Genomic DNA, 57,671 nt, shown 5'->3' on the forward strand with positions numbered 1-57,671 from the left:
CGCCCGTGGCCTACCAGCAAGACTCCGGCATGGTTGCCAACGACCCGGTGATCAAGCGCTTCGACCTGCGCCTGGAAACCCGCACCAGCCGCACCACCCGCCGCGACTACGACTTCGAAAAGCCGCGCCTGACCCTGGAAAGCGAGAACCGCGGCGACGCCCTGCCCGACCTCGAAGACTACGACTACCCCGGTCGCTTCATCGACCGCGAACGCGGCAAGCACTTGGCCAAACGCGCTCTCGAACGCCACCGCAGCGACTTCCAGCTCGCCGAAGGCAAAAGCGATCAGCCGTTGCTGGTCAGCGGCCACTTCCTGGCCCTGACCCAACACCCGAAAGCCAAATGGAACGACCTCTGGCTGCTGACCGAAATTCTCCACGAAGGCAAACAGCCGCAAGTGCTGGAAGAGTCGGTCACCAGCAGCACCACTAACCTGAAAGACGATTTCCACCAGGGCTACCGCAACCGCTTCCAGGCCACCCCATGGGACGTGCCGAACCGCCCGCCCCTGACGCAAAAGAAGCCGCGCATCCTCGGCAGCCAAAGCGCCGTGGTCACCGGACCCAAGGGTGAAGAGATCCACTGCGACCAGTACGGCCGCGTCAAAGTGCAATTCCACTGGGACCGCGAAGGCCAGGCCGACGACAAGACCAGCTGTTGGCTACGCGTCTCCTCCGCCTGGGCCGGCGCCCACTACGGCGGCATCGCCATCCCGCGGATCGGCATGGAAGTGCTCGTCACCTTCCTCGAAGGCGACCCCGACCAACCGCTGATCAGCGGCTGCCTGTACCACAAGGAAAACGTCGTCCCGTACCCGCTGCCGGCGAACAAAACCCGCAGCACCTTCAAAACCTTGAGTTCCAAGGGCGGTGGCGGCTTCAACGAACTGCGCATCGAAGACAAGAAAGGCCAGGAACAAATCTTCCTCCACGCCCAGCGCGACTGGGACGAAAACGTCGAACACGACCAGAAAATCCGCGTCGGCAACGAACGCCACGACACCGTCGAGAAAAACAGCTACAGCGAATTCAAGGCCGAAGAACACCACACCGTCTACGCCGACCGCAAAGTCGAGGCCCGCGCCAACGACCACCTGACCGTGGGCGTGAACCAGCACATCAAAGTCGGCACTGGCCAGTTCATCGAAGCCGGCCAGGAAATCCACCTGAGCAGCGGCATGAAAGTCGTGCTTGAGGCCGGGAGCGAGCTGACCCTCAAGGGCGGCGGCAGCTTCATCAAGATCGACGGCAGCGGCGTCACCCTGAGCGGCCCGGTGATCAACATGAACTCCGGGGGCAGCCCCGGCAACGGGACTGGCGCCGCGCCACTGATGCCCGGCGTGCTGAAACAGGCCGATGCCGACAAGGCTGGCGCGGTCCTGACCCCGGCGCAGATCAATACGCTCAAACGCAACGCGCCGTTCTGTGAAGAGTGTGAGAAATGCAAGGCAGGTGCTTGTGCGATCTGATCTTTTGACCCCGCAGGCGTGGTTGGCTGAGCGGCCGTTGCAGGTGAGTGAGCGGCTTTATTTGATTGTTAGTGCCGCGAGCGATGCCGAACCGCTGAAGACGCTTTATCAAGTAGAACCCTCCACCCAAGTTACGCCGATTTGGGGCGGCACACCCTACGCAGCCTGGCAACCGGTGATGCCCTACCTCACCGAGGTCAAACCCAACTCGAATTTCCTGCCGTGGATTGCCGAAACCGATGCCCAGGATTGGGGTTGGTTGGCGGTGTCCAGCAGCTCACCGGACGTGGTGTTCGAGCACCTGCGCAGCTTGACGCAAGTACGGATGCCGGATGGGACCGAGGTGTTCTTCCGGTTTTGGGATGGGCGGCATATTTATCCGATTCTCGAAGGGTTGGGTGAAGCGGCTGGCGAAGTGTTACCGGTGTTTGATCGGTATTTGATTAATGGGAAGAGCCTGGAGGTTGGACCGAGGATGGTGCCGCCGGCGAAGGAATGGCCTTGGTGGGAAGTGCCGAAGGGGTTGTTGGATGGCCTCGCCAAGCAGAACCAGTCGACCCTGATCGGCAATCTGATGCAGTGGCTGGGAGAAGAACGTCCAGACATCTACGCCGCCTATCCCGAGAGCAACCTGAAGCTGAAAATCGCACGTTTCGTGCGCCAGCCCAATGCTCCGAAAAATCTTAATGAAGCACTGTTAAACCACCTGATTCTGGAGCAAGGCTGATGGATCGCGTTGCCTTTATTGATGAACAACTGGACACCTTCAAGGACAGCCTGAAGCTTTATCGTGAACTGACCGAAAGCAATTTTGCCCAGTGGGTGGATAAAGGCCCGCAGTTCTTCGACAGACCAGCCATATTTGGAATGAACAGGACCGTCAAACTCGGGACCGAGAGCGCGACCGTCAGTATCAATGATAGCGACTTCTCTGCGGTTGCCATTTGCCCAAAAGACGGCCGGCTGCTGATCGAGAGCAAATTCGTTTCGGTTAACGATATCCCGGTAGGCAACATTACCGTCGATGTCACACCGACGGCTGGTGGGGCTTCAAAGCCTGTCACGCTTGATGAGCAAGGCAAAGGTGTCTACAAGGGAATAGCGGGGGAAAAATACTACGTCCGCGTTCAGAGCCAAGTCACCAAAGAACAGGTTAACGACTTATTTGGCTCCTACGACAACCTGACGCAGCAGTTGCAAACTTGGCTGGATGGCGAATGGAAAAACTACAGGCCTCTATGGCCCACCGAGACACTGTCGACAGCCTACCTGGCGCAACTCAATGGTGCTGCCGCTGGGACCTGGGATGCAGTCAAGGGTGCATTTGACGGTATTAAACGCATATTCGAGATCCTGAAGGATCCTCAAGCATTTGCGCATGAGCTAGGTCAAAGTGCCACTGACCTGATCAAACTTGCAAAAGAAACGCCAGCGGCCATGGAAAGGCTCATGCTGCTGGCAAGTGATCAGGCTGCTCTATTTTTGCTGCTAAAAACTACGGCTCTCTGGCTTATTCAATTGCCACCTAGCGTGGTCGTAGGCAAATTCTCCGAGCAAGCAGCCAGCGTACTGGTAACCATCCTTATCGACATCGTATTGGCCTTGGTGTTGACCTATGCGGCCGCAGGTTCAGGCATTGCCTATTTGGGTGTTCGCCTCGCGAACTACGGTGCAAAAATTCTTGAGGCTGTAGTCGGCTTTGTAAAAGCCGTCTTCAAGATTCTTAAAGCCTTCATTGAATCTGTTGATAAATACAAAAAGGTCGCCGCCCGTGCAGCCGTTGGGGCATTTGAAAAAGGCAAAGTGAGGATTGGTTGGGGCAGGCAGGACCACGCCAAAATACGCGAGCACGAACACGCCGATGACCATTCCAAGCAATCGACAAATCCCGATGAAAAAAGCGCTACCTGCGCCAAGAAAACCTGCACCAACAATTGCCCGGTTTCCATGGTTACCGGTGAGGAGCTACTGACGCTGACCGATGGTCAGCTCGACGGACTGCTACCTTTCGAGTGGACTCGCCTTTACCGCACCAGCGCCGCGGAAATTGATTGCGGCCTCGGCTACGGCTGGAGCCATGCACTTGCCCAGCGGGCGGACATCAAGGACGACGAGGTGGTCTGGACCGACCACGAAAATCGTATCACCACGTTCCCGTTACCGAGTGTGCAGCGTCCGGCGATCACCAACAGCCTGTCGGAAGCAGCGATTTTCCTTGGTGATGATCCCTCAGAACTGATCCTCACCCAGGCCGGCGAACGTGCCCAGTTCTACCACTTTCGCTACAACAGCAAAGGCGCGACGCTGATCGCTATCAGCGACAACTACGGCAATCGCCTGCACATCACCCGCGACATTCACGGGCGTATCAAACGAGTCGACAACGGTGCCGGGCGCGCTCTTCTCATTCGTTACGACCGCAAACATATCGTCGCCATCGATTACCAGCAGTTCGTCCCCGCTGACAACCTGGAAAACGCCTGGAGCACAATCCAGAACCTGGCCACCTACGGCTACGATGCCCAGCACCGCCTGATCGAAGCGAAAAATGCTGCCGGTGAAGCCGAGCGCTACACCTATAACGATCAGAACGTAATTCTGGAACGCCGACTGGCCGGTGGCGCCAGCTTCTACTGGGAATGGGAAAAGGAAGGTAAGTCGGCACGCTGCATCCATCACTGGGCCAGCTTCTCGCAAATGGATGCGCACTACGTTTGGGATGATAAAGGCACCGTTACGGTCACGAACGCCGATGGTAGCGAAGAGATTTACACCCATGACGATCAGGCGCGTTTGGTGGCCAAGGTCGACCCGGACGGGGCCGAACACCTCAAAGTCTATGACGAAAAAGGCCGATTGATCGCCGAAAAGAATCCCCTCGGCGCGGTCAGCGAATATCAATACGACGCCGCCGGCCGTTTAGCCGCGGTAATCCCACCGGAAGACGCGCCGACGGAGTACGAATACAGCAACGGTTTTGTCAGCGAAGTCCGTCGTGACGAGTCGATCTGGAAGTACCAACGCAACAATCAGGGCGATATCACCCTGCAGATCGATCCCCACGGCAATGAAACCCATTACAGCTACGACCGCCAAGGTCGCCTGCTGGAAATTCGTCACCCCGACGGCAGCCGTCATCAATTGGGATGGAACAACCTCGGCCAGTTGCTCGAAGAACGCCTGCCCGACGGCGGCCAGCGTAAATACCGCTACGACGCTCTTGGCCGGCAGATCACCCGCCAGGAAGAAACCGGCGCCATCACCCACTACCAGTGGGATGCCGTCGATCGACTCACGCAGGTCACCCTCCCCGGCGGTGCAACCCGAGCGTTCACCTACAACCCGTACGGTCGTGTGACCGCCGAACGTGACGAGCTCGGTCGCGTCACGCGCTACGAATACGCTGATGGCCTGCACCTGGTCAGCCGCCGTATCAACCCGGATGGCAGCCAGCTGCGCTACCGCTACGACAATTCGCGCCTGCTGCTCACCGAAATCGAAAACGAACGTGGCGAGCACTACAACCTCGACTATTACGCCAACGGCCTGATCCAGCAGGAAACCGGGTTCGACGGTCGCCGCACGGCCTACGAATACGACCTCAATGGCCAGTTGCTGAAGAAAACCGAATTCGGCGATGACGGCAGCGAGTTGGCCACTGAGTACCAGCGTGACGCCGCTGGCCGTTTGCTGGTGAAAACCCTGGCTGATGGTGAAGAGATTCACTACAGCTACGACGCGCTTGGCCGCCTCGTTAACGTTGACGACGGCAACTGGCCGCTGGCGTACGAATACGACCTGCAGGACCGCCTTATCACCGAACACCAAGGCTGGGGCACGCTGCGTTACGAGTACGACACCGTCGGCCAGTTGAAACACTGCCGTCTCCCGGACGGTAGCAAGCTTGATTACCGCCACCAGCGCGGCGGGCAGTTGAGCAGCATCGACCTTAACGGTTCGCGCCTGACCACCCACCAATTCAACGCCGGCCGCGAACAAAAGCGCCAACAAGGTCTGCTGCTCAGCCAATACCAGTACGACGAACAAGGTCGCCTCCAAGCCCACAGCGTTAGCCAGCAGGATCGCAACCTATTCCAGCGCCGCTACGCCTACGATGCCAATGGCAACCTCGCCGGCATCGACGACACCCGCAAAGGCAACCGCAGCTACCACTACGATCCGCTCGACCGCCTGATCAACGTCCGTGGCAGCCCCCCGGAAAGCTTCGCCCACGACCCCGCCGGCAACTTGCTGGGGCAAGGCGATCAGGCCGCCGCGAACCTGGCCAACGTCAAAGGCAATCGCCTGCTGATGCAGGGCGACCGCCACTACGACTACGACGCCTACGGCAACCTGAGCCGCGAACGCCGTGGCACCGGACAGAAACTCGTAACGGAATACCGCTACGACTGCCAGCACCGCTTGATCGGCGTCAGCCTGCCGGGAGGCAGTACCGCAAGCTACAAGTACGACGCCTTCGGCCGCCGTATCGAAAAAACCGTCGACGGCAGCGCCACCGAATTCCTGTGGCAAGGCGAACGCCTGATCGCTGAAAGCGCCGACAACCGCTATCGCACCTACATCTACGAACCGGGCAGCTTCCGCCCGCTGGCAATGCTGGACGGCGAAGGCCCTCTCAAAGCAACGCCGTTGTACTATCAACTCGACCACCTGGGCACCCCGCAGGAACTCACCGACTACAGCGGCGAGATCATGTGGTCAGCGAAATACCGCGCCTATGGCAACCTCGCCGCACTCGACGTTGCTGAAATCGACAATCCGTTGCGTTTCCAGGGTCAGTACTTCGACGCTGAGACGGGCTTACACTACAACCGGCATCGCTACTACAATCCGGGGACTGGACGGTTTCTGACGCCGGATCCGATCAAGCTTGCGGGTGGGTTGAATAACTACCAGTACGTGCCTAACCCTACGGGGTGGGTGGATCCGTTGGGGTTGGATACTTGTCCTGGTGCGGATGGGTGTAAGCCAGACTTTGACGCCGATAACGCGACAACAAAACCGGCGGTCGACGAAGGCCAACCCGACTCTCCTGATGCGGGACGAAAAGCTCATCAATTCAACTCATTCCACGAATACAAAGTGCCTGAAAATCTGTACCTAAAGAGTGACAAGGTGCAATTCAACAGAGCTAACAAGGACTTAATAAACAAGCTCAATGGCGATCCAGCATTTCGAAAAAATATGTATAGTCGAAACCCTGAATTAAAAACTTGGGTGGATGATCCCAAACGGAACATGGGCTCCAGCCCGACAGGCTACACTTGGCACCACAACGAGAAGCCCGGTGTGCTGCAGCTTGTTCATCGAGCGGACCATGGCGGCGAACACTCCGTATATCACCCAACCGGCAAAGGTGGACGAGATATATGGGGTGGGGGCCGAGAGGGGCGCGAAGGAAAAATCAAAACAGAATAATTGGAGTAGTGGTATGAAGCACAATCAATCTATCAAGATAAATGACCTGATCGACTTCTTAAAAGCTCAGAAAAAAGAGCTTACCTATTGTGTTTATGGGGCTGGATCATCAGATCAAGCTACCTTACATACCGATTGCGTCATTGATGAGTATTCAGAGATCACGGATGACGATGAAGAAATTTTCCCAGAGAGGATCACTCAAAAAAATCTCGATTTCTGGTTCACCGATGAACTCTTAGAAGATGTGGTATTCAACGCACTAAAACAAAAGACGTCTGCTACAAATGAAGAGATACTTAAAGCCATAAAATTCTATAACGAAAACGATAGCTTTATTACTCTGTAGAAAACTGAAGATTTTAGCCATGCCCAGAACAAGCATTGCTTCTGCCTCAATCACTAGCGATATTGAGATCGCAAAATTTCTGCACCGACGTTTTAAGATGTCACTGATCGGCTCTCAAAAGAAGCTCGCCATGGGCGATAAAGGTTTCTTTTACACATGTGATCTTTTCGAAAATGACCATATTCGGCGCGAGAAAGATATTCGCGACATAATTACATTCTTCAACGAGATAAACACACCCTCTTCTTCTTTTGAAAATGGAAGATGAAAAGGAGTGGGGAGATTTAGATATGGGCAACCTTAGTCAGTACTCCATATCTGAAGAGTGTTAGCGCTGATGCGATTTTGACCCTGGGTCAAAATCGCATCAGCGCTAACAATCAAGGCATCGCCTTCTTTGACTCTTATCCTAACCTTTCGCATCCAATGGTTGGCGCTTCAAACTGCCATGCTCACGGGGATCCAAGGAGTTCGCATGAAATCCGGGCCTAATTAGGATAACCGTAGGGATAAAGATTCTATAAACAAGAACAATTTTCTTGTAAAACAGGTGCTTATTTTTCTATTCGAGTCCAGGTCGTGGAGCCAGACAGCAATATCGAAAAGCCCCTGAATCGAAAGGTTCAGGGGCTTTTTTGTGGCCAAAAGATCGCAGCCTCGTTTCACTCGACAGCTCCTACAGAGAATTGCGTTCCACTGTAGGAGCTGTCGAGTGAAACGAGGCTGCGATCTTTTGATCTACCAGCCTTTTAAGCGAATACAACTGTCAGACATGCTCACTGCTTTTGGCATGAGCCGCTCGATGCTCGCTCGACTCATGGCCCGCCTCCACCACTGGAATCTCATTCCCGTCGCAGTCACGCAGTTTGCCTTCGCTGAAATAATCCCCTTCGCGCAACGCTGCCAGATCCTGATAACGCAGAACGCGCTCGGTACCGGCCGCGAACACCGACTGCTGATCGGAGTTACCGGCAGTGAGGTGGTTGAAGGTCAGGTTCAGCACGATGGCCATGATCGCCGAGGAGCTGATGCCCGAATGGAAGATCGTGGCGAACCAGCTTGGGAAGTGGTCGTAGAAGTTCGGCGCAGCGATGGGGATCATGCCGAAGCCGATGGAGGTGGCGACAATGATCAGGTTGACGTTGTTGCGGTAGTCGACCTTGGACAGCGTACGAATACCACTGGCCGCCACGGTGCCGAACAGCACGATACCGGCGCCGCCGAGGACAGAAGTCGGTACAGCGGCGATGACGCGCCCCATAAACGGCAGCAAACCGAGGACTACCAGAAACAAACCGCCGGTAGCCACCACGAAGCGGCTCTTGATCCCGGTCACCGCCACCAGCCCGACGTTCTGGGCGAAGGCACTTTGGGTGAAGGAGCCGAAGATCGGCGCGATCATGCTCGACAGCATATCGGCGCGCAGGCCGTTGCCCAGTCGTTTGGAGTCGACCTTGGTGCCGATGATTTCACCCACCGCCAGGATGTCAGCCGAGGTTTCCACCAGGGTCACCATGACCACAATGCACATCGACAGGATCGCGGCGAAATGGAAGGTCGGCATGCCAAAGTGGAACGGTGTCGGGAAGCCGAACATCGGGCCTTGAGTGACGGACGAGAAATCCGCCATGCCAAGGAACACCGCGATCACCGTGCCGATAACCATGGCCAACAGGATCGACAAACGAGAGATGGTCGCGCTGCCAATCTTGCTCAACAGCAAAACCAGCACCAGCGTCACCGCCGCCAGACCAATGTTCGCCATACTGCCGAAGTCCGGGGCATGGCTGTTGCCGCCCATGGCCCAGCGTGCAGCGACTGGCATCAGCGTCAGGCCGATGGTGGTGATCACAATGCCCGTGACCAGCGGCGGGAAAAACTTGGTGATTCGCGAGAACACCGGCGTGATCAGCAGGCCGATCAACGACGCGGCAATCACCGCCCCGAGAATCGATTGAAACCCGCCCTCCCCGCCACTGCTGACAATCGCCACCATCGTCGCGACACCAGAGAACGACACGCCCTGTACCAGCGGCAATTGGCAGCCGAAAAACGGTAAACCCAGTGTTTGCAGTAATGTCGCCAAGCCCCCCGCAAACAGTGAAGCAGCAATCAACAAACCGATGTCCGCCGGTGAGAGCCCGGCCGCCTGGCCGATGATCAAAGGCACCGCGACGATGCCGCCGTACATGGTCAGAACGTGTTGCAGGCCGTAAGCCATATTCGCGCCGATCCCGAGATTTACGTCCTCAGGCCGTTGGTGTGAAACATGGGGCGTTTTCATGGTTGGGGGGTTCCCTGGTTTTTGTTATGCGCACACTGTATGCAAGACTCAGGACAAATGTCTATAGAGTTGTATACAACTAGTCAGTCAGATTATGGACACATGGCCATTCCACACCGGAGACTTGCGCCGCACCTTCCCTGATAAACTCTGCCGCTCCGCACCCTGGCGGACAATTACGGACATGGAAGCCGCCACCTTGAATGATCGCTCAGCACTCGAACACCTTACCCAGATCCTGCCCCTGACCTTTGGCGCGTTTTGCACCGTGGTCGCCGTGCAAGCCCTGGCCATTGCCCTGCCCTATGCCATGGATTCCCCTGATCTGGAGATTGGCCTCTGGGTTGGCGTCGGCGTCTTTTTGCCTTTTTTGGTCGGTGGCGTGTTCTTTGGCGTGGTGCCCGTGCTCGTGGGTTTCACGCCGCTGTACGCCTGGCTCAGCGCCAAGGGTTACGCCAACTGGGTGACTGGCGTGTTGGCTGGGGTGGCGATCGCCGGACTGGTCTGTCTTCACCCTAAATGGCGGTTGCTGTGGATGTTCTGGCTAATCGATGGCGCGGCAGTCGGGCTGATCACCCACTGGGCGTGGCGCCGAGTCCAGAAAATCCAGCGTGACGCAACATCCCGGGCCCTCTCACGACCATGAACACCGTGGAGCGATTTACCCTTTGGCGGCCTGAAGACCCCGACGACCCGAGCCCCGACACATCACCGGTGATCATCGACGGCCACCGCTCAGCGCTGGTCATTTCTGGTCGCACGCTGCTGCGCCAATACGAAACCGCGTCCGGCTATCTGTTGGTGACCGACTTCGATTGCCCCTTTGAAGAAGCCGTGTGCTTTTCGCTGATCAGTAAAGACCTTCAAAGCGTATTGGGCGAACACCTCGTCGGATGCCTGTACAGCTCGTACTATCTGGCAGAGCTGGTATGGCTGGACGAGGTACACTTTTTCGCGACCTTCGCCGGCCTGGTCGATTACCGGTTTTACTTCACGATTCGCCAGTTCGGCATTCCCTGGATTTACCCGAGACTGGGTGTGGCGTGCAGGCGCTTTCATCCCAAGAGCGGAACGTGGCGGCGGGATATTCGTTAAAACGCGAGCCAGCGAGACTCTTAACCGGCAGCCCCTTGAAGCCAAAATCTCCCGGCAACATGACGCAAGGCAAGACGTGCACTACCTTGATAGAGGTACGCTCTCACTGAGACCACGATAGGACATCGACATGAGCAAGGCTGACCAACTCGCCGCGAAACTGAAGCAAACCCAGCAGTCCAGCGCCGACGAGACACTCTGTGCTGATCACCAAATAGACAGCTGGCCTGCGCAGGTTTACGACCTGTACCACTTCATCGAAGCCTGGCTGGCGCCGCTCAGCGAAGCCGGGCTGAACATCCGGCGAGTACCGACGCACGTCTTCGAGCGTCATCCTGACGGTGCGACCTACGACTACGCCATCGACCAGTTACTGATTGAAGGCAACCACCACAGCATCACCTTCGACCCCGTCGCTCGTTTCACCGAGGATGGTGCCGGACGGGTCGAGATCCGCACCCAAGGGAAAACACTCTCGATGCTGCGAACCGTGAGCGAACACGGCGAGACGCAGTGGTGGCTGCAAGCGATCGATCAATCCGGGCAACAGCCGGATGCGATTGCCATGACCGAAGACAATCTGCTGTCAGTGGTGCAGGAGGGACTGCAGCTGTGAGGCTCAGGGCTGTTGAATCAGCCCTTCAATAACCCGGCGCAACGCCGCCTCCCGCGGCACCCGAATGTCGAACTCGCTGCGCAACAAACCCATCAATTCATCCACATCCGTCACCTGCCGCCGTTCAGTCTCACTGCCGATCCGATGAATCGCAAAACTGCCGTTGTTCAGCGTGCGGCGCCACCCTTCCCCGGTGCGCGCCACCATCAGTTGCCTGGCGAACGACGATTCGGGATGAGTCGAGACATACCAATTGCCGACGGCGTAATCGATGTCTTCCTGGCGCTGCAAATCGAAGATGTACATCGCCCGCCATTCGCCGCCGACATTGGCGCGCAAGGTGTAGCCATCCTCGTGCTGCTCGATGCGATAGGGTTCGTGAGGTGTGAGCTGTTCAGCCGGGGTATCGAGCATCAGCGGTGCGGTGGGCACCATGCCGCCGAAGCCGACGTCGGTGATGTAGCGCACGCCGTCCAGGGTTACCAGGCTCAAGCGGTGTGTACGGGCGGTCCATGCGCCTTCGGGTTGGCCCATGACCACTCGGCCGGTGATACCGCGAGCGTCGAAGCCCAGTGCCTGGAGCAGGGCCAGGAACAGGTTGTTGAGTTCGTAGCAGTAACCACCGCGGCCGTCATGCAGGACCTTTTGCTCTATGGACGGCAAGTCAATAAGCACCGGCTGACCCGACAACGTGCTGAGGTTTTCGAACGGGAAGGCGCCGGTGTGGCGCAGTTGAAGTTGGCGCAGGGTTTCCAGGGTCGGCGCCGGCGGCGCGTCGAAGCCCAGGCGCTGCAGGTACAACGCAAGATTGCTCAGGTGTGGCTCGCTCATTGTTCAGTCCTTATGCATGGGGCCGCGGATCTCTCCGCCGATGGGCGCCATGTATAAGGGATAAAGCGGCTCGACTGACAATTGATTTAGCCAATCGGCGCACACGTAAAGATCAACGCCGTTTGCGCGAACTCAACCGAATCCACGTCGGCGCATGATCACTCGCATGCGGCTCGTTGCGAACCCAGGCATCGACTCCGGCCTCGTGCAGATAAGGACTCAGCGCCGGGTTAAGCAACAGATGATCGATGCGCAACCCTGAGTTCTTTTGCCAGTGCTGGCGAAAATAATCCCAGAAGGTATAGAGCCGATCCTCTGGATACAGATGGCGCAAGGAATCGGTCCAGCCCTGGGCCAGCAGGCGCTGATAACACTCGCGGCTTTCAGTTTGCAGCAACGCATCCTTCAGCCAGGATCGCGGGTTGTAGATGTCGAGGTCGGTGGGCACCACGTTGTAGTCACCGGCCAGGACCACGGGATGATCACTGGCCTGAAGCGTCTGCGCGTAGTGGATCAGCCGTTCGAACCACGCCAGCTTGTAATCGAACTTCGGCCCCGGCTGCGGGTTGCCATTGGGCAGGTACAGGCAGCCCACCAGAATCCCGTGCACGGCGGCCTCCAGATACCGGCTGTGGGTGTCGCTGTCATCACCTGGCAGGCCTCGACGACTCTCCAGCGGCTGCGCATCCCGCGCCAGAATCGCCACCCCGTTCCACGAAGACTGACCTTGCCAGATCGCGCCGTAGCCAGCGGCCTCAAGCTCGGCTGCCGGGAATGCACTGTCAATCGACTTGAGTTCCTGCAAACAAGCGATGTCTGGCTGCTCTCGCTCAAGCCAGACCAGCAAGTTGGGTAGTCGGGCGCACATGCCGTTGACGTTGAATGTCGCGATTTTCAGGTTCTTCATGTTCCAACGCTCGCAACGCAGGGTCGATATCCAGTTGTGACCGGGGGTGCGTCCCGGCAGTTGCCTCTACGAGCGAGTCAGGCGACTAAGGGCACGCCCCTACACTGGAAACTCGTCATGCGACGCCTTGAGCAATGGCAGCAACGCCTGCTTTTCCATAGGCCGACTCAAGTAGAAACCCTGCACCTCATTGCACTGGTCCGAGACCAGGAAGTCCAGTTGCTCCAGGGTCTCGACGCCCTCTGCCGTCACGGTCAGGCCCATGGCTTTGCCCAGGTTGATGATCGCCTGCACCACGGCGCGATCATTGCCGCCGCCGCTCATGGACGAGATGAAACGCTTGTCGATCTTGATCCCGTCGAACGGGTACGTGCGCAAGTAACCCAGGGACGAATAGCCGGTACCGAAGTCGTCCATGTTCAACCGCACGCCCAGTTCCTTGAGCGCATTCATAGTCGCCAACGCGCCATCCACATCGATGAGCATCACGTTTTCGGTGATCTCCAGCTCCAGACGACTGGCCGGTAAACGGGTCTGGATCAATGCCTCCCTGACGTCCTCCACCACATCGCTGCGGGCAAATTGCACAGGCGACAAATTGACCGACACCATCAACGCACCGGGCCAGGTCAGGGCCGTTTCACAGGCTTCGCGCAACACCCAGCGCCCCAAAGGCACGATCAGGTCAGTCTGCTCGGCCAAAGGGATAAACTCGTCGGGGCTCAACAGCCCCTGTTCCGGATGCTGCCAGCGCAGCAACGCTTCCACCGAGACCACCTGCTTGCCGCCCATGTTGTAGCGCGGCTGGTAATGCATCACGAACTCGTTGTTCTTGATCGCCCGGCGCAAGTCGTTTTCCAATTGTCGGCGGTGCTGGATCTGATCGTTCATGTGCGGCGCAAAGTAGCACCAGGTCTTCTTACCGTTGGATTTAGCCTGATACAGCGCAATGTCGGCACACCGGATCAGCTCATTGGGAATGTGACCCTGACGCCGACTCAAGGCGACACCGATGCTCGCCCCGATGTGCAGCGTGTGATGTTCGTAATGAATCGGCTGCTGCAGGCTCTCGAGCAAACGCTCGCAGAACCGGTCGATTTCGGCGTGACTGTCCATGCCGTTGAGCACCAGCACAAACTCATCACCACCGAGCCGGGCGACCAGATCGATGTCCCGCGTGCACTCGCGCAATCGGGTGGCCACTTCCAGCAGTACGGCGTCGCCAGCCGGGTGGCCAAGGGAGTCGTTGATCGGCTTGAAGTTATCCAGATCGATCATCAACAGCGCCAGCGCCGCCGAATGCCCTTTCTGCGCCAGGGCCTCGTCGAGGAAACGCGCCAGTTTGTTGCGATTCGGCAGCCCCGTCAGGGCATCGTGCAACGACAGATGCTGGATCTGGGCATGGGCAGCGACTTCATCGGTGATATCGCTGGCCGTCCCGCGATAGCCCAGCACCGCGCCCTTGCGATGGATCGGCCGTGCCGAAACCCGGCAAATACGCTGCTGCCCCGACTGATCGCGATAGGAGCAGCGCAAATGGCTGACGGGCTGTTCTTCATTGAGCTTATGCAGCCACAGCGACAAGGGCAGCGTATCGCAATTGAGCAGTTGCCCGATGTCCTGCCCGATCCATTGCTGATCGGAATAACCGGTGACGGTGGCGAAACGTCCTGACAGATAAGAGAGGCAATGCTTGTCGTCGATTTCCCAGATCCAGTCGGAAGCGGCCTCAGCCACTGCACGAAAACGTTCTTCACTGGCCTCCAGCGCCTGGTTCGATAAATCGAGGCTGGTGTAGCTGGCATCCACGTGCCCGGACGTGCGCAAGACATACCGGAAGAAATAAGCTGTTAACAACGCCAGCACCAACAGCGCGCCGCCCAATGGCGGCAGCAGCGACCAGAGCAACTGGTGACCCGGTTGCTCAAGTCGGGAAACCAGGCTGTAGCCGGTGTCCGCCGGTGCCACGGCTGGCCTGTCGGGCGAGATGGCGTTATCAGGCGTCAGGTTTAAATCATGCAAACCGTAATCGGCGCTCAGGACGCTGAGCTTGTCAGGGCTTAATTGGTCGACGAACACCAGCACCGAGGTGCTTTGAGGATCGACCGCCGGCCTTTCGTCATTGGGGACGATCGCGGCAGCCGTCAGCAATGCCGGTTTGCCCTCGAACAGCGTGAACTGGCTGACGGGTTCAATGAGGCTTTCCTGACTCTGGACTGCCTGTATCAGCGTCGCCATCGATGCCGAAAGATAGGTGGTCGCCGCCTCCTGCACCTGAAGCCCGCGCACCACTGCGTATTTGGTTTGCTGATGATCGACCACGAAGACGCCATCGTAGTGATCAATGCTGAACAAGGTTTTGCCCAGGTTCTGCTCGATGTAGGCCCATTGCACATCGACCTGGCCGTTCAAATGGTCGTAGGCGGTCGTCCAGTTTGCATAACTGGCGACGTAGCTTTTCGAGGCGGTGATGCGGTTTTCCAGCGCACGCTGGGTGTAGAAAGTGGTCTTGGCCAGGTCCTGGGCGTCCAGCCTCCCGGCAATGTTGAACAAGGCCAACAGGGCGATCAGCACACCCAGGACAAACAGCAAGCCGATGACAAACACCAGGTTGCGGGTTATCGGCGTATGACGGGGAGCGGCGACAGTGGTAACAGCGTTCATATCCATGCACTTGATCCTGTCAATCGATTGCCTGATCGGGATGCGACGCTCGCGAGCTTTTTTACCAGGACACTGGCCGAACGTTTATTGACCATAGCAGCCATGCCGGGCCTTGGCGCAGGGATAGCGCGAGTCATTGCCGCAATTAAAGAACCGTTCACACAACCATTGCCAATCGACGGCTGCAGCCCTGTAATTGCAAGCAACGCCCGCGTACTCCCGACTGGGTACGTCGCCATCGTTTGTTATCGCGCAAGAAAAGGAAGTCATGACATGCCCCTCATCCCCCAGCACTTCATCCTCCATGAAACCGAACACTGGATCGTCAACCACCGCCTCAACTCGGCACTGCCGGGTTACGTGATGCTCGGCGCCCGAGCGAACGTCAGCGCCCTCCACGAACTGCCCGAAAGCGCCCTCGCCGAGCTCGGCCCGCTGCTGGCGAAAACTCAACGGATTGTCGAAACGTTGTTCAAACCCAAACGACTGTACATCGGTCGTTACGGACATGTGCCCGGCCATCCGATTCACTTTCACGTGATACCGATCTACGACTGGGTCGAGGATTTGTTCTGGCAGGATGCACGCTACAGAGTGCTAGAGACCTTCTCTTCCCCCCACCCGGAAAGCATCACCGATGGTGCCGAGCTGACGCTGTTTGTCTGGCGTGAGTTTTGTGAACGGCCTGATCCGCCGACTGCACCGGGAATGACAGTAGAAGTAGCGATCAGCCACCTGCGCGAGGCTTTCGCCTGAAACGTACGTCGACCACTCGTCAACCAATCGGCACCAACCGCCCTGCCCTTCATACCAACATCAGGTAACGACTCATCTTTGGAGACGCACCATGATGACCATCAAAATGACTTCGCTATTACTGGCTGGAGTGCTGTCCGCCATGTCCGTCGGCATTTTTGCAGCCTCAGGCGATGGCGCTGATGCGACCGGCACCCAATCGGGCTCAACCGGCGGCTCGACAATGGCGCCCAACAATAACCCTGGCCAACCTTCGGGCGGCCACAACGCTGACGGTGGCAATAGCGGGTCGGGCTCTTCCAGCGGCGGCAACGGCGGTAACGGTGGGAACAGCGGCTCTGGCGCGGGGGGTGGCACGGGTGCTGCGGGGGGAGGAACAGGCGGTGCCGGAGGCGGGACAGGCAGCTGAACGCGTAGAGGCAGCCGATGATGAGAGATCGTCGGCTGCTGTCAGTTGGGCGCTACACACCGGCTTGTGACCGCCGACAGGTTCCACTTGCCGTTCAACACCTCGGGCTTGAGCCCATACAAACGTGTGGTCAGGTTGAACCGACCCTTCGGCCGTTGACCACGCGCGTGAGTGTTGGAACCTTCCACGTCATCAGCGTCTGCGCGTCTTCGGGCACGGTCTGAAGCGCTGCTTTGATTTCAGGCTCCAGCGCATCCATGTTGAACGGTTTTCCGGGTTCGAGACCGATACGCTTCATCTGCGCCAGGATCGGTTGATCGGTGATGTGCGCAGGGTGCTTTTTGAGCAACTGGACGGCGTAGGCGAAGTAGTCGGCCACCGACATGGTGTCGACCTGGATCTTTGGCGGGGTCTTCAGGTCCACGGTCGGGTCGCCTTTCACGCTGGCAGGCTCAGGGCTTTTGCCCAGGCGGGACAACGGCGTCACTGTGTAGCCGGCCTGAATCTTGTGCACCACCGCGTAGTACGCAGCGCCGTCGGTCTTGGTGCGGCCAATGACCCAGACAAAGGGCGTAGGCGCCGGCAGATGGTTCAGTCCGGCAGGCACCGTCCCGGTCCAGCCCGGCGGTGTCACCAGAAACTGCCCCGCTTGGGTGCCCGTGGTGCGCCAGCCCGGTGAGGCGAATACATCGGTCCACATGTCGAGCATCGGCAGCAAGTAGAAACGCCCGGCCGTATCGGGCGCTGCAATCACCAGCGGTTCTTCGGTCAAATCCAGCCAGGCAATGGAATACAAGGTGTCAAAGTTCGAGCGCACCACCCCTTTGAAATCGGCAGGTGGATACTGCGGCACGCTGACAAAGGTATTCATCGGACCTTTATCGAATTCCTTGCCCGGTTCGATGTTGGTGAATTGCTTGCGGGTGATGTCCATGGTCAACAGCGGGTAAAAATAAAGGTAGGCATCCACGCCGATGGCGTGTGCTTCTTCGGCTGTGACTTTCGATTGAGCGTGGCTCGTGAGCGGAAAGATGGCGCAGGCTGCAACGGTTAGAGCAACGGCTGTCAATGCTTGAGTAATCAACATTCTGACGATCATCCGTGCGGTGGGGAGACCTGCCGGGATCGGCAGCGTTACCGCAACTCTAGACGATCAATTGAAGGGGATCTGACAGGCAGACAGCCGGCTGGCCGGGGTGTTGCGCGGGTGAAACAACATCGAGAGACACCTCAACGATCCGAACGCAGCAGAGCCTCGACACCGCCCTCCATCGACAGCACCGCCGAGCGGTTTCGCCCCGAATGCTTGGCTTGATACAGCGCCGCATCCGCACGTTCGATGAACACTTCCATACTGTCCCGCCCCGTCGGCACAAACGAATAACAACCCAGACTGACCGTCACGTAGCCCGAGGGCGAACCGCTGTGGATGATGTTCTTGTCCATGACACTGCGGCGGATCTGTTCGGCAATCACCATCGCGCCGTGAATGTCCGTGTCGGGTAGCAATACCGCAAATTCCTCACCGCCGTAGCGCACCGCCAAATCGGCTTTTCGATGGCAGCACCCCTTCACCGCCCGCGCCACTTCAGCCAGGCAATGGTCCCCCGCCACGTGGCCGTAAGCGTCGTTGTAGCGTTTGAAGTAATCGATATCGAGCATGATCAGGCTCAGCGAACTCGACTGCCGGGCGCCTCGGCCGAACTCGATGTCCAGCGCTCCCTCGAACAGCCGGCGATTGCCCAGGCCGGTCAGGCTGTCGTGGGTCGCGATCAGCTTCAGCGCTTCCTTTGCCTTGCGCAAATCCGCCTCGACCTGTTCGCCGACACGCACCTGATAAAGGAACACCCAACCAAACAACCCCACGCCTAGCACCACCAGGGCAACGATGACCGTGGAGAGAAACGCCGTGTCGTTCCAATCCTTGAGAATCGAATCCCTGGACGAGGCCGCAGACACGACCAGCGGATAAGTATCGAGCTGACGGTAGCCATACAACCGCACAACACCATCGACCAGCGAGCTGAACATCGCGTTACCGGAAGGCGCGTTGGGCAGCAGTTTCTCGAAGATCTCGCTCTTGGCCAGGGACGTACCAATCTGCGATTCCACAAACGGCCGTCGCGCCAGCAACGTTCCGTCGGTTAGCCCCAAAAACATCGAACCGTTGTCATCAATGCTGAAGCTTTTGAAGAACTGATCGAAGTACGCCATCTTGATACCGGCCAACAAGACGCCCTGGAAATTGCCATTCTTGTCGTTCACCCGTTTGGATATCGGGATGATCCACTCGCCATTTTTTCGACTGCGAATCGCCGGCCCGATGTGCGCCAGGGAGGAGACGTTCTGCTGATGAAACTTGAAGTACTCGCGATCCGCCACACCCGGGCCGCGTGGCAGGTCTTCGAAGGAGCTAACGATCCACTGCCCCTTTTGGTCGAACAGAAATATCCCGTGCAATTGATTCAGCGCCTGCACCCGCCGGGCGAACGTTTTCTGCAAGCGTGCCTTTTGGGGCGCGCCGAAACCGTCAGCCTGAATCCAGTCCGCCAGACTGGTCAGTACCAGATCGGCTTGCATGAAGGTGTCTTCGGCCTGCTGCGCCATGGCCCGCGTCAGGTTTGATGACGCCACTTGCGCCAATGCCAAGTCATGCCGGCGCGACTGCTCCAGTTGCAGGTAAAGCAAACCGCACAGGCTCAGGCACACGACCGCAATAAACAGTACCGCTGCTTTGCGCAGAGGTAGCCGTTTCAACGTGACACCAGTGGCGTTGTGCGGATCGTGAAGAGGGATAGGCAAAAGCTCGTCCTGTAAGGGTAAGGCATGGGTAACACCCCAAAACCCTTATTTTTTGTGAGCTTAGTCTACGGGGGGGGGATGGGGCAAATGTCCTTTGGCTAGTCGCCGCATCGCGCTGTGCAAATGCGCCCGAGCACTTTCGGCATCCCCCAGGCGCATTTGCTCATAGGCCCGCTGGGCAATCTCATGGGGCACCGGCTTGAGTTCGCGCTGGGTCGCCATCGCCATCAACTGCACCTGGGAGGCACGTTCCAGGTAATACAGATCGTCCCAGGCTTCAGCGATGGATGGCCCGGCGACGATCACCCCGTGGTTCTTCAAAAACAGAATGTCGGCATCGCCCATGACGCTGGCAATCCGGTCGCCTTCAGACTCGTCGAGCGCCAGACCGTTGTAGTCCTCGTCCACCGCCGTACGGCCGTAGAATTTCAAGGCCGTCTGCCCCAGCCACAACAGCGGCGGACCTTGCAGCAAGCATAACGCCGTGGCGTGAGGCATATGCGTGTGAAACGCCACTTTCACCCTCGGCAGCTGTTTGTGCAGTCGCGCATGGATGTAGAAAGCAGTCGCTTCCGGCAGCCCCTCGCCTGCCACGACGTTGCCGTGAAAGTCGCAGACCAGCAGGTTGTCAGCGGTGACTTCTTCGAACGCGTACCCATAGGGGTTCACGAAAAACAGATCATCCCGGCCCGGCACCATGGCGGAAAAGTGGTTACAGATGCCCTCCTCCAATCCGTAAAGCGCCGCCAGTTGAAAGCACGCTGCCAATTCCGTGCGAGTGGTAATGACGGCCTGCGAATCGAGATTCAGATCGGCGTAACGCGAGGGACGGGAACTGCCTGCAAGGGTGTGTGCCATGACGACTCCGTGTTACCAGCCAAGGGATGTGAACAAGGGCACGACCTGGTCCAGCGTGCTTAATATCGCATCGGGTTGATAGTCCGGCAGCAACTGCCGACCCGTGCCGCGGTCAATCCAGACGCAGCGAAAGTGCATGTCGCGGGCGGCGGTATGGTCCAGCATCGGACTGGCGCAGATGTGCACCACCTGATCACGACTGACGCCGAGCTGTTCATGAGCGTAGTCAAATAACCGCGGATTCGGCTTATAGGCGCCCGCCTGCTGGGCGGTGATGACCCGGTCGATATGCCCACCGAGTTGCGCGACATTGCCGGCGATGATGTCGTCATCGGTGTTGGACACGATGCACAACTTGAACCCCATCGCCTTGAGCCGCGCGAGCGTCTCGACCACTTCGGGGAACGGCGGCATCCGCGGGATCGCCCCGGCCAGCCGCTGACTGTCTTCGGGCGCGCTCGCCAGCCCCAACTCCTCCAGCGCGAGGTGCAAGCCCTGCGTGCTCAATTGGCGAAACGAGCGACCTCGAATTGCTCAAGACCTTCGTCTGCGTGGTCGAAGAAGGCAGCTTCACCCGCGCCGCCGAACGTGTGCATCGGACCCAATCCACGGTGAGCCAACAGGTTCGTAAACTCGAAGAGTTGGTCGGGCATTCGCTGCTGCTGCGTGATCGGACCGGGCAGAACGTCAGCGTCACCGAGCATGGCGAACTGCTGATTCACTATGCCCGGCGCTTGCTGGCGTTGTCCTCTGAAGCGGTTGAAGCGATGGCCAGTGACCTCGATCTGGAGATTTTGCGCATCGGTGTACCGGAGGATTTTGACGCTCGGCGCCTGGCGGTCATTCTCGCCGGCTTCAACCGGGCCAGACCTGAAGCGCGCCTGGAAACCGTCAGTGGCATGAGCATCGATCTCAAACAGAAACTGAGCACGGGCGCTCTCGACATTGCGCTGGTCAAGCGCGAACCGGACAGCGGGCCGTGCTGGGCAGCCTGGCCGGAAGTGTTGGTGTGGGTCAAAGGTGCAGGCGTGGATTCAGCCAACGGGGTATTGCCACTGGCGCTGTTCCCGCAGGGCTGCATTTATCGTCAACGGGCCATCCGCCTGCTGGATGTGGCTCAACGGCCTTGGCGGGTTGCGTTTGGCAGTCATAGCCTGACGGGCATTCAGGCCGCGGTGGCTTCAGGTCTGGGCGTGTCGGTGCTGCCCGCTTCAGCGGTATTGCCTGAGCACAGTGTGTGCACCGACCTGCCCGAATTGCCACCGACGGAGTTGGCGTTGATCAGCCGCGAGGGCGCGCTGACCGGGTTGCAACGGGCGTTGGTGGAGTTTTTGCGGGACGAGCTGGGCCAGGCATGATCACAAAGAATGGGCGTACCACGAACGCCCATTCCTTCACGAGAATCACCATCAAGGCGTGAGCTTCAGGTGTGCGTTGACTCTCCCGTTCTTTGGGTCGACGAACCAATACTCATTATTGGCGACCTTCACTTGGCTGCATTCGGTTGGGTACTTGTTAGGTATGACGCAAACAACACCGTCTTTGAGAGTCCACCGTTCTTTCTCCGGCGCGTCAGGCGCCATCTCGAACACATCGATACCATCGGCTAAAAACCTGATCGAGTAGGGGTGACTGCCCTGCCGGGTGGTTCCATAAAACTTCTTACCCACTAACGTGCTATGAATTTGCCCATCGTCTAGCGTCATCGCAGATGCCGGAACCGGTGGAGGCTCATAACTATTGCTGGTTGCGCAGCCTGCCAGACAGACCATCAGGATCGACGCGCCGAACTTTAATAAAGTCATGCCACACCGTCCTTGTAAGTACCGGAAGAATGTCCGGATAAATCAAAGCTTAGGCGACGCTTATTTGCAGATCCGACGCAATTGCCGAACGGTTGACGGTCGATAAATCACACACACAAAAATGGGCGCCCCGAGGGCGCCCATTTCAATAAAGCCCGACCAACCCTTAGATCATCTTGTCGATCTCATCCAGCGTCACTCGGGGAATAAGTTCACCCGGAATCCTTGAGGAACTGGACAGGTTGTAGACCTGAAAATCATCATCCACGACGTACTTCGACAAGATCTCGAACGACGGCAGGATTCTCGTATAAAAATGCTGATCGAGCAGGCATGGCGAGGCGAACGTGCCTGCCTCTTCGTAAAAACGGCTCACAGACTGATTCAAGTCGACGCCTACCAAAAACACCTTGGTAAAGCCCACGTGATAGGCAATCTGCAACGCCAGATAAGCCACCGTACGGGCATCAAAAAAACCGCGTTTAAGGTTCTTGCTGAAACCAAGGGTTCTATTGCGGCCGTTTCCGAGCTTGCGACTTCTGACCAGTTCTTTATCGGCCCTGAAAACCAGGTCCGTCCAGGAGAGCTTGGGTGCTCGGCCGAGTAAATACAGTTCGCCCTCAGGCGCTACCGTCGTATGCCAGATGTGCTCTTGCCACAGTGCAACCCGCTGACTGATGCGCATCGCCTCTGAAAACAGTTCGGGTTGCTGTCGGGAAAAGCCTTGATCTGTACAGGCATAAAAGAATGGCTTGGTACCTGTCCCGGAGAACATGGAGATGGCGCCATTCATCGTAATCATCGGAATGTCGGCAAACTTTTCCAGCGGAAAATCTTTAGCGGACGCCCCCGAGGCAATGATAAACACAGCTCCTTTTTGAATGTTGCGGCACTCATCGAGGTCATGCACATCAAGCATACCTGTGAGGAGTGACGGTTTTCTTTGCGCAACATCCATCTTCAATTCCCTATCCCTTTACATCGATGATCGGTGACTATTTTGCATTGTGATAGTTATCAACGGATGAGCCAACCTTTTGGCTTCGCCAACGCCGGAATCTGCGACAGAGCGCAAAGGTTGACGCAGAGCGCTTGCATCGTTGGCGCATCGATGACCTGCCCTTTCCATACGGGTGACAAGTCCCAATTCCTTCATGGCTACTGCTGGTTTTGCCCCGTTGCGACAGCGGAAGTTCCTGCTCGTCGCACATCCAGAACGGGCAGTTCCGAAGGCAGATTCAACCCCCGCAGTACCGCGGAATCGTACCCGTACACATCGGGTTTAAACATCACTCGACCATCGTTACTCAGGTCCACCGTCCAGTAAGCCAACAGCACCGGCACCTTGATGGGCAGTCTGATGTTTTCGGTCTTGCCGTTAGCCAGCTGAGCCTGTATTCCGGCACTGTTCCAACGAACAGGGTCGTTGAACAGCAGCTCAACCAACTGCAGCGGGTTCTCCACTCGTATGCAGCCTGAACTGGTGGCACGGCGTGATTGCGCAAACAACTCGCGATGCGGCGTGTCGTGGAGATAAATCGAATAGTCATTGGGAAACCGAATGACCACCTGCCCCAGCGAATTATCCGGCCCGGCATCCTGTCGCAGCGTGATACCACGCGGGTTATCCCAGTCGACGGTCGACGGATCGAGCACATTGCCCTCTCGATCAAGGGCTCTTATACGGTTAGCAGCAAGGTAGCCGGGATCTCGTTGAATCTTCGGCAGCATGTCTTGGACGAGGATCGTCGGTGGCACGGTCCAGGTGGGGTTGAACGTTACATAAGTAATCTCGGCTTGAAACACAGGCGTACTACGAAACGGCTTGCCGACTTGAACCCGGGAACGCCATATCGCCTTACCGTCGCGATAGAGCGCCACTTTGTAGCCCGCAATATCAACGATGACAAAAGTGCCCTGAAGTTTGTACAGCAACCAACGCGCACGCTCCATGTTCACCCGAACCTGGTCTATCCGTGCCTCTACGGGCACATTCAACGCAGCCAGTGTCGCGGCCCCTGCCACGCCATCCGCCCCGAGGTATTGCTCGGTCTGATACTTTTTCACCGCCGCGGCGACGCTGTCGTCGTAATCAGTGCGTTGCTTCTTTGATGGGGCCAGATAACCACCCACCACCAAACGTGCTCGCAACTGCGCGACCGCGGCGTCATCCATGCCAGGCTTGAGCGATTGGCCTTCGGCAATCTTCGGCCAGCCACCCGCACCCCGAACCTTGCGCAGTTGCGCCAGGCCCACGCGCAGGCTGCGGTAAACCGCCTCTTGTGGTGGCGCTTCGGCGAAAGCGCGCGCCACGTCATGAGCATCGAGCGCGGCGAACAAGTTATTCATGTCTCCACGAGGATCGGCGCCGACGGGGTCGAAATTCCAATGGATGTCCAGACGCGAAGGGTCAACCTTGCCGCGCCGCAATTGCAGCAGCGCCGTGATAAAGGTCCGGGTGGCCGCGATATCGAACGCCGCTCGTTGCGCCACCGTCGGCTCTGCTGCCTGCATCGACGCTCGGGCCTTCGCCAACTCATCGATATGAAAGTCCGCAGGGTCCAACCCATCGGCCTGGGTCTCGCTCAGGCTTTTCAATAACTGAATGACATCGCTGTCGTTCGCCCAGGCCGAGCGATAACTCCGATGCATGTAAAAATCCATGACCACGCGACTCGGGTCCACCCGTTGATGGCCACGGGAAGTGAGCAAGGGTGGAAACGCTGAACTCAATGGCTCAAGTGCCGCCTGAATCGTTTGAGCGACGTAATCGTCAGGTGCTGCGCCAGTTCTGCTGATGACTGCAGATACCGCCTCAATCGGCGAAGTTTCTGCAATCGCTGCGCCGCTGATCAGAAAGCCCATAAAAAAGATGCGGCTTATGACGAATAACCTTGTTAACTGCCCCATGGATAATCCTTAATCGCCCCGTATTCAACGGCTAGCATCCTGCACACTGCTAGACTCGAAACATTAATGTGAGACTTACATATGGCGCCAGACCGCTTTGGTTTCCTATTCACGGCCTTGCTGCTGACGTTAGTTTCGGTACCGGCAGCCTACGCCGATTCGCTTGAAGCCGCGCTGCTCAAAGCAGCACCAGGCGCCAACGCCAAAGTCATCGGGCTGGCCGTACGCGCTACCCAATGCAGCTTGGCTCAAGGTAAAGCACCTGTCCAAAGACTTGCTGTCATCGACTATTCACTGCCTTCGACCGAACAACGGTTGTGGGTGTTCGATCTGAAGAAACGTAAATTACTGTTCCACGAACTGGTCGCCCACGGTCGCAACAGTGGCGAGAACATGGCGGTCAAGTTCTCCAACCAGAATGAAAGCTTTGCCACCAGCCTCGGTTTGTACCGTACCCAGTCGAGCTATGTCGGCCAGAACGGTTATTCCTTGCGCATGGAAGGTCTGGAGCCGGGTTTCAATGACAACGCATTTGAGCGGGCGATCGTTATTCACGGGGCGCCTTATGTCAGTCCGGTTCTTGCCCGAGCGAATGGCCGGATTGGCAGAAGCTTGGGTTGTCCGGCTGTGCGGCCGGCGATTGCGCATAAGTTGATTGATTCGATGAAAGATGGGCAGTTGTTGTTTTCTTATTATCCGGATCAGCGTTGGTTGAAGTCGTCTTCGTATATCAATTGCGGTGGCGGCACTGTAGCCGCAGCATTAACGCCCGATACACGCCAATAAATACGGCATGAAACTGTCAAAACTGTAATCCCCGCCTCAACCTGCTGAAAGGCACCGCCCGTTAGCCTCGTCGTCAATCTCTTCACGCTGACGGACCGGGAAAACGGCATGCACTCCAACACATCAAGACGCACCTTCGTGAAGGGGCTGGCCGCGGGCGGGCTCCTGGGCGGCTTCGGGTTATGGCGCACGCCTGTAATCGGTCGCTCTGTGGTAAAACCACCCCAACGCCCCCCTGAAGGAACAGGCATGTCCATCACCGCCACTCTGACCCCGGAACAGAAAGCGAGCATCCGGATAGCACTGGCTGAGGCGTTCGTAGACAACCCCGTCGACTACGCTTACATCGCCGAGCAAATTCGGCCATACGACTTAAAAGCCGCAAAAGACATCCTTTACACAGAAGTCGCACCGGTCTGTTTCTGGAACCTGGAAGCGACCGTTCCACCCATCTGGACGGGTTTCAAGGATGACTGGCTACTGAGTGAAATCGAAAACACATTGAGCGCACGAGCGTCGAGTCCGGTTCGTCGCACCTTCGCAAAAGTGAAAATCGCTTGGCTGCGCTACAGCTACGGATACGTCTGGAAGGAAATTCGGGAGTATTTATGAGCGTCGGTGTTATCCATTCCCCCGCTGAGTTTCAAGGATGAAAAAACTGATCGCTGTTACCGCGCTGATCTTATTGGGCGTGCTGAATCTTGGTTACTACAACGCCGTTGAAGACGGCGACGTCGAAACAATCCCCTTCATCAAGAAACACCCAACCCTGCAAATCGAGTTCTACAACATCCACGCCAATGACGGCGACACTCGAAAAGTGGAACGCCTGACGCAAGAGCAACGCGCGTGGATTATCGACTACTGCAAATACCGATTGGGAATCGAGACCGATTTGAAAACCCAGGATGATGTTGAGCGGTGCAGCAGAAAGTAAGTACTCTCAGCCCCCACTCCATCATGGAAGCCGGATAACAATGAACAACCTAAAAAGCACAATGATGCTCGGTGGTCTGCTCGCTCTATCGTTTGCCGCTCAGGCAGAACAATCGCATTTGGACAGCGTCATCCAACAAGGCCAACTGCGCGTGTGCACAACAGGCGACTACAAACCCTATACCGTCAAAGCCGAGGACGGCGAGTATTCGGGCATCGACATCGCCATGGCCCGCTCGCTGGCCGACAGCCTCGGCGTCAAGGTCGAGTGGGTGCAGACCACCTGGAAAACCCTGATGCCCGACATGCTGGCGGGTAAATGCGACATCGGCGTCGGCGGCATCTCCGTCACGCTGGAGCGCCAGAAAAAGGCTTTCTTCAGCACCACGCTGGACGTCGACGGCAAAATCCCGCTGGTGCGCTGCGAAGATCAGCCGTTGTACCAGACCGTCGAGCAAATCAACCAGCCTTCGGTTCGTTTGGTCGAACCGGCCGGCGGCACCAACGAAGCCTTTGTTCACGCCTTTCTACCCAAAGCGCAATTGCGCCTTCACGACAACGTGACCATCTTCCAGGAGCTGCTGGACAAGAAGGCTGACGTGATGATCACCGATGCTTCGGAAGCGCTCTATCAGCAGAAACTCAAACCTGGTTTGTGCGCGGTGAACCCGAAGCAATTCATGCAGTATGGCGAAAAGGCTTACTTGCTGCCGCGTGATGACATGACTTGGAAGCTGTACGTCGATCAGTGGCTACACCTAGCCAAGGTGACAGGCAACTACCAAAAAGTTTTGGGCCAATGGATAGCGACACCCGAGCCCAAATAACCGCCCCCTACACAATCCCTGTAGCAACTGGCGAAGCCTGCGTCCGACTGCGTAGCAGTCGCCAACCCAAAGCACACGGCACATCAGGCAAAACGCAAAACGGCGGAAACACTTCCGCCGTTAATCGTCGTGCAACAACCCCGAACTGTACTCGCCGAAGCTGTTGCCGAGCGCACTGCCATGGAAATTCATCTTATTGGGGTTGTTGGTAGGCCCCGGACCAAAACCGGCAGACGGCAGGGTGGCTTCCGAATATTCGCTATGGGTGCTTGCACCCGAACAGGCGCTCAATAGCAATGCACCGGCGATCAACACGACTTTGAAGAGGTTCGAGATCATTTTTCAGTTTCCTGTGGGTTGGAAGCGCGGTGACCTTAGGTAGTCATCCTATGCCGAGAGACCACCAGGAATTATGAAACTTTGCTGATCGACAGCGTTGGTTCAGGTACTGATTGCTTGACGCACTAAAGGGTGTTCCCCAGGCAAATTGTTAAAAGAGCAACGTCCTACACGACTCTGGGAATTGTCCGTACACTTGTCCATTGCTGCGCTTTTGTCACGAGGCCTATAGTCCAACCAACGCCAAAATGGCGTGTCGGGTTTGGCGACTCGATGGCAATTGAACTGAATCCTTCGACTATTTTCGAAGCGTTTCGGAACGTACTTAGCTGCCTGTTTTATGGTGGCTGTGCGCGGGAGACCTTAGGGTCTGCCGGTTTCTCCATTGCCCGGTTCGCCAACCCGCGTACGGCTACCACCCATTCGTTTGGCGACGATTGAGTAGTAGTTCTTCTCAAATTAATGGAGCTTCACATGAGAATTTATGGCTTTAACCAGCAACGCCGACGACCTTCCCTCGCTTTATGTAAATACCACCCAACCGCTGCACTCACTGCTTAGCACCGCACGCTACCGAATTGGCGCGGTAACACAGATCCTGGAAAACCTCGCGATGCGCGGCGACATCACTACGGATTCGGTGATACTCAGCGACTTCGCAATGCTTTGCTGCATTCCGTTGCGCGATGGTTGCGATGTGCTGGATGTCGTTGCGCGACGTATGGATGCTGAACCGTCCTGACGTCACAAAGGGGCGTTCACCCGGACGCCCCTCCGCTCATGGGCACTCCGAGACCAACACAGAACAATCGCAGAAAAGCTCGCCTGAGCCCTGTAACCCCAATCCTGATAAACTCCCCTCCTCCCAGCCTCACCCATCTCAGAACCGCCAATGCCTCCAATCACCGCCACACCCGCCCTGCTCTCCCGCCGTTTCTCCGTCGCCCCGATGATGGATTGGACCGATCAACCGATACGAGCCATAAAATAAAAGCCGACAAGGCCATTAAAAACCTCCGTACCAATTTCTCACCAGCGTTATTCGCATGCCTTTAAATTTCGCCTCCCCCTTCATCCTCAGTAGCAAATTTTAAGCAACCGTTTTCGGCTCCAATCCCTAACACTGTCGCGAGCTCGCCCTTGAGCGCTGCCATCATGGAGCTCTCGAACTGGGTTGAGCAATGTGGCGCGGCGGAAGTCGCCGAGATCGTTCGCGGCGTCCTTATCGCAATTGACCGCAATGAGGATTCATCAGAATAACGCTGGCGGTGATGATGACTCCCGAGTAACCGCAATCGACTGTGGATCTTAGACCGTCCCTTTAAAACAGGCGATCAACTCACAATGCAGCCAACCGATATCAGTCATTCGAATTTGACTACGAAATCCGTGGCGACATGCTTTGTCTTTGCGGCTGAATGCTATGCTCGCCCCTTTACCTAGGCTCAGGGAGAATTGATTTGAACGCAGCAGGATTCATGCACAAATATTATGACTGGGCTGCCTTTGAGATTTTCATCAAAGAACTCTACGAAGGGGACGGCAATGTATTAGTAGAAAGGGATGTAACCGAGATAGATCGTTATGGGGCCAGACGACAAACGGACGTTAAAATCACACATCGAGCGCGCTTCAATAATTTCATTACGTTGGTTGAATGTAAACGCTGGAAAGACCCAATAAGCAGAGATCGAGTCGATGTTTTGGCTGCTAGTATTGAAGCACTTGGTGCAAACAAAGGTGCCATTTTCACTACGACGGGCTTTGAGGCGGGCGCAATCGCTTATGCAAAGGGCAAAGGTATAGATCTTTTTTTAGTACGCGACCTAACCGCTGCAGAATGGGGATTACCGGGGAGGGAAATTTGTCTGCATCTGCATATAAACGCAGCTATTTTCATGAATATCAAGTTCGATGCAATGGCAATTCCGCTTATAAAAAACCCACCTACGTCTCTAGAAATCCATGTAGCTTTAAACAAGGAAATGGCTCTAGACCCTGACCTCGATTTATTTTCAATTAATACAGGGCAGCGTGGACCTAATCTAGTCAGTATTCTTGCGGATGCGCACGAAGCCATTCTTCACCGCCTAGGAAACTCTGTTGGTTTGTTGGAGAATGGTGAAGACATCACCCTTGAAATAATAGCCCCATGTGAGATAGACCTATCTCAGACCGAATTCCGCCAACTACGTCTCGCTTCTGCGGCAGTGGAAGTTAACAAAATTGGGTTTGCTCTACGGTGTCACATCAATCAGTCAACGATAAAAATTGATCGAGGGATAGACTTAGACTTTGCACTTATGATCGAAAGCCATGTAACTGATCAACGAATGGTAGCCCATCGCAAAATTAACTCTGCAGAAATTGCATTTGAAGTAACAAATACCACAACCTGCCCCAGTGACACTGATGACGACATTCTTCAAAACGGATCATTGGCGAGAGTACAGTGTTCCCCATATGTCGGCATAGACACGAAGGCAACAAAAACAGGATTGGCCGAAGACATTCTGAAGATAGTAGTAGAGACTGAAGGGGCAAAGCCGCAACTATCTTTATTTGTAGTAAAAAAACAAACCCATTAACACCTAACTCTGAGTCGTCATTTAATTTTCGGGGAGAAATATGTATGTCAGATAATTCTAGCGACAACCAGCAGAGCGGTGTATTCGCTAACGCTTTATTTGATGTGGAACATGCTTTAAGTATGTTTGCCTTAAGTTATTGTACGATTCCGGCTGCAGGCATTTACGATAAGGACGCCCTTAAGCCGTTGTCGGATGTTATTGCCACCTGCCACATATATATCATTGGGTACACTCCAATTATAAACTTCGCAAAGGCAGAACAGGACGGTGAAAAACTTACTCTAACGTTTAATATACTAAAAAATGATCACACAATAACTTACAACATACCAGGACTGAAGCTAATAGAAAATGAAGACATGCCTTATCTAGAGGATGCTAATGGGGATAGGTATTGGCCGTCAGTGGAGGAAATACAGATCCGGCTAAGCAATGAATCGAAGGCCGTTACGTTCAACGTAAAATATATTGGTCAAGCATATGGGAAAGATGGCTCTAGAAATGCTATGGATAGGCTTCTGAAACATGAGACCCTACAAAAAATAGCATTAAAAGGAGTACCTGATGGATACAAACTTACATTGCTAATGCTCGCAATTCAGCCAAACAACCAGCTATTCACTGTGATGAACCCGTTCGCTAAAAATGGTGACAGTGGCGAAGACCGGATAAAACAGGGGCTTGACAAGCTATATAACACCACCGAGGCCGAAAGGGTCTCATTGTACGAAGCGGCGTTAATAAAATACTTCTACCCAGAGTTCAACAAAGAGTTCAAAGATAGCTTTCCGTCGACAAATTTAAAAATCCTTCAAGATTGTTATAGCAAAGATTTTGGTGCGGTCGTAGCTGAAATTTGTATAGACGAACTACCTTTTGTACTATTCTCTGATAAAGTTAAGCCTAAGCTTTATCATGTAGCCAAACACAACTTGCATAAAGATGAAGATAGAAGAATGTTTTTTGGTATTTGATATTCACAGCACTTCGTAGAAATTGATTATCAGGGGAATGCTTTTGATATGCAGTTGCGGGGAAGGGATTCGAATCCCTTACCACATTCCTTCTGACCGCTCCAGACCAATAAAACCGCCACTTTTTGGGGGCTGCATTTGGCGTACTGAAAAATGGGGACGGACTTATTTATTCGTAGCGATCCAATCGATTTTTCCCAACAAACAAAAGGGGAAGGATCTATTTTCCTCATAGAAAACAAATCCGTCTCCTTAAACTTCTGAACCTTCAGATAAGACGCTATAGACCGACTTGTTAGACGTTGTAGGCCTTTGTTATTTTTATAGCCGCAACAGTTATAACCATCGCCGCTAAAAGCAAGATAACGCTCCACTGAAGTACAGCCAGTTTTTTCTTGAGCGGCGCGGGAAAACTATTTAAGCCATCAATGCTGACCCCGCCGTGCTTAAGGTAAATACCTGGGAAAGTAACATTTCCCGATATACCACCTACCAGTAACAGTTTCCCCCAGGGACCAGCGTGCCGGAGTGGTGCGCGATTCATTACAGCAGAGCAATTTTTTAGACGCTCCAACATCTCGTCCATTCGCGCACATGCTAAATGTAGGCATATGCCGATCCAAATGAATAAACCAAGAAGAACAGCACCAAACGAAAGGACGGAAAGATCATATGCGGAGTTAACTAAATTCATCTGCTTTTCTCATAAAAACAAAGGGGACAGATTTATTTACTTGTCTATCTCGCTGAATCCTCCCATCCCTGTGTCCATCAGCCCTGAACAATCGCAGGAAGACTTAAAATAAATGAGACGGATCTATTTTTCTCAAAGAAAATAAATCAGCCCCTTTCTCTGTTAAATGCAGACGTGGAGGTAAAAGCTGATATCAGCAACGAGGGGACAGATTTATTTTACTCAGAAAATAAACCCGTCCCCTTTCCCAAGGCTCGTATCGAACTAAGATCCTTATACCTGCTACCGCTTCAATACTTGCCTAACACTATCCGACTAATCTAAGCCTCAGCATCCGTCTCCGCCTCCGCCTCCGCCTCCGCCTCCGTCAAACCCAAAGTACTTGGCGAGTCAATTTTTATCAATTCAGGCTTTCGTCTTTTTGGATAGTCCTCCCAGAATACTGAATATTCACTTCGCTCTTGCAGCCAAAACATTAGTTGAGAATTTGGATAACCAAGCAAATTCCCTGGAGCTATAACTACAGGATGATTATACATTTGACCTGGCAACCCAGAAGCGAAATGAGGACCAAATGTTATTAGCTCCCTATTAGCGTAATCAGTGTATGCATACTCCACAACACCATATCTATTTTCTTTCTTTGAAGTCAGCCAAAACTGCTTAGGGAAATATCGATTAATATCGGCACTTTCAAGTGCCTGGGACAACCGTGCCGCACATGCAATCATTCTGTCCGCATCAGGGAAATTATATTCGTCTCTATGGTGGTCAATACCATTTCGAATCGAGGCTAAACCTGCCTGGTGAATCAGTCGCGAAATAGACAAAAAACCTTCTTTATGCTTTATAAGTTCTGTTAAGTCAGTATCCGCCCAAAGCTGCGTATGACGAAATGGGAACGGTCTAAGCTTATCGTCATTATAATGCGGAAGATCACTATCTGGCTTTTTCAAAAAATCCCGATTTTCATCTTCTAGAGATTCAATCCAAACAGCGGTTTTATTTAGGTACTGCAATAACGTGCCAAGAGCATTATTACCCTTGGGAGACCAAGAAACTACAACTTCATCCCCTTCCTGCTTGAAGCCAAGCGCGTGACTCACACTACGTCGAGCAACATCTATGTCGTAGTGAAACCTATTGGCAGCAAAGTGATCATTATGAAGCAACCAAACATTGTAAGATATGAAACTATCAAGAAACTCCTCTAATGATACAAACAGGTTAACTCCGACGGACCGTATTGCCTCACGATCGTTTTCTGTATCGATCGACGGAATGGACAATAACTTTTCATTAAAATCACTAAGCCTTGACTTAAGCCGTTTCAAGGTATCGCTGTATCCTGAGGGATTAAACCCCAGCTTCCAAAGCATTTTTTCTACCGAAATATCATCACTCGAGGTGACATGGCTCAATGCGAGCTTCACTTCAGTGCATATTCTCTTCGTCAAAGCTGCGCTGGACAATACAAGCTCTTTAACTACTACTTCTGGCCCTTTATCCCTAATGTAATTGAATAGTGATTCTCGAGGGCTTTTCCCGCCAGCCTGCCGAAGTTTCCACGCAAGTTCATTTAACACACCTTCAGACTCGTAAGCCTGCCAAATAAGAGCGGATAAATTTGAAATTGCATTCGGTTGATAAGAACGTATACCTAGCACAGATAGCTCAGAGCGTTGGTCTTGCCCTCTTCCGGCAGCACTAAATTCCGGCCGCCTTATATCACCTAGTGGTATTTTTATTACTTTTTTCGCTACTAACTCATCAACGTATTCTACTAGCGAGCCATCATCCAAATACATTAGCAGTTGCAGTTGCTCTTCCGGTGTTAATCGGCTTGCTACTTCATCCGGAGATCCTTCGCTATTTGATTTTTTCCTTGGGGGCTTTGACAAAATCTGCCTAAGTGCTAGCTTACCAACTCCCCTGAGCGCATGCGCAGTTAACGCCAATCTTTCTTGACCAACAATGCAGTCCGCAATCATCTCAATTACATCTGAATATTTTCGCCCATTCTCCCAGCGCGAATCCCTATGACGCCATTTTAGTTCCTCTTTCCATTCAGAGGGGGGACCAAATTCATCAATAGCTTGCCTATTAATCCCGCGAAAAATTCGATTGATTGCGGTTTGATGCGGTAATAAATCCACGTGATGTATCGTATTACAACCCGTATCTTCACAGTGCCACAACGGAAGTTTTAGATTTGGATATATCGCTCTAGGTTCAGTCGAGGTTATGATCCCAAATGGTCCTATAACGGTATTACCAACCTGATATACCCCCTTAGGAGTTCCCTCGAGGAGCTTATCTACGTCATGCGGCAACAGGTGATTTGGCCTGTTGATTTGCGCAAGATCATGGAATCGATCATATAAGCACCTTCCAAATCGATACGGAAGGCGTATTCGCCCACTCAAAATCTCTCTTTCTAAAAGAGCTGCAACCCCTTCAATATCTGAATGTTCATGTGAGAAAAAAACATCGTGATGATTAAACTTAGAAAATAAGGCTAAATAAAAATCCGCCTCTTCCCCGTCAATATAAGTCTCTCTAACTGAGCTAGCAAACAGTTCGCCTTTTTCGCAAAGCTTTAACAAAACCGGCCAGCTTTTATCAGCAGTGTATCCTTCAGGATAAACTGCATTTTTCCACAACACACTTAGTGAAAAGGCTTTTTCGAGAGAGTCAACTCCCTCCACTGTTTCTAATTCTACAGCGATATCAACATTTGATTTCCACATATAATTTCCCTATTTCCGTGAGATCGGCCGCTACAATTGGCAATTGGCAATTGGCAATTGGCACGCCAATGCCCGGAGTACTTGGAAAAGGTGACAGATCTATTTTATTTTCGAACAAATAAATCCGCCCCCTTCCCAAGAATCTATAAATCCTCTGGCAGCGCGGCAATCAATTCTTTAGGATCCTTACCACTTTGAAGCTCATTCCAAACCACTAGAATCACATTATTATTTCTAACCAACCAATCGCTGACGTCGGAGTCATATTTTTTATCTAGGTTCCCTTCAATTCTCGCGCCATCTTTAACTCGATAGCTAGCGACATGATGACGACGACCGTAATCGACATGTACATGGGGCATGGAGTGGCCTACTTCTTGATAAATTTTGACCTTCAGTAGTTTTCGCTTGGCCAATAGAGCCTCGACGAACCCAGAGTTCGAACTCCGGACAGACCCCGTAATTAAATCAGTCTGTGCCAGTAGACGTTGCAACTCATACAGCTCGGCTTTCAATTTCATGTTTAAACTCTAATATTTATGAAGTTTTGCAAAAAATCGACAAACTCAATCAACCCTGGACGTCACATGAAAACTAGAATGCTTCCACAGGTTTCTTGGCCGCCTGAATAATCTTATTAGCCTCTAACCGCGGAAACGAAAACCGGATCAACACCCCCGCATCAGCTCCCTCACCCGCAAGTACCAACTCAGCAGACCGGATATTTTCAGGCGATGCGTTCAGCGCGCTAACCGCATTCGCCTGCCCTTTGGCATTCACACCTTCCAGAAACGTATAGGTCAGACTCTCGGAGGTAAGGCCGACCTGTTCAAAGTTGGATAACTTCGCTGTTAACTCGTCTTTACTACTCACTTTCTTCGCAACTTCAATCACGTCCAGCATTGACTTATCATCGGTCATGGAAACCAAAGTGAACGTCTTGGAAAGCCCTGCAATGGCTTTGCCATACAAATCCTGATCGAACGGGCTGATTAACGACACCATGATCAGCTTGTCACCCGAAAACACCAACGCCACGGTGAATTTCTCTTCCAGGAAGTCGACGTCGTCGATGCACCTGGCCGTGCCGCCGACATCCTCGGAGCAATCGTAGTAGCCAGCGGCTTCGGTGTAACTCGCGAGAGGAGATTGATAGACGTAATTCTTGAAGAGCTTTTCTTCGGCGGCGGCGCTTTGCGCGAATGCAAAAATGCCGGCGGCGGCGAAAGCAAATGACGCGATTCTCGTCAGCATAGGATCCCTTCCTCAAACAGCTCACTAGTTAGTAGCCAGATGCTATCAGTACGTCTTGTAGCTGTCTCGCTCAATCCCACAGCTACGCGTGCTCATCGCAATAGGACTCGCCTAAGCCCTGCAACCCCAATCCTGATAAACTCCCCACCTCCCAGCCCCACCCATCTCAGAACCGCCAATGCCCCCAATCACCGCCACACCCGCCCCGCTCTCCCGCCGCTTCTCCGTCGCCCCGATGATGGATTGGACCGACCGCCATTGCCGTTTTTTCCTGCGCCTGCTCTCCAAGCACGCCCTCCTCTACACCGAAATGGTCACCACCGGCGCGCTGCTCAACGGCGATCACGACCGCTTCCTGCGTCACAACGAAGCCGAACACCCGCTCGCCCTGCAACTCGGCGGCAGTGTGCCGCTGGATCTGGCGATGTGTGCACGCATGGCGCAGGAGCACGGTTACGACGAGGTGAATCTGAATGTCGGCTGCCCGAGTGATCGGGTGCAGAACAATATGATCGGTGCGTGCCTGATGGGGAATCCGCAGTTGGTGGCTGATTGTGTGAAGGCGATGCGGGATGCGGTGTCGATTCCGGTGACGGTGAAGCATCGGATCGGGATTAATGGGCGGGACAGTTATGAGGAGTTGTGTGATTTCGTCGGCACGGTTCGGGATGCCGGGTGCACGAGTTTTACGGTGCATGCGCGGATTGCGATTCTGGAGGGGTTGTCGCCGAAGGAGAACCGCGATATTCCGCCTCTGCGTTATGACGTGGCGGCGCGGTTGAAGACGGATTTTCCGGAGTTGGAGATTATTCTCAACGGCGGGATCAAGACGCTGGAAGCCTGTCACGAGCATTTGCAGACGTTCGACGGCGTGATGTTGGGTCGTGAGGCCTATCACAACCCTTATGTGATGGCTGAGGTGGATCAGCAACTGTTCGGTAGCACGGCGCCGGTGATCAGCCGGGCCGAGGCTCTGGCGCAGTTGCGGCCTTATATAGCCGCGCATATCGATGCGGGCGGCTCGATGCACCACATCACTCGGCATGTGCTGGGACTGGGCACCGGGTTTCCGGGGGCGCGCAAGTTTCGGCAGTTGTTGTCGGTGGATATTCACAAGGCAAAAGAGCCTTTGGTGTTGCTGGACCAGGCGGCGGAGTTGCTTGAGGGGCGTTAACGGTCGCTTGGGTTGAACCTGTGGTCTGATTTGGCATCGTATTTACCGATACCGCGCCCCGCCTTTCAAACAGCCGTTTTCCGGATGTTGCCGCTGGGGCCCTCGATACGTACACGCACCCTTGAGTGGCTGTCAGCGCTCGGGTAATGTCATTAGACCCATAGGACAGAGCACGCCCATGACTTCCAAGCTGGAACAACTCAAACAAATGACCACCGTAGTTGCCGACACCGGCGACTTCGAAGCTATCGCTCGCGTTAAACCCGTGGACGCTACCACCAACCCTTCCCTGCTGCTCAAAGCGGCGGCCATTCCCGGTTATGCCGAGTTGCTGAACGCTTGCGTCAGCGACTGCAAGGGCGATGTGGGCCTGGCCAGCGACCGTTTTGGCGTTGCGGTAGGGCAAGAAATCCTGAAAGTGATCCCTGGCCGCATTTCCACTGAAGTGGATGCGCGCCTGTCGTTCGACACTGACGCCGTATTGAAGCGTGCGCACCGTCTGATCGAACTGTACGACAAGGCCGGTATTGGCCGTGACCGCGTGCTGATCAAGATCGCTTCCACCTGGGAAGGCATCCGCGCTGCCGAAATCCTGGAAAAAGAAGGCATTCAGTGCAACCTGACGTTGCTGTTCTCGTTCGCTCAGGCTGCAGCGTGTGCTGACGCCGGGGTATTCCTGATTTCGCCGTTCGTGGGTCGCATCTACGACTGGTACAAGAAAGCCAACGGCAACGACTACACCGGCGCGGATGATCCGGGCGTGCAGTCGGTGACGCGCATCTACAACTACTACAAGGCCAATGACTACAAGACTGTGGTCATGGGCGCGAGCTTTCGTAACCTGAATCAGATCGAGCAGCTGGCCGGTTGCGATCGCCTGACCATCAGCCCGGATCTGATTGATAAGCTGGCGGCGGATACTGGCAAGCTGGAGCGCAAATTAGCCCCGGGTCATGCCGGTGAAGCTCGTTTGAACTTGAATGAAGCGCAGTACCGTTGGTTGTCCAACGAGGATGCGATGGCGACCGAGAAACTGGCTGAAGGTATTCGTCAGTTCGCTCGCGACCAGGAAAAGCTTGAGGCGCTGTTGCAAGCCAAGCTGTGATCTAGTTCAAGGCAATGCAAAAAGGGCGAACCTTAATGGGTTCGCCCTTTTTTATGCGTTGAATTTGGGTATTGGATGGGCTTCGCACTGAAGGATGTGGTGCTTGTTATGGCGCCATCGCGGGCAAGCCCGCTCCCACAGGGGATTTGTGATGGATCGCGATAGTGTTTACGACTGAGGTTATGTGGGAGCTGGCTTGCCTGCGATAGGGCCTGTAAGGCCCACATCACTTTCAGGTGATCAGTGACGCTCGAGCGCATTCACCAGATCATGAAACGCTTCACGATTGGAGTCGTTCAACCCCATGAGGATCTTGTGCGCTTCAAGCACTTTGATCCGCACCACTTCTTCGGACTGATCCTGGTCTGGCAGGTCGGTCAGGCACTCAGGGCACGGGATCGGGCGGTCAACGATGTTGAACACTTGCTCGAAGCCCATGGACTGCAGCAGACGGGTGATGTCTTCGTGGGTGGTGACGACGGTCGGCAGCAAGCCGACCTTTTGCCGCGACAGGATCGACAGCTTGGCCAAAAGGCCAAGGGTGGTGCTGTCGATGCTGCGGGTTTCGGTCAGGTCGATCACGATCGCGTTGAAGTTCAACGCCGTGAAGATCCGCTCAATAGTCGCATCCAACGCCGAGCACAGGGTCAGGCGAACTTCACCGACGAACTTCAGGACGAAGGTGCCATCCTGCTCGGCGAACTGGATTCTACCGGTACTCATTAAAGATTCCTGCTCAACACCAACAGGGCGATATCATCCGGCATCTCCCCTAGCGTGGCCAATCCAAAAACCTGCCGCAGACCATCCAGGCTGCCGCCCGCTGCCTTGACCCGTTGGGGCAAAGCCGCTTCTTTTTCTTTGAGTGTAGGTTCTGGCAAAAGGTCCAGAATGCCATCGGACATCAGCGTCAGGCTGAACGTCGACGGCAGCTCCAGTACGTGGTCTTCGTAGGTGGCTTCATTGAAGAGGCCCACCGGCAGACCACGCCCTTCCAGATAACAAACACTGTCTGGCGTGTACAACACAGGCAACGGCAAATGACCGCCGATGCTATAGGTCAACAAACCTGTCTCCTCGTCGATGACTCCACCGACCATTGTGACGTGTTTACCCAGCTTACAACTGATCAGGCCTCGGTTGATATGACCAAGAACCTCTGAAGGCTTGAATTCCGGCAATGTACCGCTGCGCTTGGACTCGAACAGCAAGCGCGTGGTCATGAACTTCAGCAACACGGTAACGAAGGCTGAAGAGGCGCCATGACCGGAAACGTCCGCCAGGTAGAAGGCTACCCGACGCTCGTCGACCCGAAAGTAGTCGACGAAATCACCCGACAGGTACAGCGACGGAATGATCTGGTGAGCAAACTGGAACTCGTTGATGGTCCAGGGACTGACCGGCAGCATGTTCATCTGCACCTGGCGACCGGCGTTCTGGTCTTCCTGGAGCAGGTTCAGGCTGGCGGCGAGCTCGCGGTTGGCCTTTTCCAGCTTCTCGCGGTAGCGCTGGTTTTCCAGCAGCAGGCGCGCACGATCCAGGGCCCGGCGCACAGAGTGCTCGAGCACAGCCAGATCTTCGAGAGGCTTGATCAGGTAGTCCGCCGCGCCCAGGCGCAGGGCCTCGACCGCGTCGTTCATCACGCCGGCGCCCGAAACCACGATCACCGGGGTTTGTGGCGACAGCTCGGTGACCTGGCGAATGAGTTCGAGTCCGCCCATCTGTGGCATGCGCAGATCGCAGATGACCAAGTCGGGCTTGTCTTGCTCGAATACCTGAAGACCCTGCTGGCCATTGCTGGCCTGCAAGACGCTGAAACCACTGTCTTCCAAATAGGCGGCGAGGCTCGCGCGCACTACTTCGTCATCATCGATTATCAGCAGCGTGGCACTGGTTTTTGGCATGTGGGCAAACGGCGCCAGAATTAGGTTGGCGTAGCAGGCAGGGGCTTTGTCCCGGCTCACACTACTGGATTCGCTTTCTAGCCTCTCTACTGCACTGTTTTCGAGCATTTGCCCTACACACAGGTACACCAGAGGTGCCCTTCTAAGGCGCAGACGGTACTCCCATCCGCGGGGCGTTTCAAGCTCACGCCGATGGTCGCTTGACGTCTTTCCATTTCAAATCACCGGGAGTTATAAGAACCGGCAAAACCGTAACGTAATGGAAGGTTCGAATCCATCAGTCAAACCGCCCCGGAAGCCAAACGAAAGAAGGCGGCCCACTGGCCGCCTTCTTCGTTTTACCGGTCGAGATCAAAAATCGTCTTCGACCTGGCCGTCTTTGACTTTGAATTCGCGGTTCTGCAAGTACGCATTGCGGATGAAGGTGTACTTGTCGCCGGTGATCAGCTTCTCGCTCGACAGCAGGTTGGCGCGGGTGTCGATGATGTTCAGGCCGAAGATCGAGTTACGCACGGGCACGTCGTTGATGTAAGGGTACGGGCCGGTGTAGCCGTCGACATACTTGGACGGCGCGTCACGCAAGGTGCTTGGGCCCAGAAGCGGCAGCATCACGTAAGGGCCGCTGCCTACACCCCAGTAGCCGAGGGTCTGGCCGAAGTCTTCGTCATTGCGTTGCAGGCCCATCTTGGTGCCCACATCAAAGAAGCCCAGCAGGCCGAAAGTGGTGTTGAAAATCAAGCGTGCGGTGTCGACGCCAGCGGCGGCCGGTTTGGCCTGCAAAATATCGTTGGCAAGGTTGGTGACTTCACCGACGTTGCGGAACATGTTGTGGATGCCGTCTTCAAGGAACTGCGGCGTCACGAACTGATAGCCCTGGGCCAAAGGCTTCAGCGCATACGTGTCGAGCACATCGTTGAACTTGTAGATCGGGCGGTTGATGCTTTCCCAAGGGTCGTCTTCCGAGGCTGCCTGGGCAACGAACGGAACCAGCAATACGCTGGTAAACACACAAAACTGAGCTAGATGATTGCTCCAGCGCATAGAAAAACTCCTTGGATTGTACTGGCGCGGGCGCTTGGCCCAAGCGTTAAGCGGGCTAGTATAAGACGGAAAAGCCGCTTTAGGCAGCTTGCGGATCATTCGTGATGATTGTGAGCGATTCACATCAGTGTCACTCAACTGTCACCGTCGCCCCCTAGCCTTGAGGCTATTTCAGGGACGTTGATATGCCGCACGCCGAAACCTTGCCCCACATTGCGCCCAACCTGACCGCCGTACTGTTCGGCCTCAGTGGTTGCCTGGTGGATTTCGGTGCCCGCACACGTGCACACGGCATCCCCTCTGCCATGCACGCCGAGGCCACGCCCGGCGCGCTGGATAGCCTGCGCAGCTTGCAGCATCAGCAGATTCCCTGTGCCTGGCTCGATGAACTCCCCCCTGCCCTCAGCCATTCCCTGGCCGCTGCCTTGCCTTCATGGATCAAACCCTCGCAACACCCCGAAACAAACAATCCATGGCCGGCACCGCACGCCTGCTGGCAAGCCTTGATGACGTTGAATGTTGAACGACTGGAGGGTTGCGTGCTGGTCAGCGGCGAACCGCGATTGCTGCAAGCGGGGCTCAATGCCGGTTTGTGGACGATTGGGCTGGCGTCCTGCGGCTCACTCTGCGGCCTGGCGCCCAACGAATGGCAGGCGCTGACTCAGCAGGAACGGGAATTCAAACGCGGCAAGGCAACGATGCAACTGTTCGGTCTGGGTGTGCATTCGGTGATCGATCACCTCGGTGAACTCGACACCTGCCTGGCCGACATCAGCCTGCGCCGGCTCAAGGGCGAAAAGCCCTGATCGAGATCATGCAGGTTGCGCGCGAGTGGATTAATCTAAAGGTCAAGCCATAGACCTTTGGCGTGCTGCTGCGGTCTATGCCAGTGCCTATCGATAAAAGGAAGAACGCCATGCCTGCCCGCGAACTGCAACAACAGCTCAATACTCTGCGCGAGCAATTGGAACAGAATCCACCGCTGACCGAAGCCGAGCGCGAAGACCTGCACGCGCTGATGCAACAAATCGAACTGGAAATTGAGCTGGAAACCAAAACCCAGGACTCCAGCCTCTCCGACAATGTGAACCTGGCCGTCGAGCGTTTCGAAATCGAACATCCAACCCTTGCTGGCACCTTGCGCAACATCGTGCAAGCCCTGGCCAACATGGGGATCTGAACCCGCTGAATACAAAAAAGCCCCGCTAGTGATAGCGGGGCTTTTTCATATCTGCAATTTGAAATGCGATCCCCTGTGGGAGCGGGCTTGCTCGCGAAGGCGGAGTGTCAGTCACCATTGATGTTGAATGTAACGGCCCCTTCGCGAGCAAGCCCGCTCCCACAGGGGTTATTTATTGACGGACCAGACGGTGGTTTGGCAGTTGAACGGTTTCAGTACTGCGATACGGGTTGATGTCCAACCCACCGCGCCGCACATACCGCGCATACACCGTCAATTTCTCCGGTTTCAACAACCGTTGCAGGTCGAGAAAAATCCGCTCCACGCACTGCTCGTGGAAGTCGGAGTGCTGACGGAAGCTCACGATGTATTCCAGCAAACTCGCGTGATCCAGTGCCGCGCCACGGTATTCCACCGCCACGCTGCCCCAGTCCGGCTGACTGGTGACCGGGCAGTTGGATTTGAGCAAATGGCTGTGCACGCTCTCCTCCACGATGCGTGATTCATCGCAACGCAGCAGTTCCGGACGCGGATGCTCATAGTTGCTGACGCTGATGTCCAGATCATCTATGCACACGCCCGGCAACGCCACGACGCCTTCGGCCTCGACGTCCTTCAGGCTGCGAATCCGCACGCCGACCGGTTTACCGGCAGCAGCCGACAGGTCTTTCGCCAACGTCGCCTCAAGGCTCGCGGTGTCGGCAAACGGTGTCTGGTTCAGGGAATTGAGGTACAGCTTGAACGACTTCGATTCGATGATATTCGGCGAATCCGCCGGGATACTGAATTCACCAATGGCCACCACTGGTTTGCCGGACGGCAACAGCCACGACAGCTCGAAGCAATTCCAGAAATCCACGCCCTTGTACGGCAGGGTTTCAGCCGTCAGGCCCAGCTCGGCCCATTTCGCGGTGCGCGGGATCGGGAACAGCAAGGACGGCGTGTAGGTGGCGATGTATTCGCTGGATTTGCCCAGCGGCGAGTGTTCGGCTGCGGGATGCATGGCGGAAACCTGACTGAAGAATCAGCGGATTCTACCAGCCTTTGCTCCCGCCTTTGAGTGCTTACTGACTGACAGTCAACTTGCCGACCATGCCAGCCTGGTAATGACCGGGGATGTTGCAGGCAAATTCCAGGTTTGTGGCCTTGGTGAAGGTCCAGGTCAGCTCGGCGGTTTTACCCGGTTCTACGAGCACGCTGTTAGGGTCGTCGTGCTTCATGCCGTGATCCATACCGGCCGTTGCGCCGTGGTCCATTTCCTTCATACCTGTAGGCGTCAGCATGCCGTTCTGCTGCATCTTCATCATTTCCTGCTGATGTTTGGCGTGCATTGCCGCATCACCGAGGTTGAATTCGTGCAACAACTGCCCTTTATTCACCAACACAAAACGAACCGTCTCACCGGCCTTGATATCAATCGCCTTGGGCGTGAACGACATGTCGCCCATGACGACTTCAACGCTGCGAGTCGCCTTTGCCGCCGGGGCCGGTTAGCCGAAGTCGTAGGTATGTGCCGGGGCAGCCCACGCTGGCGAGCTCAGCGCCAGCAAACACGCGACGCGCACCAGTGAATTGCGCAAAAACATAGTCGTACTCCAACAAGATAAGGTTCAGCCTGTGGAAAACTCTAAACTACTGCGACTGCCCGCAACCTGACAGCCAGATTACAACTTTGTCAGGTTGACCTGTATTAACGCTGCCCACGGTATAAAGCGTTCGTTCCATTTGCCTCGAGTCGCCCATGAAACTGCTGATCGTCGAAGACCAACCGAAAACTGGCCACTACCTGCGCCAGGGCCTGACCGAGGCCGGTTTCAACACTGAACTGGTGGCGGACGGCAGCACCGGCCAGCAACTGGCGCTGACCGGCGATTACGCCCTGTTGATCCTCGATGTGATGTTGCCCGGTCGCGATGGCTGGCAGATTCTGCAAGCGGTGCGCGGTGCCGGTCTCGACACGCCGGTACTGTTTCTGACAGCACGCGACGCGGTGGAGGACAGAGTCCACGGCCTCGAACTGGGCGCCGACGACTACCTGGTCAAACCGTTCGCCTTCTCCGAACTGTTGGCCCGGGTCCGCAGCCTGTTGCGCCGTGGTAACGCCACACCTCAGGAAACCAGCCTGCAACTGGCGGACTTACGTCTGGACCTGATCCGCCGCCGGGTCGAACGCAGCGGTCAACGCATCGACCTGACGGCCAAGGAATTCGCCCTGCTGGAAATGCTCCTGCGCAGGCAAGGCGAAGTCCTGCCCAAGTCGTTGATCGCTTCCCAGGTCTGGGACATGAATTTCGACAGTGACACCAATGTCATCGAAGTGGCGATCCGTCGTTTGCGCCTGAAGATCGACGATGAATTCCCGAACAAGTTGATTCACACCGTGCGTGGCATGGGTTACGTCCTTGAAGAGCGCCCCGCCTGATGCGTCGACTTTCGTTAAGCAGTCGACTGGCGCTGCTGTTTGCGGCGTGCACCGCCGTGGTGTCGCTGTTTGCCGGGGTGTTGTTCAGCCGGGCCAGTGAAGCGCATTTCGTTGAACTCGATCAACAGTTGCTGGACGGCAAGTTGATTGGTTTGCGTCGGGCACTTCATGACATTCAGTCGAGTGAAAGCGAAGTCAAACTGGCCGATGAATTGAGCCGACAGGCCGATCTGTCGCTGCGGATCACCGGTAGCGACGGCAAGCGCTGGTATGACAGCTCAACGCACCTGCCTCAGGCATTGCCGACCCAACCTGGCTTGTCCACGGTGAGCAGCGAAGGTACGGACTACCGCGTCCTCAACGCTCCGTTGTACCTCGACAAACCTGACTCGCCGCAGTTGACCTTGCTGCTGGACATCACCCATCACCAGCACTTTCTGCAACGCATGCAGCACCTTATCTGGCCGACGGTCGGTTTGTCAGCACTGGCCACTGCCCTGCTCGGTGCCTGGGCCGCGCGCAGTGGGTTGCGGCCGTTGCGGCGCATGAGTGCGGTTGCCAGTGGCGTTTCAGCGCAGTCGCTCAATGCCCGCTTGCCCGAAGAAAATATGCCGCCAGAACTCGCGGAAATGGCCCACAACTTCAATGCCATGCTCAGACGCCTCGACGACTCTTTTCAGCGGCTCTCGGCCTTCTCCGCCGACATCGCCCATGAATTGCGCACGCCGTTGTCGAACCTGCTGACCCATACCCAAGTCACCCTCACCCGCCCACGCCCCATCGAGGATTACCGAGAAGCACTGCACAGCAACCTCGAAGAACTGCAATGGATGGCGCAACTGGTCAACGACATGTTGTACCTGGCCAAGGCTGACCACGGATTGTTGATGCCCAAGCGCGAACCGCTGGAGCTGGCTGAAGAAGCGGATTTATTGCTGGAGTTTTTTGCGCCGTTGGCGGAGGACGCTCAGGTCAGGTTGAGTCGTGAAGGCAGTGCGCGCATGGAGGGCGATCGCAGCATGTTGCGTAGGGCGCTTTCCAATTTGCTGGACAATGCGTTGCGGTTTACGCCGGTCGAAGGCGAGGTTCGGGTGCGGATTATTGATCAGCCTAAGGGATTGAGTCTGACGGTCGAGAACTGCGGCGACGGAATTGACGGGGCGTTGCTGCCGCGTTTATTTGATCGCTTCTACCGGGCTGATCCGGCACGCCAGGAAGGCAGTAGTGAACATGCGGGGCTGGGATTGGCGATCACTCAATCGATCATCCGCGCCCATGGCGGGCAGATTCGCTGTGAATCGGATAACGGGTGGACGCGGTTTGTGATTGAGTTGCCCAAGGGAGATTGAGGCCAGCAGGACTGGCCCCTTCGCGAGCAAGCCCGCCCCCACATTGGATTTGAGTCGTTCACGAATGTGTGGCTCAACTCGGTCAAATGTGGGAGCGGGCTTGCTCCGGGCGGCGTTCCGACGAAAGCGGCCTATCAGACTACGAATACCGCAACGCGGTAGCCGGCTCGACTTTCGCCGCACGCCATGCCGGGTAAACGGTGGCGAGGAAGCTCAGAATGAACCCGGCGGAGCAGATCAACACCACATCCGCACCCTGCAGTTCGGACGGTAAGTTACTGACGAAGTACACGTCGGAACTGAAGATGTGCTGCCCGCTGACCCGCTCCATCCAGCCCACCAGCTCACTGACGTTCAGCGCCGCAATCACGCCGAGCACACCACCAATCAACGTACCGACAACCCCGATCACGGTGCCCTGCACCATGAAGATCGCCATGATCTGCCGCGGCGTGGCGCCGATGGTACGCAGGATCGCGATGTCCGCGCCCTTGTCGTTCACCACCATGATCAGGGTTGCGATGATGTTGAACGCCGCCACGGCGACGATCATCAACAGCAGCAGGCCAATCATGGTTTTTTCCATCTTCATCGCACTGAACAGACTGCCCTGCGTGTGGGTCCAGTCATCAGCCTTGTAAGCGGTGCCCAGCCCGCCAGCAATATCACTGGAAACCTTCGGCGCAGCGTACAAATCCTTCACCGCCAGGCGCACGCTTTGCACCTGATTCGGCGCCCAGTGCTGCATCTGCGCGGCATCGGCCACGTGGATCAGCGCCATGGAGCCGTCCAGTTCGGCGCCGACCTTGAACACGCCGACCACGTTCAACCGCTGCATGCGCGGGGTGATGCCGCCCGGTGCAGTGCTGACTTCCGGCACGATCAGGGTGATCTTGTCGCCGACGTTCAAGCGGAAGCGACGTGCCGTGATCTCGCCGATCACCACGCCGAACTCACCCGGCTTCAAGGCATCGAGACGCCCCTGAACAATGTGCTGGGCGACGATCGACACCTTGCCTTCCAGCGCCGGATCAACGCCGCTGACCTGGATCGGCTGCATCGTCCCCTTGTAGGACAGCATGCCTTCCATCTCGGTGAACGGCACGGCGGCCGTCACTTCAGGATTCTTCATGGCCGCCGCAGCGACGGGCTGCCAATCGTCGATCGGGTTCACGCCGACGATAGTCGCGTGAGGCACCATGCCGAGGATGCGCGAGCTCATTTCACGCTGGAAACCGTTCATGACCGACAACACCACGATCATCGCCAGCACGCCCAGGGCGAGGCCGATCATCGAGGTCATCGAGATGAAGGAAACAAAGCGATTGCGGCGCTTGGCGCGGGTATAGCGCGCGCCGATAAAGATCGATAACGGTCTGAACATTCGCTGGGCACCGTATAAAAATAAAAGACCCGACGTACTGTTCAGTACGCCGGGTTTCGGCCAATCAGATGGGCGTCAGGTAACCTTCCTGCAAATGCAGGACGCGATCCATCTGGCGAGCCAGGTTCATGTCGTGAGTCACCACCAGGAACGCCGTGCGCATCGAAGTGCTGAGTTCCAGCATCAAATCCTGAATGCCCTGGGCGGTGTGGGAGTCGAGGTTACCGGTCGGCTCGTCGAGCATCACCAGGCCTGGGTTGTTCACCAGGGCGCGGGCGATGGCCACACGCTGACGTTCACCACCGGACAATTCGGCCGGTTTGTGTTCCAGGCGATGCCCCAGCCCTACCCGCTCCAGCAATGCCGTCGCACGCTGACGCGCTTGCGGGATAGCCGTCTTGCCGATCAGCAGCGGCATGCAGACGTTTTCCAGCGCGGTGAACTCAGGCAGCAAGTGGTGGAACTGGTAAACGAAACCCAGCGACCGATTGCGCAGCAAACCGCGAGCCTTTTCGTTCAGCGCCGACAGCTCTTCACCGGCCAGCCAGACGCTGCCCTTGGTCGGCGTATCGAGGCCGCCCAGCAGGTTGAGCAAGGTACTTTTGCCCGAGCCCGACGTACCGACAATCGCCACGCGCTCACCCGGATGCAGCTCCAGCTGCAGACCGGCCAGAACCTCTACCGATTCCGGGCCTTCCTCGTAGGATTTGCCCAGGTCGCGGCAGCTCAAGATTGCTTTATCACTCATGCCCAACTCACTCATAACGTAGCGCCTCCGCAGGCTGGGTGCGCGCGGCACGCCAGGCTGGATACAGGGTGGCGAGGAAACTCAGGACCAACGCGGCGGCGCAGACCATCAACACATCCTGGCTCTGCACTTGCGACGGCAGGTAATCGATGAAGTACACGTCGGCGTTGAGGAATTTGTGCCCGATCAGACCTTCGAGGGCCGATATCGCGGCGCTGACGTTCTGCGCGGCGAAGATCCCGACCACGGCGCCGATCAGCGTCCCGACCACACCAATGACGGTGCCCTGCACCATGAAGATCGCCATGATCGAACCCGGTGTGGCGCCAAGGGTACGCAGAATCGCGATGTCGCCCTTCTTGTCGTTCACCACCATCACCAGCGTGGAAATAATATTGAATGCAGCAACGGCGACGATCAGCAGCAACAGCAAACCGATCATGGCTTTTTCCATGCGGATCGCCTGATACAGATTGCCGTGGGTGCGTGTCCAGTCGCGGGCATAGAAATGGTCTTCGCCGAGTTGCTGCGCGATGGTCCACGCGACGCGTGGCGCCTGGAACAGGTCGTCGAACTTCAGGCGGATGCCCTGGACCTGATCCGGTTTCCAGCGATGCAGCTTGGCCAGATCCTGAAGATTGGTGATGCCCAGATAGCCGTCCAGTTCACCGGCGCCGACATGGAAGATGCCGACCACGGTAAAGCGTTTCATGCGCGGGAACATCCCGGCCGGGGTCACGGTGACTTCCGGCGCCACAAACGTCAGTTTGTCGCCGATCGCCGCACCCAGCTTGGCCGCGGCCTTGTCACCGATGACGATGCCGAAACTGCCCGGCGCCAGGTCGTCGAGTTTGCCCTGCTGCATGAAGTTATCAATGATCGAGACCTGCCGTTCCAGCGCAGGGTCGATGGCATTGAGCAGGACCTTGGAGACTTTGCCGTTGTTGGTCAGCAAACCCTGCATCTGCGTAAACGGCGCAACGGCCGTCACCTGCGGGTTCTGCTTGACCTTGGCGGCCAGGCTTTGCCAGTCGCTGATCGGTTCACCGGACTCGATGGTCGCGTGGGGCACCATGCCCAGCACGCGGGTGCGCATCTCATGATCGAAGCCGTTCATGACCGACAGCACCACGATCATCACGACCACGCCAAGGGCGAGTCCGATCATCGAGGTCAGGGAAATGAATGACACAAAATGATTGCGACGCTTTGCACGGGTATAACGCGTGCCAATAAATACGAAGAGAGGTCTGAACATGTCGGGGCTTGTTCGGAGGGAAAAGGAACGTCCTTGTGGCGGGGGTCGATAACCAGCTTTACACTCAGACCACCGCCGCTACCATGGGTTCGCCATGTCGACATTAGATGAAGAAGATCGCCGCGAATACTACCGTATCGAGGACACGATCGCACTGGAAATTCGGCCCCTGTCCGCACCCGAAGCCGCAGGCCAGGATGTGTTGCAGGATGCTTCCCCACTGTTCAACTTGCTCAGCGAGCTGCACCTGAGCGAATTCGAGTCACAGCACCTGTTGCGCCAGATCAGTGAGCGCGACCGGAATCTCGCCGCATTCCTGAAATCCCAGAATAAACGCATCGATTTGCTGAGCCAGGTGATCGCAATCACCGTACTCGGGCAGATCGGCGAGCCGCAGCCGGTGATCATTTCCGAAGGCGGGATCGAATTTCAGCATCCGACGCCCATTGCCGAGGACGCGCACCTGTCGGTCAAACTGGTGCTGATGCCGCAAGCCCTCGGCCTTTTGCTGCGAGCCCGGGTCACCCATTGCGATCGCAAAGGCGACGGCTACGACGTCGGCACCGAGTTCGAATACCCGACCGATGCCCAGCGCCAATTGCTGGCCCGCTACATTTTGCAGAAGCAGGCCCAGGAACGACGCCTGGCCCGCGAACAAAACGAATCAGGCATTTAATTTAAGGAAGAACCGTGACTCTCATCTACGGCCATCGCGGCGCCAAGGGCGAAGCACCGGAAAATACGCTGACCAGTTTTCAGCAATGCCTCAAGCACGGCGTGCGCCGCTGCGAACTGGACCTGCACCTCTCCATGGACGGCGAGTTGATGGTCATCCACGACCCGACGCTCAAGCGCACCACCGACCGTCGCGGCAAAGTCGTCGAGCACACGGCGGCCGAGCTGGTGACCTACGACGCGCGCACTGGCGGACCAGGCTGGATCAAACCGTGCCCGATTCCAACACTGGAAGAACTATTCGAGAAATGCGATTTCGAGCACTGGCAACTGGAAGTCAAAAGCGCTTCGCGCACCCGCGCTGCGACTACCGTGCTGGCGATTCGCGAAATGGCTCAGCGTTTCGGCCTGCTCGACAAGGTCACGATCACCTCGAGTTCGCGGGAAGTATTGAAAGCTGCGCTGGACTTCGTGCCGGATGTGTCCCGCGGACTGGTGGCCGAGTACGCCTGGCTCGACCCGCTAAAGGTCGCGCAAAGCTATGGCTGTGAGATTCTGGCGCTGAACTGGACCCTGTGTACGCCGGAACGCCTGCAGAAGGCGCAGCGCCAGGGGCTGCATGTGTCGGTATGGACAGTCAACGAGCCCGCGCTAATGCGCAGACTCGCCGACTTCGGCGTTGACAGCCTGATTACAGACTTTCCCGGTTTGGCCAGCGCCACGCTCGAGAATTGCTGAAATCGGTCTCCCCGGCCGGCTCAGGCCACCGGCCGGAGCCGCTCAAAAAAGCCGGTTGAGGCCATCGTACGCCGCTACCCGATAGGCTTCGGCCATGGTCGGGTAGTTGAACGTCGTGTTGACGAAGTACTTCAGCGTGTTCAGTTCGCCCGGCTGGTTCATGATCGCCTGACCAATGTGAACGATCTCCGACGCCTGATAACCGAAGCAGTGAACACCCAGCACTTCCAGGGTTTCGCGGTGGAACAGAATCTTCAGCATGCCCTGAGGCTCGCCGGCGATCTGTGCACGCGCCATGCCCTTGAAGAACGCCTTGCCCACTTCGTACGGCACCTTGGCCTGAGTCAGCTCCTGCTCGTTCTTGCCGATCGAGCTGATCTCCGGAATGGTGTAGATGCCGGTTGGCACGTCGTTGACGAAGCGCCAGCTATGGTTGTCAACGATGCTGCCAGCGGCCGAACGACCCTGGTCGTGAGCAGCACTGGCCAGGCTCGGCCAACCAATCACGTCACCGGCGCCGTAGATGTTCGGCTTGCAGGTACGGTAGGCCTCGTCCACTTCGATCTGACCACGGCTGTTGACCTTCACGCCGATGTTTTCCAGACCCAACTGATCAGTGTTGCCGGTACGGCCGTTGCACCAGAGCAAGGCGTCGGCCTTGATCTTCTTGCCGGACTTGAGGTGCAGGATCACGCCGTTGTCCACGCCTTCGACGCGGTCGTAGTCTTCGTTATGGCGAACCGTGATGTTGTTGTTGCTGAAGTGATAGCTCAGGGCCTGGGAAATTTCCGAGTCGAGGAAGCTCAGCAACTGACCGCGGTTGTCCACCAGTTCAACCAGTACACCCAGACCGCTGAAGATCGACGCGTACTCACAACCGATCACGCCGGCGCCGTAAACGATGAGTTTGCGCGGGGTGTGGCCGAGGCTGAGGATGGTGTCGCTATCGTAGATACGCGGGTGGTGGAAATCGATGTCCGCCGGACGATACGGACGCGAACCGGTGGCGATGATGATGTGCTTGGCAACAAGCTTCTCCACAACACCGTTGGCGCAGACCACTTCAATGGTTTGCTCATCAGCGAAGCTGCCGGTGCCGAAGAACACGTCGACGCGGTTACGAGCGTAGTAGCCGGTGCGCGATGCGACTTGTTTGGAGATGACTTTTTCGGCGCTTTTCAACACGTCCGGGAACGAGAACCACCGTGGCTCACCAATGGCCCGGAACATCGGGTTGGTGTTGAACTGCATGATCTGCCGGACCGAGTGACGCAGTGCCTTGGACGGGATGGTGCCCAGGTGGGTGCAGTTGCCGCCGACCTGGCGACGGCTATCGACCATCGCCACCTTGCGCCCTGCTTTGGCGGCGTTCATTGCCGCGCCTTCTCCCGCCGGGCCGGAACCCAGCACCACCACGTCGTAGTTGTAGACAGCCATGCATACTCCTCAGAACAGGCCGCGGCGCCCTCGGCACCTGCGGCTAAATCACGCCGATCTGCGGCGTGAAGGAACAATTTGGGGCCAGTGCAGAACCCGGACACAGTCTATATAAGCGTCAACGCCGCGCACATTAACCCTTGGTCGCGTCGTAGGCTACTTTTGCCTGCACTACAACGCCAGTCTTTGCTGCTTGAATCGCTGCGATCACTCGGTTTTTCCGCCACTCAGGCGTTCAAAAGCCTGCGTGGTTCGTGTGACGAATCCTGTATCGGCACGAATCACAAAGAATGCACCGATGTCATGCGTTTGGGCATAGTCCCAACCCCTTTCGGGACCCAGAATCAGCAACAGCGTCGATAAGCCATCGGCCATCAACGCTGAAGGATGAATCACCGTGACTGACGCCAGGGTGTGTAGGACCGGCGCCCCGGTGCGGGCATCGAAGGTGTGGGAATAACGCCGACCGTCCTGCTCGAAATAGTTGCGGTAGTCGCCGGAAGTGGAAACGCCATAGCCGTCGACGGCGATGATGCGCTCGGCCACTTGCTGGTCGTCGCGGGGCTCTTCCAGGGCGACGCGCCACGGTGAACCGTCGAGTTTTTTGCCGGCAGCCTTGAGTTCGCCGGTGGCTTCGGCGAGGTAGTTGTGGATGCCCATTGCTTCGAGTTTTGCGGCAATCGTGTCGACTGCGTAGCCGGCGGCGATGCTGTTGAAGTCGACCTCGACCGCAGCGTCCTTGCACAGCTGATCGCCGTCGATACGCAGGTGCTGGTAACCGACTCGCTGCCTGACTTCGGCCAACACCTGGGCCGAGGGGGCTTTCTCATTACGAGCCTGCGGGCCGAATCCCCAGAGATTGAGCAGCGGCTCCACCGTCAGGTCGAAGGAACCTTCGCTTTGTTCCGACAGACGCTCACCGACACGCACCAGTTTGAGGATCGGCGCGGGCATTTTCTGACAGCGGTTGGCGGGTAGATCGTTGAAGCGCTCGATGTCCGAGTCGCTGCGGTAGGTCGACAGTTGTTGATCGACGTCAGCGAGGATTTTTTCGACCTGAACACGGACCTCGGTCGGGGCGGGAAGCCCGGCATGGCGCAGGTACTTGATCGAATACGTGCTGCCCATGGTCGGGCCGCCGAAGCTTTCCATGGAATCGCTGTTTCCGCAGCCTGAAAGGACGCCGAACAGAAAAATTAAAACGCCTTGCCACCTATTCAACAATCCCCACCCTCCCCCAGGCATTCCCTGACACAACGCCAAGGCTCGCCATTATGCGGTAGAAGTGTGGGAGCGGCGGTGCGGCGATCCGACTTGCTCGCGAAGGCAGTGTGTCAGTCGACAATGATATTGACTGCCACACCGCCTTCGCGAGCAAGCCCGCTCCCACATTTAATCTGCGTTTGCCCATGCCTGCTAGTTCGCTCCAGTCCGCGATTCATACCGCGTAATGGCTATATCGTTTAAGCAGCAAGCTAATTAGTTGTTGCCTATCGATATCCGCACACATATTGTTACAAGTCTGTCCGCCGACGGAGTCTGTCCTTATGGGCGGCGGCGAGGACGCGTCTAAACCAGGGATTTGCGACAAGACAGCCAGCAGTGAGTACGTTCAAATGTCCACGAATACGGGCAAAGGCAAAGCGATTTTTCGCGTTGTCAGCGGCAACTTTCTCGAGATGTTCGACTTTATGGTCTACGGCTTTTACGCCACGGCCATTGCCAAAACCTTCTTCCCTGCCGATAGCGCGTTCGCCTCCCTGATGTTATCGCTGGCCACCTTCGGGGCCGGCTTCCTGATGCGCCCATTGGGGGCGATTTTCCTCGGTGCCTATATCGACCGCCATGGTCGACGCAAAGGGCTGATCATCACCCTCGCGATGATGGCTGCCGGTACGGTATTGATTGCTTGTGTGCCGGGTTACGCCACATTGGGCGTTGCAGCGCCGCTGATCGTGCTGTTCGGCCGTTTGCTACAAGGCTTCTCGGCCGGTGTGGAACTGGGCGGTGTGTCGGTGTACCTCGCCGAGATTTCCACACCGGGTCGCAAAGGTTTTTTCGTCAGTTGGCAGTCCGCCAGTCAGCAAGCCGCGGTGGTATTCGCCGGCCTGCTGGGTGTTGGTTTGAACCACTGGCTGAGCCCGGAACAAATGGGTGATTGGGGCTGGCGTATGCCGTTTCTGATCGGCTGCATGATCGTACCGGTGATCTTCGTGATTCGCCGCTCACTGGAGGAAACACCGGAATTCCAGACGCGTAAACACCGCCCTACCCTGCGGGACGTCGTCCGCTCGATCAGTCAGAACTTTGGTATCGTCATCGCCGGCATGGCGTTGGTGGTGATGACCACTGTGTCGTTCTACCTGATCACCGCCTACACCCCGACCTTTGGCAAAGCCGAACTGCATTTGTCGGACCTGGACGCGTTGCTGGTGACGGTGTGCATTGGTCTGTCGAACTTCTTCTGGCTACCGGCCATGGGTTCTGTGTCCGACAGGATTGGACGCAAACCCTTGCTGCTGACGGCGACGATTCTGGCGATCCTCACCGCCTACCCTGCCCTGTCATGGCTGGTAGCGAACCCGAGCTTCAGCCACTTGCTGATCGTCGAGTTGTGGCTGTCGTTCCTGTATGGCTCGTATAACGGCGCCATGGTGGTAGCCCTGACCGAGATCATGCCGGTAGAAGTTCGTACAACCGGTTTCTCCTTGGCCTACAGCCTGGCGACTGCAACGTTCGGTGGGTTTACCCCCGCGGCCTGCACGTACCTGATCCACGTGCTGGATAACAAGGCTGCGCCAGGGATATGGCTCAGTGGTGCGGCGGTATTGGGGTTGATTGCGACGCTGGTGTTGTTCAAAGGCAATCGGCATGAACTGCGGACCGCGCAGGCAGCAGTGGTTGGCGGTGCCTGAGAGATCGCTTTCGCGAGCAAGCCCGCTCCCACATTGGATTTGCGTGCGCCGCAGATCAAATGTGGGAGCGGGCTTGCTCGCGAAGAGGCCGGCCCAAACAACACACCTCCAACCGGCCTATCGCACACAAACAAAAACGCCCCGACCAAAGTCGGGGCGTTTTCATGTGCAGCTAACGCTTAGCGCGGGAATGTTGGCGGGTTTACACCGGCCATGTCTTCCATCACGCGAACCACCTGGCAGCTGTAACCGAATTCGTTGTCGTACCAAACGTACAGAACAACGCGGTTGTCTTGGCTGATGGTTGCTTCAGCGTCCACCACGCCTGCGTGGCGCGAGCCAACGAAGTCGGTGGATACCACTTCCTGCGAATTGACGTAGTCGATTTGCTTATGCAGATCGGAGTGCAGCGCCATGTAGCGCAAGTACTCGTTCATCTCTTCACGGGTGGCGGCCTTCTCAAGGTTCAGGTTGAGAATGGCCATCGACACGTTAGGCGTCGGAACGCGGATCGCGTTACCGGTCAGTTTGCCGGCCAGTTCAGGCAGCGCCTTGGCAGCAGCGGTGGCAGCACCGGTCTCGGTGATCACCATGTTCAACGCGGCGCTACGGCCACGGCGATCGCCTTTGTGGAAGTTGTCGATCAGGTTCTGGTCGTTGGTGTACGAGTGAACCGTTTCAACGTGACCGTTGATGATGCCGAACTTGTCGTTGACTGCTTTGAGCACCGGCACGATGGCGTTGGTGGTGCAGGAAGCTGCGGAAACGATCTTGTCATCAGCGGTGATTTCACCGTGGTTGATGCCGTGAACGATGTTCTTCAGCTTGCCTTTGCCAGGCGCGGTCAGAACAACGCGATCGATACCCGGGCAAGCCAAGTGCTGGCCCAGACCGTCGGCGTCACGCCATACACCGGTGTTGTCCACCAGCAGCGCGTCTTTGATGCCGTACTGGGTGTAGTCCACTTCAGTCGGGTTTTTCGCGTAGATAACCTGGATCAGGTTGCCGTTAGCAGTGATGGTGTTATTGGCTTCATCAATGGTGATGGTGCCATCGAACGGACCATGGACCGAGTCACGACGCAGCAGGCTGGCACGTTTGACCAGATCGTTCTCGGCGCCCTTGCGGACAACGATGGCGCGCAGACGCAGGCCGTCGCCGCCACCGGTTTTCTCGATCAGGATGCGCGCCAGCAGACGGCCGATACGACCGAAGCCGTACAGAACAACGTCGGTGCCTTTGCGGGCGGAAACATTTTGCTGACCAACGACGTCAGCCAGTTCTTCACGGACGAACTGCTCGGCAGTGCGGCCATTGCCTTCAGCCTTGAACTTGACTGCAAGCTTGCCCAGGTCTACCGAAGCAGCGCCGAGCTTGAGCTCGCTCATTGCCTTGAGCAGCGGGAATGTTTCGTGGACGGACAATTCGCTGTCATCGGACTGACGATGACGAGCAAAGCGGTGAGCTTTGAGAATCGCAATGACTGAACGATTGATCAGGCTGCGGCCATAGATCGAGCTCACCACGTTGTTATTGCGGTAGAGCTGACCGATAAGCGGAATCATCGCTTCTGCGAGTGCTTCACGGTCGATCCATTCACCAAGACACTGGTCGGGCTTCTGAGTCACGGGAACCTTCCACATGTAGGGGCAGAAAAAAGGGGCTACATTATGCCGCCGAGTGCCTCCCGTAGCAATGCGCGCCTGTCGCGCGGCCAGTAACAAAATCCTCTTAAAAAAAATGACGCACGGCTAAAGCCCAATGAAAACGCGGCCTGCAGCGCAGTCATTTTTTGGGAGACACCGCTGTCTTGTCTGTAACCCTCCGTAACACTCGGTCGTTTTGCCACTACATATTCAGTCTTTTTTACTAAAAAACGGGCCGATTTTGTCTTTACCACTACATTTCGCCCAACCTGCGTAATAGACACAGTCTGCAACTGACAGGCGGCACCCGGGACCGTTACAATTACCGACTTTGTCGCAACGCTTGGAGC

51 protein-coding genes and 5 pseudogenes are annotated in these 57,671 nt (G+C 56.1%); 29 read left to right on the plus strand and 27 right to left on the minus strand.

Annotated elements, in window-relative coordinates; genetic code table 11:
• From tssI to E3W21_RS20930, 5 genes are all read left to right on the plus strand, one after another.
• On the plus strand, nt 1-1,469 hold a 1,469-nt coding region (gene tssI, locus E3W21_RS20910; RefSeq protein ID WP_134421711.1), incomplete at its 5' end, for a type VI secretion system tip protein TssI/VgrG.
• Nucleotides 1,459-2,196, plus strand: coding sequence for a DUF4123 domain-containing protein (locus E3W21_RS20915; protein ID WP_134421712.1), 738 nt, complete (start codon nt 1,459-1,461; stop codon nt 2,194-2,196). The genes tssI and E3W21_RS20915, both read left to right, overlap by 11 nt.
• The gene (locus E3W21_RS20920) at nt 2,196-6,908 is read left to right on the plus strand and encodes an RHS repeat-associated core domain-containing protein (RefSeq protein WP_134421713.1); all 4,713 of its coding nucleotides are present in this window, start codon (nt 2,196-2,198) and stop codon (nt 6,906-6,908) included. Before E3W21_RS20915 ends, E3W21_RS20920 begins: the two co-directional genes overlap by 1 nt.
• 13 nt (nt 6,909-6,921) lie before the next feature.
• On the plus strand, nt 6,922-7,257 hold the full coding sequence (locus tag E3W21_RS20925; protein WP_134421714.1) for a hypothetical protein: 336 nt from the start codon (nt 6,922-6,924) through the stop codon (nt 7,255-7,257).
• 19 nt (nt 7,258-7,276) lie between these two features.
• Entirely contained in the window at nt 7,277-7,525 is a 249-nt protein-coding gene (locus E3W21_RS20930; protein ID WP_256661605.1) for a hypothetical protein, read from the plus strand.
• Between the two features lie 498 nt (nt 7,526-8,023).
• Here E3W21_RS20930 and E3W21_RS20935 read toward each other — a convergent pair whose 3' ends face one another.
• Nucleotides 8,024-9,541, minus strand: a complete 1,518-nt coding sequence (locus E3W21_RS20935) for a nucleobase:cation symporter-2 family protein (protein ID WP_134421715.1) — start codon at nt 9,539-9,541, stop codon at nt 8,024-8,026.
• A 184-nt stretch (nt 9,542-9,725) separates the two neighbouring features.
• On the opposite strand from E3W21_RS20935, the gene E3W21_RS20940 reads away from it, so the two are divergent.
• From E3W21_RS20940 to E3W21_RS20950, 3 genes are all read left to right on the plus strand, one after another.
• Complete coding sequence (locus E3W21_RS20940) at nt 9,726-10,187, plus strand: hypothetical protein (RefSeq protein ID WP_129442983.1); 462 nt, start codon at nt 9,726-9,728, stop codon at nt 10,185-10,187.
• Entirely contained in the window at nt 10,184-10,636 is a 453-nt protein-coding gene (locus E3W21_RS20945) for a hypothetical protein (protein WP_134421716.1), read from the plus strand. The genes E3W21_RS20940 and E3W21_RS20945 overlap by 4 nt, the downstream gene beginning before the upstream one ends.
• A gap of 130 nt (nt 10,637-10,766) precedes the next feature.
• Nucleotides 10,767-11,252 (plus strand): hypothetical protein, encoded by a 486-nt coding sequence (locus tag E3W21_RS20950; RefSeq protein ID WP_134421717.1) that lies wholly within the window; start codon nt 10,767-10,769, stop codon nt 11,250-11,252.
• A gap of 3 nt (nt 11,253-11,255) precedes the next feature.
• Here the strand turns inward: E3W21_RS20950 and E3W21_RS20955 are convergent, their stop codons facing one another.
• The 3 genes from E3W21_RS20955 to E3W21_RS20965 form a co-directional block, all read right to left on the minus strand.
• Nucleotides 11,256-12,083, minus strand: coding sequence for an arylamine N-acetyltransferase (locus tag E3W21_RS20955; protein ID WP_134421718.1), 828 nt, complete (start codon nt 12,081-12,083; stop codon nt 11,256-11,258).
• 112 nt (nt 12,084-12,195) lie between these two features.
• On the minus strand, nt 12,196-12,990 hold the full coding sequence (locus E3W21_RS20960; RefSeq protein WP_134421719.1) for an exodeoxyribonuclease III: 795 nt from the start codon (nt 12,988-12,990) through the stop codon (nt 12,196-12,198).
• Between the two features lie 99 nt (nt 12,991-13,089).
• Nucleotides 13,090-15,660, minus strand: coding sequence for an EAL domain-containing protein (locus E3W21_RS20965; protein ID WP_134421720.1), 2,571 nt, complete (start codon nt 15,658-15,660; stop codon nt 13,090-13,092).
• 267 nt (nt 15,661-15,927) lie between these two features.
• Here E3W21_RS20965 and E3W21_RS20970 point away from each other — a divergent pair, with 267 nt between their 5' ends.
• A complete protein-coding gene (locus tag E3W21_RS20970; RefSeq protein WP_134421721.1) occupies nt 15,928-16,410 on the plus strand; it encodes an HIT family protein in 483 nt (160 codons plus the stop codon).
• 91 nt (nt 16,411-16,501) lie between these two features.
• Nucleotides 16,502-16,819: a hypothetical protein gene (locus tag E3W21_RS31895; protein ID WP_256661606.1), complete on the plus strand. Its 318-nt coding sequence runs from the start codon at nt 16,502-16,504 to the stop codon at nt 16,817-16,819.
• A gap of 151 nt (nt 16,820-16,970) precedes the next feature.
• Here E3W21_RS31895 and E3W21_RS20975 read toward each other — a convergent pair.
• The 4 genes and pseudogenes from E3W21_RS20975 to E3W21_RS20990 all read right to left on the minus strand — a co-directional run.
• Nucleotides 16,971-17,906, minus strand: a pseudogene (locus E3W21_RS20975) (DUF1254 domain-containing protein); the annotation flags it as partial.
• A 143-nt stretch (nt 17,907-18,049) separates the two neighbouring features.
• Nucleotides 18,050-19,621, minus strand: a complete 1,572-nt coding sequence (locus E3W21_RS20980) for a GGDEF domain-containing protein (RefSeq protein ID WP_134421722.1) — start codon at nt 19,619-19,621, stop codon at nt 18,050-18,052.
• Between the two features lie 60 nt (nt 19,622-19,681).
• The gene (locus E3W21_RS20985; protein ID WP_134421723.1) at nt 19,682-20,479 is read right to left on the minus strand and encodes an aldolase; all 798 of its coding nucleotides are present in this window, start codon (nt 20,477-20,479) and stop codon (nt 19,682-19,684) included.
• 12 nt (nt 20,480-20,491) lie between these two features.
• A pseudogene (locus E3W21_RS20990) lies at nt 20,492-21,001 on the minus strand (HAD-IA family hydrolase); the annotation flags it as partial.
• An 8-nt stretch (nt 21,002-21,009) separates the two neighbouring features.
• Here E3W21_RS20990 and E3W21_RS20995 point away from each other — a divergent pair.
• On the plus strand, nt 21,010-21,837 hold the full coding sequence (locus E3W21_RS20995; RefSeq protein WP_256661608.1) for a LysR family transcriptional regulator: 828 nt from the start codon (nt 21,010-21,012) through the stop codon (nt 21,835-21,837).
• A gap of 51 nt (nt 21,838-21,888) precedes the next feature.
• On the opposite strand, the gene E3W21_RS21000 is transcribed toward E3W21_RS20995, so the two are convergent.
• The 3 genes from E3W21_RS21000 to E3W21_RS21010 form a co-directional block, all read right to left on the minus strand.
• Nucleotides 21,889-22,284: a hypothetical protein gene (locus E3W21_RS21000; protein WP_134421725.1), complete on the minus strand. Its 396-nt coding sequence runs from the start codon at nt 22,282-22,284 to the stop codon at nt 21,889-21,891.
• Between the two features lie 166 nt (nt 22,285-22,450).
• Nucleotides 22,451-23,242, minus strand: a complete 792-nt coding sequence (locus E3W21_RS21005; RefSeq protein WP_256657575.1) for a lipopolysaccharide biosynthesis protein — start codon at nt 23,240-23,242, stop codon at nt 22,451-22,453.
• A gap of 200 nt (nt 23,243-23,442) precedes the next feature.
• Nucleotides 23,443-25,194 (minus strand): murein L,D-transpeptidase, encoded by a 1,752-nt coding sequence (locus tag E3W21_RS21010; protein ID WP_129442965.1) that lies wholly within the window; start codon nt 25,192-25,194, stop codon nt 23,443-23,445.
• Between the two features lie 81 nt (nt 25,195-25,275).
• Between E3W21_RS21010 and E3W21_RS21015 the strand changes: the two genes are divergently transcribed.
• The 5 genes and pseudogenes from E3W21_RS21015 (at nt 25,276) to E3W21_RS21035 (ending at nt 27,743) form a co-directional block, all read left to right on the plus strand.
• Nucleotides 25,276-25,980 carry a murein L,D-transpeptidase catalytic domain family protein gene (locus E3W21_RS21015; RefSeq protein ID WP_129442963.1) on the plus strand — a complete coding sequence of 235 codons (705 nt, stop codon included), beginning with the start codon at nt 25,276-25,278 and terminating at the stop codon, nt 25,978-25,980.
• Between the two features lie 108 nt (nt 25,981-26,088).
• Nucleotides 26,089-26,175: pseudogene (locus E3W21_RS21020) on the plus strand (twin-arginine translocation signal domain-containing protein); the annotation flags it as partial.
• A gap of 54 nt (nt 26,176-26,229) precedes the next feature.
• Nucleotides 26,230-26,592: a hypothetical protein gene (locus tag E3W21_RS21025; protein WP_129442961.1), complete on the plus strand. Its 363-nt coding sequence runs from the start codon at nt 26,230-26,232 to the stop codon at nt 26,590-26,592.
• A 37-nt stretch (nt 26,593-26,629) separates the two neighbouring features.
• Nucleotides 26,630-26,917 carry a hypothetical protein gene (locus E3W21_RS21030; RefSeq protein ID WP_134421726.1) on the plus strand — a complete coding sequence of 96 codons (288 nt, stop codon included), beginning with the start codon at nt 26,630-26,632 and terminating at the stop codon, nt 26,915-26,917.
• A gap of 40 nt (nt 26,918-26,957) precedes the next feature.
• The gene (locus tag E3W21_RS21035; RefSeq protein ID WP_134421727.1) at nt 26,958-27,743 is read left to right on the plus strand and encodes a transporter substrate-binding domain-containing protein; all 786 of its coding nucleotides are present in this window, start codon (nt 26,958-26,960) and stop codon (nt 27,741-27,743) included.
• Nucleotides 27,744-27,863: 120 nt separating this feature from the next.
• Here E3W21_RS21035 and E3W21_RS21040 read toward each other — a convergent pair whose 3' ends face one another.
• Nucleotides 27,864-28,082 (minus strand): hypothetical protein, encoded by a 219-nt coding sequence (locus E3W21_RS21040; protein WP_134421728.1) that lies wholly within the window; start codon nt 28,080-28,082, stop codon nt 27,864-27,866.
• 484 nt (nt 28,083-28,566) lie between these two features.
• Between E3W21_RS21040 and E3W21_RS21045 the strand changes: the two genes are divergently transcribed.
• The 4 genes and pseudogenes from E3W21_RS21045 to E3W21_RS21055 all read left to right on the plus strand — a co-directional run bounded on the left by E3W21_RS21045 (nt 28,567) and on the right by E3W21_RS21055 (nt 31,647).
• Complete coding sequence (locus E3W21_RS21045; protein WP_134421729.1) at nt 28,567-28,824, plus strand: short-chain dehydrogenase; 258 nt, start codon at nt 28,567-28,569, stop codon at nt 28,822-28,824.
• Between the two features lie 150 nt (nt 28,825-28,974).
• Nucleotides 28,975-29,061: pseudogene (locus E3W21_RS32405) on the plus strand (hypothetical protein); the annotation flags it as partial.
• A gap of 481 nt (nt 29,062-29,542) precedes the next feature.
• Nucleotides 29,543-30,670, plus strand: a complete 1,128-nt coding sequence (locus E3W21_RS21050) for a restriction endonuclease (protein ID WP_166793853.1) — start codon at nt 29,543-29,545, stop codon at nt 30,668-30,670.
• 44 nt (nt 30,671-30,714) lie between these two features.
• Complete coding sequence (locus E3W21_RS21055; protein WP_134421731.1) at nt 30,715-31,647, plus strand: hypothetical protein; 933 nt, start codon at nt 30,715-30,717, stop codon at nt 31,645-31,647.
• A gap of 295 nt (nt 31,648-31,942) precedes the next feature.
• Here E3W21_RS21055 and E3W21_RS21060 read toward each other — a convergent pair whose 3' ends face one another.
• The 4 genes from E3W21_RS21060 to E3W21_RS21075 all read right to left on the minus strand — a co-directional run bounded on the left by E3W21_RS21060 (nt 31,943) and on the right by E3W21_RS21075 (nt 36,345).
• A complete protein-coding gene (locus tag E3W21_RS21060) occupies nt 31,943-32,341 on the minus strand; it encodes a hypothetical protein (protein ID WP_134421732.1) in 399 nt (132 codons plus the stop codon).
• 320 nt (nt 32,342-32,661) lie between these two features.
• Entirely contained in the window at nt 32,662-35,091 is a 2,430-nt protein-coding gene (locus tag E3W21_RS21065) for a hypothetical protein (RefSeq protein ID WP_134421733.1), read from the minus strand.
• 143 nt (nt 35,092-35,234) lie between these two features.
• Nucleotides 35,235-35,612 carry a DUF4160 domain-containing protein gene (locus E3W21_RS21070; protein ID WP_134421734.1) on the minus strand — a complete coding sequence of 126 codons (378 nt, stop codon included), beginning with the start codon at nt 35,610-35,612 and terminating at the stop codon, nt 35,235-35,237.
• A 73-nt stretch (nt 35,613-35,685) separates the two neighbouring features.
• The gene (locus tag E3W21_RS21075; protein WP_134421735.1) at nt 35,686-36,345 is read right to left on the minus strand and encodes a hypothetical protein; all 660 of its coding nucleotides are present in this window, start codon (nt 36,343-36,345) and stop codon (nt 35,686-35,688) included.
• 178 nt (nt 36,346-36,523) lie between these two features.
• On the opposite strand from E3W21_RS21075, the gene dusA reads away from it, so the two are divergent.
• Complete coding sequence (gene dusA / locus E3W21_RS21080) at nt 36,524-37,519, plus strand: tRNA dihydrouridine(20/20a) synthase DusA (RefSeq protein WP_134421736.1); 996 nt, start codon at nt 36,524-36,526, stop codon at nt 37,517-37,519.
• Between the two features lie 178 nt (nt 37,520-37,697).
• Nucleotides 37,698-38,624 (plus strand): transaldolase, encoded by a 927-nt coding sequence (gene tal / locus E3W21_RS21085; protein WP_134421737.1) that lies wholly within the window; start codon nt 37,698-37,700, stop codon nt 38,622-38,624.
• Nucleotides 38,625-38,864: 240 nt separating this feature from the next.
• On the opposite strand, the gene rssC is transcribed toward tal, so the two are convergent.
• The 3 genes from rssC to E3W21_RS21100 all read right to left on the minus strand — a co-directional run bounded on the left by rssC (nt 38,865) and on the right by E3W21_RS21100 (nt 41,569).
• Nucleotides 38,865-39,347: an anti-sigma factor antagonist RssC gene (gene rssC / locus E3W21_RS21090; RefSeq protein ID WP_007935262.1), complete on the minus strand. Its 483-nt coding sequence runs from the start codon at nt 39,345-39,347 to the stop codon at nt 38,865-38,867.
• Nucleotides 39,347-40,528 (minus strand): two-component system response regulator RssB, encoded by a 1,182-nt coding sequence (gene rssB, locus E3W21_RS21095; protein WP_134421738.1) that lies wholly within the window; start codon nt 40,526-40,528, stop codon nt 39,347-39,349. The genes rssC and rssB overlap by 1 nt, the downstream gene beginning before the upstream one ends.
• 351 nt (nt 40,529-40,879) lie before the next feature.
• A complete protein-coding gene (locus E3W21_RS21100) occupies nt 40,880-41,569 on the minus strand; it encodes a VacJ family lipoprotein (RefSeq protein WP_129442944.1) in 690 nt (229 codons plus the stop codon).
• Between the two features lie 185 nt (nt 41,570-41,754).
• Here E3W21_RS21100 and E3W21_RS21105 point away from each other — a divergent pair, with 185 nt between their 5' ends.
• Both E3W21_RS21105 and E3W21_RS21110 read left to right on the plus strand, forming a co-directional pair.
• Nucleotides 41,755-42,375, plus strand: coding sequence for an HAD family phosphatase (locus E3W21_RS21105; RefSeq protein ID WP_134421739.1), 621 nt, complete (start codon nt 41,755-41,757; stop codon nt 42,373-42,375).
• A 110-nt stretch (nt 42,376-42,485) separates the two neighbouring features.
• Entirely contained in the window at nt 42,486-42,749 is a 264-nt protein-coding gene (locus tag E3W21_RS21110) for a DUF4404 family protein (protein WP_129442940.1), read from the plus strand.
• 172 nt (nt 42,750-42,921) lie between these two features.
• Here E3W21_RS21110 and queF read toward each other — a convergent pair whose 3' ends face one another.
• The gene (queF, locus tag E3W21_RS21120; RefSeq protein WP_027921667.1) at nt 42,922-43,752 is read right to left on the minus strand and encodes an NADPH-dependent 7-cyano-7-deazaguanine reductase QueF; all 831 of its coding nucleotides are present in this window, start codon (nt 43,750-43,752) and stop codon (nt 42,922-42,924) included.
• A gap of 61 nt (nt 43,753-43,813) precedes the next feature.
• Nucleotides 43,814-44,335: pseudogene (locus E3W21_RS21125) on the minus strand (plastocyanin/azurin family copper-binding protein).
• Between the two features lie 155 nt (nt 44,336-44,490).
• Between E3W21_RS21125 and E3W21_RS21130 the strand changes: the two are divergent.
• Both E3W21_RS21130 and E3W21_RS21135 read left to right on the plus strand, forming a co-directional pair.
• Nucleotides 44,491-45,171, plus strand: coding sequence for a heavy metal response regulator transcription factor (locus tag E3W21_RS21130; protein WP_008151374.1), 681 nt, complete (start codon nt 44,491-44,493; stop codon nt 45,169-45,171).
• Nucleotides 45,171-46,520, plus strand: coding sequence for a heavy metal sensor histidine kinase (locus tag E3W21_RS21135; protein WP_134421740.1), 1,350 nt, complete (start codon nt 45,171-45,173; stop codon nt 46,518-46,520). The genes E3W21_RS21130 and E3W21_RS21135 overlap by 1 nt, the downstream gene beginning before the upstream one ends.
• Before the next feature lie 139 nt (nt 46,521-46,659).
• On the opposite strand, the gene E3W21_RS21140 is transcribed toward E3W21_RS21135, so the two are convergent.
• From E3W21_RS21140 to E3W21_RS21150, 3 genes are all read right to left on the minus strand, one after another.
• Nucleotides 46,660-47,904 (minus strand): lipoprotein-releasing ABC transporter permease subunit, encoded by a 1,245-nt coding sequence (locus tag E3W21_RS21140; protein ID WP_095128737.1) that lies wholly within the window; start codon nt 47,902-47,904, stop codon nt 46,660-46,662.
• Nucleotides 47,905-47,968: 64 nt separating this feature from the next.
• The gene (lolD, locus tag E3W21_RS21145; protein ID WP_165353274.1) at nt 47,969-48,652 is read right to left on the minus strand and encodes a lipoprotein-releasing ABC transporter ATP-binding protein LolD; all 684 of its coding nucleotides are present in this window, start codon (nt 48,650-48,652) and stop codon (nt 47,969-47,971) included.
• Between the two features lie 7 nt (nt 48,653-48,659).
• The gene (locus E3W21_RS21150; RefSeq protein WP_134421741.1) at nt 48,660-49,910 is read right to left on the minus strand and encodes a lipoprotein-releasing ABC transporter permease subunit; all 1,251 of its coding nucleotides are present in this window, start codon (nt 49,908-49,910) and stop codon (nt 48,660-48,662) included.
• A 94-nt stretch (nt 49,911-50,004) separates the two neighbouring features.
• On the opposite strand from E3W21_RS21150, the gene E3W21_RS21155 reads away from it, so the two are divergent.
• Nucleotides 50,005-50,586 (plus strand): PilZ domain-containing protein, encoded by a 582-nt coding sequence (locus E3W21_RS21155; RefSeq protein ID WP_134421742.1) that lies wholly within the window; start codon nt 50,005-50,007, stop codon nt 50,584-50,586.
• A 14-nt stretch (nt 50,587-50,600) separates the two neighbouring features.
• The gene (locus tag E3W21_RS21160; RefSeq protein WP_056744312.1) at nt 50,601-51,323 is read left to right on the plus strand and encodes a glycerophosphodiester phosphodiesterase family protein; all 723 of its coding nucleotides are present in this window, start codon (nt 50,601-50,603) and stop codon (nt 51,321-51,323) included.
• Between the two features lie 42 nt (nt 51,324-51,365).
• On the opposite strand, the gene sthA is transcribed toward E3W21_RS21160, so the two are convergent.
• Both sthA and E3W21_RS21170 read right to left on the minus strand, forming a co-directional pair.
• The gene (gene sthA, locus E3W21_RS21165; protein WP_129442932.1) at nt 51,366-52,760 is read right to left on the minus strand and encodes a Si-specific NAD(P)(+) transhydrogenase; all 1,395 of its coding nucleotides are present in this window, start codon (nt 52,758-52,760) and stop codon (nt 51,366-51,368) included.
• 207 nt (nt 52,761-52,967) lie between these two features.
• Nucleotides 52,968-54,005, minus strand: coding sequence for an FAD:protein FMN transferase (locus tag E3W21_RS21170; protein ID WP_134421743.1), 1,038 nt, complete (start codon nt 54,003-54,005; stop codon nt 52,968-52,970).
• 371 nt (nt 54,006-54,376) lie between these two features.
• On the opposite strand from E3W21_RS21170, the gene E3W21_RS21180 reads away from it, so the two are divergent.
• Entirely contained in the window at nt 54,377-55,675 is a 1,299-nt protein-coding gene (locus tag E3W21_RS21180; RefSeq protein WP_134421744.1) for an MFS transporter, read from the plus strand.
• A gap of 179 nt (nt 55,676-55,854) precedes the next feature.
• Here E3W21_RS21180 and E3W21_RS21185 read toward each other — a convergent pair whose 3' ends face one another.
• Nucleotides 55,855-57,318, minus strand: a complete 1,464-nt coding sequence (locus tag E3W21_RS21185; protein WP_129442924.1) for a glyceraldehyde-3-phosphate dehydrogenase — start codon at nt 57,316-57,318, stop codon at nt 55,855-55,857.
• Nucleotides 57,319-57,671: the final 353 nt, after the last annotated feature.

The sequence above is a fragment of the Pseudomonas sp. F01002 genome, from assembly GCF_004402115.1.
GTDB lineage: Bacteria > Pseudomonadota > Gammaproteobacteria > Pseudomonadales > Pseudomonadaceae > Aquipseudomonas > Aquipseudomonas frigoris.

Coding starts and splice junctions, on each gene's coding strand:
- E3W21_RS20920 (WP_134421713.1), top strand. CDS start 2,196: ATGGATCGCGTTGCCTTTATTGATGAACAACTGGACACCTTCAAGGAC.
- E3W21_RS20925 (WP_134421714.1), top strand. CDS start 6,922: ATGAAGCACAATCAATCTATCAAGATAAATGACCTGATCGACTTCTTA.
- E3W21_RS20930 (WP_256661605.1), top strand. CDS start 7,277: ATGCCCAGAACAAGCATTGCTTCTGCCTCAATCACTAGCGATATTGAG.
- E3W21_RS20935 (WP_134421715.1), bottom strand. CDS start 9,541: ATGAAAACGCCCCATGTTTCACACCAACGGCCTGAGGACGTAAATCTC.
- E3W21_RS20940 (WP_129442983.1), top strand. CDS start 9,726: ATGGAAGCCGCCACCTTGAATGATCGCTCAGCACTCGAACACCTTACC.
- E3W21_RS20945 (WP_134421716.1), top strand. CDS start 10,184: ATGAACACCGTGGAGCGATTTACCCTTTGGCGGCCTGAAGACCCCGAC.
- E3W21_RS20950 (WP_134421717.1), top strand. CDS start 10,767: ATGAGCAAGGCTGACCAACTCGCCGCGAAACTGAAGCAAACCCAGCAG.
- E3W21_RS20955 (WP_134421718.1), bottom strand. CDS start 12,083: ATGAGCGAGCCACACCTGAGCAATCTTGCGTTGTACCTGCAGCGCCTG.
- E3W21_RS20960 (WP_134421719.1), bottom strand. CDS start 12,990: ATGAAGAACCTGAAAATCGCGACATTCAACGTCAACGGCATGTGCGCC.
- E3W21_RS20965 (WP_134421720.1), bottom strand. CDS start 15,660: ATGGATATGAACGCTGTTACCACTGTCGCCGCTCCCCGTCATACGCCG.
- E3W21_RS20970 (WP_134421721.1), top strand. CDS start 15,928: ATGCCCCTCATCCCCCAGCACTTCATCCTCCATGAAACCGAACACTGG.
- E3W21_RS31895 (WP_256661606.1), top strand. CDS start 16,502: ATGATGACCATCAAAATGACTTCGCTATTACTGGCTGGAGTGCTGTCC.
- E3W21_RS20985 (WP_134421723.1), bottom strand. CDS start 20,479: ATGGCACACACCCTTGCAGGCAGTTCCCGTCCCTCGCGTTACGCCGAT.
- E3W21_RS21000 (WP_134421725.1), bottom strand. CDS start 22,284: ATGACTTTATTAAAGTTCGGCGCGTCGATCCTGATGGTCTGTCTGGCA.
- E3W21_RS21005 (WP_256657575.1), bottom strand. CDS start 23,242: ATGGATGTTGCGCAAAGAAAACCGTCACTCCTCACAGGTATGCTTGAT.
- E3W21_RS21010 (WP_129442965.1), bottom strand. CDS start 25,194: ATGGGGCAGTTAACAAGGTTATTCGTCATAAGCCGCATCTTTTTTATG.
- E3W21_RS21015 (WP_129442963.1), top strand. CDS start 25,276: ATGGCGCCAGACCGCTTTGGTTTCCTATTCACGGCCTTGCTGCTGACG.
- E3W21_RS21025 (WP_129442961.1), top strand. CDS start 26,230: ATGTCCATCACCGCCACTCTGACCCCGGAACAGAAAGCGAGCATCCGG.
- E3W21_RS21030 (WP_134421726.1), top strand. CDS start 26,630: ATGAAAAAACTGATCGCTGTTACCGCGCTGATCTTATTGGGCGTGCTG.
- E3W21_RS21035 (WP_134421727.1), top strand. CDS start 26,958: ATGAACAACCTAAAAAGCACAATGATGCTCGGTGGTCTGCTCGCTCTA.
- E3W21_RS21040 (WP_134421728.1), bottom strand. CDS start 28,082: ATGATCTCGAACCTCTTCAAAGTCGTGTTGATCGCCGGTGCATTGCTA.
- E3W21_RS21045 (WP_134421729.1), top strand. CDS start 28,567: ATGGCTTTAACCAGCAACGCCGACGACCTTCCCTCGCTTTATGTAAAT.
- E3W21_RS21055 (WP_134421731.1), top strand. CDS start 30,715: ATGTCAGATAATTCTAGCGACAACCAGCAGAGCGGTGTATTCGCTAAC.
- E3W21_RS21060 (WP_134421732.1), bottom strand. CDS start 32,341: ATGAATTTAGTTAACTCCGCATATGATCTTTCCGTCCTTTCGTTTGGT.
- E3W21_RS21065 (WP_134421733.1), bottom strand. CDS start 35,091: ATGTGGAAATCAAATGTTGATATCGCTGTAGAATTAGAAACAGTGGAG.
- E3W21_RS21070 (WP_134421734.1), bottom strand. CDS start 35,612: ATGAAATTGAAAGCCGAGCTGTATGAGTTGCAACGTCTACTGGCACAG.
- E3W21_RS21075 (WP_134421735.1), bottom strand. CDS start 36,345: ATGCTGACGAGAATCGCGTCATTTGCTTTCGCCGCCGCCGGCATTTTT.
- dusA (WP_134421736.1), top strand. CDS start 36,524: ATGCCCCCAATCACCGCCACACCCGCCCCGCTCTCCCGCCGCTTCTCC.
- tal (WP_134421737.1), top strand. CDS start 37,698: ATGACTTCCAAGCTGGAACAACTCAAACAAATGACCACCGTAGTTGCC.
- rssC (WP_007935262.1), bottom strand. CDS start 39,347: ATGAGTACCGGTAGAATCCAGTTCGCCGAGCAGGATGGCACCTTCGTC.
- rssB (WP_134421738.1), bottom strand. CDS start 40,528: ATGCCAAAAACCAGTGCCACGCTGCTGATAATCGATGATGACGAAGTA.
- E3W21_RS21100 (WP_129442944.1), bottom strand. CDS start 41,569: ATGCGCTGGAGCAATCATCTAGCTCAGTTTTGTGTGTTTACCAGCGTA.
- E3W21_RS21105 (WP_134421739.1), top strand. CDS start 41,755: ATGCCGCACGCCGAAACCTTGCCCCACATTGCGCCCAACCTGACCGCC.
- E3W21_RS21110 (WP_129442940.1), top strand. CDS start 42,486: ATGCCTGCCCGCGAACTGCAACAACAGCTCAATACTCTGCGCGAGCAA.
- queF (WP_027921667.1), bottom strand. CDS start 43,752: ATGCATCCCGCAGCCGAACACTCGCCGCTGGGCAAATCCAGCGAATAC.
- E3W21_RS21130 (WP_008151374.1), top strand. CDS start 44,491: ATGAAACTGCTGATCGTCGAAGACCAACCGAAAACTGGCCACTACCTG.
- E3W21_RS21135 (WP_134421740.1), top strand. CDS start 45,171: ATGCGTCGACTTTCGTTAAGCAGTCGACTGGCGCTGCTGTTTGCGGCG.
- E3W21_RS21140 (WP_095128737.1), bottom strand. CDS start 47,904: ATGTTCAGACCGTTATCGATCTTTATCGGCGCGCGCTATACCCGCGCC.
- lolD (WP_165353274.1), bottom strand. CDS start 48,652: ATGAGTGATAAAGCAATCTTGAGCTGCCGCGACCTGGGCAAATCCTAC.
- E3W21_RS21150 (WP_134421741.1), bottom strand. CDS start 49,910: ATGTTCAGACCTCTCTTCGTATTTATTGGCACGCGTTATACCCGTGCA.
- E3W21_RS21155 (WP_134421742.1), top strand. CDS start 50,005: ATGTCGACATTAGATGAAGAAGATCGCCGCGAATACTACCGTATCGAG.
- sthA (WP_129442932.1), bottom strand. CDS start 52,760: ATGGCTGTCTACAACTACGACGTGGTGGTGCTGGGTTCCGGCCCGGCG.
- E3W21_RS21170 (WP_134421743.1), bottom strand. CDS start 54,005: ATGCCTGGGGGAGGGTGGGGATTGTTGAATAGGTGGCAAGGCGTTTTA.
- E3W21_RS21180 (WP_134421744.1), top strand. CDS start 54,377: ATGTCCACGAATACGGGCAAAGGCAAAGCGATTTTTCGCGTTGTCAGC.
- E3W21_RS21185 (WP_129442924.1), bottom strand. CDS start 57,318: ATGTGGAAGGTTCCCGTGACTCAGAAGCCCGACCAGTGTCTTGGTGAA.